The sequence below is a fragment of the Paenibacillus polymyxa genome (assembly GCF_018614975.1).
Taxonomy (GTDB): domain Bacteria; phylum Bacillota; class Bacilli; order Paenibacillales; family Paenibacillaceae; genus Paenibacillus; species Paenibacillus polymyxa_E.
On sequence record NZ_JAGGNR010000012.1, the window covers coordinates 57672 to 115342 of the forward strand.

Sequence of the window (57671 nt, forward strand, 5' to 3'; positions counted from 1 at the left end):
TGTACTTCAAGGAGATAACCTGTTTATCTTTTACCTGGGTGCAATACTTGTATGGCTGTTCTACGGAGTAGCGTTAAACGCTCCGCTCGGCGCCGTGACGAATGATCTCCATAACGGCACTTTGGAGTATCTGTACTGCAATCCAATCTCTCGTTATGCGTATTATGTAGGGACGGTTGTAGCCAGTGCATTAATGAATGTCATTGTGTTCATACCGATGTATATCCTGCTTGTTCTGTACGCAGGTCTCAACTTTGCTGAATCCATGATGATTCTAGTCACCTGTCTTGTGGTCATCGTTGCATTAATGGCGCTTGGCGTCATGATTGCACTACTGGGGATTCTGTACCGCCAGGTCTCATCCATTGTAGGTATTTTGTTTATCATGTTTGAATTTGTAGCAGGTGCTTATTTCCCAGTGGACCAGTTTCCTGCAGTCGTTCGTTGGATCGCATATCTTCTGCCTTATACCTGGGGGTATGATATGGTGCGTTATTACAGTTTCAAAACAGATTGGGTGCCGCTTGCACCGATCTGGATGGAATGGTGCCTCCTCATCTTTTTTGCCATTTCATATACAATCATCTCAATCGTTATGCTGCGCAAGGTAGAAAAGATGGCAAAGAAAAAAGGTCTCAACCTAATCTGATTATTCTTGATCCCAAAGAGAATGGGAGGCGTGCTAATTGTCAGCAGAGCCAGGTGCATTCATGCAAAATTTGCTATTATCGAGCCGAAAGTTCGAAGAGGAGAAGCAATATTGGCTAAACCATCTCTCAGGGGACCTTCAATTCAGCATGTTCCCTAGTGAAAAAACGAGGGGAATATGGGGTGAGCAAGTGTTTGAGGAGATGCAACTTGCATTTCCTCACTCTGTTTCAGAACAAATCTTTCGCATTTCCGGGAACACCGAAGCAGGGGCATTTATTCTTCTTCTGGCAGGTGTCACCTACGTGTTACACCGTTATCTGGACAATGACGATATAACTGTAGGTATTCCCGCTTCGTCTGGTGCAGCAAATTCAAGTCAACTACGTGCTATTCGCATCAATTTTGGTGAAGAGTGTTCTTTTAAGGAACTCGTTCTTCAGCTCAGGACCCTTGTGGGAACAGCCAAAAAGTTTAATCATCTTTCGCTGGAGAAAATTCTTGAATTGCTTGGTCATGAGGCGACAGACTTGCCAAGGGTGGCCACTGTGGTTCGAATGGACAATATGAAGGATAATCTACAGGAAACAGCCCCCCTAGCCGATATGGTGTTTTCACTTCAAATGTCTAAAGTGGGGCTGACGTTACGCATGAATTACAATGCCGCATTATATTCTCCAGAAACCATTGAACAGATTGTAGACCATCTGATACGTGTGCTCTCGCTGTGTACAGCCAACCCAGATGAGGGATTACATCATATAAAGATGCTCTCGCGCAAGGAAGACCAGGTTATTCAACATCTGAATGATACGGAGATACGTTTTCCTGAAGCTCGTTCGATCATCCAGATGATCCAGTCTTGGTCTGCGCAACAGCCGGACATTCCCGCAGTGATCTTCGGAGATAATATCCTTACCTATCGAAGCTTGGATTGCAAATCAGATCAACTTGCGAAATATCTGCTAGCTCAAGGAGTAAGATCAGGTGCCATTGTAGGAATTCTGTTAACCCGATCGGAAGACATGCTCTTGGCTATGCTGGGTGTACTTAAGGCGGGGGCTGCTTACATGCCAATGGACCCCGCGTATGCAAATAATCGTTTGCAGTTCATGCTGGAGGATAGCCAGGCAGCGATTTTGCTAACGAAGCCCGATCTGATCAGCTCACTCATATACACAGGCCAAATAATCGATATTTCTCGCATGGAAGAATGGGATGACCAACATATCTCACTGCCAGTTGTTTCGTCGGAGCAGTTGGCTTATTTGATATATACTTCCGGATCTACAGGCAGGCCAAAAGGGGTCATGATTGAACATCAGGCACTAAGAAACTTTGTGGAAGGTGTATCCCGCAGCATTTCTTTTGAAGCTGGCAAACGAATTCTCGCCCTCACAACATTTTCCTTTGATATCTTTGTACTGGAAACGCTTGGGGCGCTCGCTAACGGGTTAACTCTGATCATGGCGGTAGAGGAGGATCAGTTAAGTCCAAGCCGTATTGCGCATCTAATTGATACTCACAACATTGAATTAATACAAATAACTCCTTCTCGACTGCGGATGCTTCAGATTGGGCTTACAGCAGATTCACCGGTATGGAGCGTGATTCAAATATTGATGATCGGAGGGGAAGCTCTACCGTATGCCTTGTATGAGGAGGTCGCGGGGATGACCACTGCCCGCATCTACAATATGTATGGTCCCACAGAAACAACAATATGGTCGAGCATTAAGGAACTTTCGCCTACCACGACAATTTCGATTGGTCATCCGATTGCCAATACCCGTATTTATATTCTGGATAAGCGGCATCGGCATATGCCAATCGGAGCAACGGGAGAGTTATGCATCGCAGGAGATGGAGTAGCCAGAGGTTATTGGAACAGACCTGAGCTTACAGCCGAGAGGTTTGTAAAGGATCCTTTTCATGAAGGCGCTTATATGTATAAAACGGGAGATCTCGCACGTCTCAATGCTAATGGGGATCTGGAGTATCTGGGTCGTTCCGATTTCCAAGTGAAAATACGTGGTTATCGGATCGAACTAGGGGAGATCGAGAACAGGTTGCTCCAGTACCCGGCTATCTCGGCTGCTGCGGTCACAGTTCGGCCAGATCAGGATGGGCAGTCACTGTTATGTGCCTATTACACAGTAACGGAGGGCCAAAGTATCAATCAGGACCAATTGCGATCTTTTTTGCTGACAGAGTTGCCTGAATATATGTTGCCCTCCAGATACACCATGTTGGATCATATGCCATATACGGCCAATGGGAAGTTGGACCGAAAAGCTCTTCCAGATCCCTTGCTCTTACAGGGAGAAGGGACGGATATTACACTTCCACGCAATGCATTAGAGCAGTTGCTCGCCGAATTGTGGTCGGATCTTTTGCAATTGAAAGTGATTGACGTTCATGCCCGTTTCTTCGAAATTGGGGGGCATTCACTGAATGTCATCAAACTTGAGGCCGATATGGAGAGGCAGAGTATTCCGCTTAATGCTGATGAAGTGATCCGGCATGAGACTATTGCATCACTGGCTGAAGTGCTCCGAAACAAGGGGTATGAAGCGGATGAGCATAACTCTGAAAAAGAGATACTTCTTGAAGAGCAGGATATGCCAGAGACAGATGGTGCGGTGGACCAATTTACCGAAGAAGTCGGGGCAATGGCGGAAGCGGATCATCTTATATTACATCATTCCCATAGGCCAATAGTTATCATCGCAGGAATAGAGGCTTTTAATGATGTTTTTTACAAAAACTGCTTCTATAATTCACTCTTTCCCGTGTTGAACTTCTATTCTATTGGTGTATTGCCTGTGATGATCAACGACCGAATGCACTATAGATTCGATGAACATCAGGGCATACTCCGATTAGAGTATCAAGCTGTATTATCAGATGACCAGCTAATTGAGCGTATGGGGATAACTTATGAAACGAAGACATACAGCGAGGATGTACGAAAAGAGATTATGGAGGCGGTTAATTTGAACCGCCCAGTAATTATCCGAGTGGACTGTTATTACGAGTCCTTGCGCAAAGACATGTATTTACGTACCCACTGGCCTCATTCCTTATTAATCTATGGGTATGATCTCCAGCGGCAAGTGTTCCATGTAATAGAACATGATCACCGGGACAATCTCACGTATCAACCGATGGAGATGCCTATGAATGATATAGTACAAGCTTACGAAGGATTCGTACGGCTTTTCATGGAGGAAGAAGAAGTACCCACGTTCTACGCATTTTCAGCTTGTGAAGCTGCTTCACATGAAAGAAACAGCATCATGCTGGGAGAACTGCGTGACATGTTCATTGATCATGTGCGGGTTACACCGGGAGAGATTAATCAGGAACTGAGTCATCTCCTGTCCTTCATACAGAAGACGTATCAGTTCAATGAAGAAGATTCGCCTGATATGGCCTATGCTGAACTTGTTCTACAATCCATTGTAGACATTGTGAATGCCAAAAAGGTCGAAACCTATCGTATGCAACGGTTATATGAACATCATACCGATCTTGTTTCTGCTGCTCAGGCAATACAGGATCATTGGAGTGAGTTACGTAATGTGCTGGCGAAGGCGGTATATCGGGAAAATATGACACATAATCAGTGGAGAAAATTCACAAGCAAGCTGGAAGCCATTCATGAACTGGAGAAGCATAACTTAATAAATTGCTCAGGATTGGAGATCAGTCATGATTAAAAAATTGCAAGTGAACGAGCCTTTAATGACTACCTACCCACATCACGCGAGTCTCTTTTCCATGCTGGATTTGGACAAGCGTTCACGTAGCTGGATTTATCATAATTATCTATTGGTCATCCTGCATCACAATGATGAAGGAGGCTATGGATTGGACGTCTGTTCACAGTATTATCCTTGGCACAAATTCAAAATGTCGACATGCCCCATGTTGATTACAAGGGTGTACGATAGAGATATGATTTTAAAACAGTGGGAACTGCAAGATTTTATAGTGGAACTAATTCAAAAGAATAATTATATTTATTTCCTGAGAAATATTCCTGGCGGTGGTAAACATGAGGTATTCATCTCTGGATTCGATTCGGATCGTAAAGAGTTTCTGTGCCATGATTTTTGGGATGGATTCTATGGTGAGAAATGGCTTCCCTATGATGAGATCACTGTTATTCAAGATTCGAATTTCGATGCTGAATGGTCTACGGATTACCTAAACGGAATATGGGCCATTGAAAAGACAGATGAGTATAAGGAACCCAGTGAATATTATTATGAAACGGTTCTCCAGTTCTCCAAAGAGGATCTAATGAATATTTTGAAAGAATACGTAGGAGAGACTAATCAAGTTCGCAGTATTCTGAGAAAGGATCACCGTTATCTTGGAAGTGAAATATACGATAAGATGATTGATATGCTGGGGATGCAGAAGGAAGGAATGCAAAATCAGCCGTTTGCTATACATCCTTTTCACCTGCTTTACGAACATAAACAACTGCTTGCTCAAGCCATACTTGACTATCTTCCTGATCCTTCGATAAAAATAAGGTTGGAAGAGCTGGTTAGCGAAGCTTTAAAACTCCGTAATCTGGTCATGTATATCAATCAATTCATCATGGAGCAGGGTGTATACAAAAAGTATGATGTCATGCTTGATAAAATCACGGAGTTGAAAACGATGGAATTGGAAATGATGAAACAGGTACTTGAATACGAATATCAATCACAGCTCGGCCAATAATTAAATACTAGGTATAACCGATAGATAGACCCATTCATTTAATTTTTGAATGGGTCTATTGTTGTTTAACGATAAATTTGAGGTTTCATGAATGGGACAGTATGGTTTCTTTTTGAGAGAGTACTGTTATTATAAAATAATACCTGTTTAAACCCATGTGTTGGTTAAGGGGACAGGAAAGGGTTGGACAAACTGTAATTCCAGACGAGTGACAGGAGGAGATTGGGATGATTAGAGGGTTAACGAATGCGGGGCTGGGCAACATCGACTCTGATGAACAATATATCACAGAGGCGGCCAGGCACGGATTCGGATCTGTAGATTTGAATCCGCTCTCATTGATTGAAACGTATGGCAAAGAACGGGCGCAACATCTGCTGGAAAGCAATCAGGTGATCATCGGTTCATCGGGTCTGACAGTGGAGTGGCGGACAACAGATGAACAATTCCGTGAGGGATTGCAATCGTTGGTCGCTATGGCAGAAGCTTCTGCTTCGCTGGACTGTTACAGCTGCTGCACGTATATTTTACCCTCAACGGATCAACCGGCAGCACAATTTATGGCGGCGGCTACGAAACGCTTGAGACTCTGCGCAGATATCTTGGACGCTTACGGGATTAAGTTGGGTCTAGAGTTTGTTGGCTGTCATCATTTGCGGACGCAATGGAAGAATCCATTTATCTGGGGTGTGGAGGATACTCTGGAATGGATCGAGACCATCCATGCGCCCAATGTAGGCCTGCTCGTAGATTCCTATCACTGGCATACGAATGGTCTACCGATGGAAGATCTGTTGAAGCTGAAGAAAGAACAGGTTGTTCATGTTCATATTAATGATGCCTACGATCTGCCCGTTGAAGAATTGCTGGATTATGCGCGTTTGTACCCCGGCGAAGGGGTCATTGATCTGGGTGGGTTTCTGAAAAATCTGCAGGCAATTGGCTACAATGGTGTGGTGGCTCAGGAAGTCTTGGCACCAGCATCGAATCTAGGTTCCAGTGAGTTGTTCGCCAAGTCGAAAGCAGGTTTCGACAAGGTATTTGCAACAATCTAAGTTACTGAAAAAAGGAGGGGTTGTTCCTAACTGTGTTTATGGCTTATGGAACACCCCTGTTCTTTTTCGATTAATCTAAGAAGCCGCATTCTTTCATTAATTGTGTCGTAATCATCCAATTAAACAACTCGAAAAGTCGGGATATGTTACCATTGAGCGAGTGAGACTATAATTTTATAGTTTCCAGGGAAGCTGCGGGATTTTATATCGGAAACCCTGATGGTTTTCTTTTCTCACATATATCCAAGGTGGTTGGACAGGGGTGCCTTGTGCTTTATACAAGACGATCCCTTCATCGCTTACGGAATATTCTTCGATACTATTTTGCATATCCACCCAATCTCTGATCGTTAATCCAAAACCTGGATAGAATCTTTTCAAAAGTGTACAACTCCTTCAATGAATAATGATCTTTGCGTTGTTTGCCATCTTCAACATTATCGGTATATTTATCTTATTTTTCCAGTTTGAAAATAAAGTGGAGATAGGTATTGCTGTAATTCATGAGACGAAAGGGCAAGTTACTGTGATAGAATGAGTTAGGTTTGGATGATGAAACGGTGGGGGCTTAGAGAATGAACAAAACGGAGCGGCAGCTTGCGATTACGCTTGAATTGCAGCGAAGAAAGATGTTAAGAGCAGAAGATTTAGCTGCTCAATTGGAGACAAGTGTACGTACGATATATCGAGATATTCAGGCATTAAGTGAAGCTGGTGTTCCGATTATGGGTGCTCCGGGTCATGGGTATTCCCTCATGGAAGGATATTTTCTACCCCCGGTAAGTTTCACCGCAGAAGAAGCCGTATCCCTGCTTATGGGAGCTGATTTTATTGAGCAGAGATTGGATACAGCATACGCGATGGAGGCTAAGTCGGCTCAACGAAAAATTGAAGCGATTTTACCTGAATCCGTTCGTAACGAATCCACACGTGTACGGGAAACGATGCGATTGCTTCATACGGTTGAACCTTTAACCCGAGCGCGGGTGAAAACATACCTTAACCAGATACGTAATGCCATTCTGGATCAACGTAAAATCAGTTTTATGTACCTGAAAAAAATGCCAGGAACGGATGGCAATCGGTATAATATGCGTGAGGTTTCACCCTATGGACTCTCACTGGTTCAGGAGAATTGGGTGTTAATTGCACGTTGTGATCTAAGGCAAGACATCCGTCATTTTCGTTTGTCACGCATGACTGAACTTTCAGAGCTGGAGGAACACTTCCTGTTGCCGCCTGATTTTGATCTGAACAGTTATCGACCTTCTGATGATCGGAACGAACAAGTATTAATTCGGGCTAAACCTGAAATTGCTGACAAAACTATGGAGGCCCTTCATTTTTATATGGATGCATTTGAGGAGCAAGAGGAAGGTGTCATTTTTCATTTTCGTGTCCGTTATCCGGAGGAAATCTTGCATTATTTGCTTGGCTGGGGTGGGGATATCGAGGTCTTGGAGCCGGAGTCTTTACGCTTCCGAATGCAGGAAGTAGCCAAAAACATCTTGAAACACTACTGATACCTACACCTGTCAGCAGTGTTTTTTTTTTTTTTTTATTTTGGTATATCACAGCGTTGAGTCCATATAATTGTGTGAAAAAGTCTCCAGAAAACTTGGCAGTGGTACTAAACACACTTCATGCGTAACATTCTGGATGCCACGCCCGAGACACTCCACGAGGAAAAGCGGCAAGAGCGATGCCCATTTTGGAGGTTGGATTTGACAATGCTATTGCCGTGTTGTTGTTACCTCAGAGCGGGTGATTCGGATATTGCCTAACCGGGAATCTGTTGTACAATTAACAGAGGCGAAGTTATAGACAATTTTTGGACTTGACCTATCCCGGATGAAGAGGAGCTGCTTGAAGTATGAGAAGTACAATGGAAGTACTACAGTCTTTTGAAACTACAGTAGAGAGATATGTGGCAGAACTGAACGCATTCGATATGGAGCAGTTGCATCAAAAAGAGGATGAAGAGGAATGGTCCATTGGACAGATGTATGTACACTTGATTCAATCCGCGCTATCTATGCATCTGCCTAATATTGAGCAATGTTTGAGCAGCAATGATTCGACATTAAACTTGGATGGGGAAAAAACAGAATGGGGTAGGCAGATATTTGAATTAGAACAATTTCCTCCCGTGCCTATTAAGGTTCCTACTACCCCTCAAAACACCCCGAAACTACCCGAGAGCATGGAGTCTTTAATCGCTGGGCTTCACATGGTTGTGGAACGGATGAGGAGTACGGAAGCCGATTTACGCCTATCGTCCGTAAGCAACAAAACACTCCATCCAGCGTTAGGAGCCCTAAACGCTCAGGAGTGGTTTTTGTTGATAGAGATGCACTACAGACATCATTTTTTACAATTGGATCGATTGAAAATGAATCTGCAGAGAGGTTGAGTTATCGTGCGTGTAGAGAAGTAAATTTGCAATGGCCCATAGATTGTCTATGGGTCCTTTTCGTTTTACGGATAATCAAATCCGCCACCGTTGATATTCCATTTCCGAAGACACTCTCTTTGTTGCTGCCAAGGTTTAATGCGTAGTAGAAAGGTCAATAAAAGCTCTGTAAGCAACGCTGTACAATCCCTTGAAAACCAGTACAATTAATCCTATAAAACCATGAGATAAAGAGAGGTGTTTCTCCATGACGGATACAAGTGGGAATCGCAAAGTTGACGGCTATCTAAGAAAACTCAAAACGTGGAAGGAAGAATCCGCGAAGCTGAGAGAGATTATTCGGGATTTTGAACTGATAGAAGATATGAAATGGATGCATCCTTGTTACATACTGGATGGAAAAAACATCGTCCTAATCCATGGATTCAAAGATTACGTGGCCATTCTGTTTTTCAAAGGTGCTCTGCTGAAGGATCCACATGGCATTTTGGTCCAGCAAACGGAGAATGTACAGGCAGAGCGCCAGCTTCGCTTCACCAGTCTGGAGCAGATAGTGGAGCAGGAGGCTATGATCAAAGCCTATATCCAGCAAGCGATTGAAGTGGAACAAGCCGGCTTGCAAGTGGAGATGAAAAAGACTGCTGAATATAGCATTCCCGAGGAACTTCAACAGCAATTCGATGAGAATCCTGCTTTCCAAGCTGCATTTGAAGCACTGACACCTGGACGGCAGCGGGCATATCTCTATTATTTCTCACAACCGAAGCAATCCAAAACAAAAGTGTCACGAATCGAGAAGTACATGCAGCCGATCCTGGAGGGCAAAGGATTGAATGATTGATTTATCGAAAAAACATATCAACTAAAACAAACTTAAGAGCTTCTGAAGACTGGTTTCTTCTTTTGCTCTTATTTCCTCATAGATGTTAATCACTTTATTAAGTAGTTGTTCATCCTCTAGAATTCTGTATTTTATTAGAATATTTTGAGCAGTTTTTGATAACTGGATTAACTCGGCATAGACTTTAGTCAAAGCTTGGTCTTTCGCAATAATTTGATTTGAGACTAAATATTCAATACGCATAAGCATCAGCTTTTTGTGTTCCCAGATCAAATGAGGCGGTTTTAAATCAGAGTTATTCGGCTTATCTTTGTAATAAGCAATCAATTTGTCATATACTTCTAATCCGTAGAAATCGTCCGACTTATTCAGAAATCCTCTAAAACGGCCACTCGAATTACTTGAACTCAAATAATCCTTCAACTGATCAATCATCCATTGAACGTCTAACGTATAATGTGTAAGTTCTCTGTATTTAATCATATATATAAATTTATAAAAGTCATGCCAAATTTCTGGAGATTGATTTTGAACGATATGAACAATACTTTTAGAGGACTCTTCTAGTTGAGAATAACTGATTTTTTTAAACGTATATTTTAGATTCTCATTGTAACCGCCAATGTTAAATGTTCGATCACGGTCATTAAATCCATAGATTAGATTGGCATGTGGGCTCGTATTTTTACCATAAGAAGGGGTGTCGGGAATATAAAATTCATCTAAATGGGTGTAAATATACTTCCCCTGCATCAAGCTTTTTTGAATGAACTCCGTAAAGTTTGGTTGAATGCGTTGTACAGTTTCCAATACTAATCGTTCGGTTTGCAAAGGTGGGGTTTCGTAAAATTCAGGGTAAACCGTAAAGAAATCAAAAGCATCTGTGGGATGGGTCATGAATGTTGTGCTGCATTTTAATTGTATGTAGTTACTCATTAGCCAGGGCTCAAAGCTGTCACGATTGGTCAAAAAAGAAAAAGGAATAGCATGTTTGGGATATACCGATATGAATGGATATGTAACTGGTAGTTCTAGGGTATTCATATTCATCTCCTCCAGTAATTGAAGTTTATTGTATATTTGTTCTTGGAGTGTGAATTTATATGTTATAAATGTAAAATATAGTAATTATAACTCTGCGTTACGTATTGTTAATTTTATGTATGTACCCCATCATGGATGGGTGATTTAAGGTTTATATTACACATGAAGCTACGGCAAAAAGATAGGGATAAATAAGGCAGGCAGCAGGTTTAACACTGAAGATGATGCCGATCACGAAGGTGGATGCTAGAATCAATGGCGTAATGCCCGAGAAGATCGTATTGATTTGCAAAAAGGTATTATCCCCCTGTAACGCACTTTGTAGTGGCCCCAGAATAGGGATCGACCCCACGCACAACAACGAGATGGCGACAGTTAATCCTTCATTTAAGCCATTGGACGAGAATCTGGTCATGATGTTGGACAAGATGTTCGCGAAATTAATCAGTTGTCCAATGATGCAGCCTAAGGTTAGGAAGAAGAACGACGATGGGTTTATTTTGGTACCAACGAATGATTTCGTCGTCCATTTCGGAACCGTGCCCAATGGTATCGACACCAACTTGTAACGCAATCCGTACGTCTTCCATGCTTTCCATGGGGAGTCGCTCAACAGTTCTAGATAAGGAACACCATGTTCATCCGTGACAATTAGGAAAATACCGGAGATGATCAGATGTGATCTGACAAATCATCGTTGTTAATCTCATCCCACAACTGCACGTCAGGTAAAAGAATTCTCTCACTCGGAGCATCGTTGTCACATCCACATGGAGTACAGTTAGTGCGTTATGTTTCATTCTTTTTTCAAAATATTTTTGCTGAACTTGGCATCCTATATCCGATCATAGGCACACTGCAACAAGCCTCAAATGATGGATAAGCTTTGCGCTACTTTTTTTGGACTTAAATTGAAAATATATTCTAAAAAAAGGAAAAATTTATGATTAATAACTCGTTATATACAGTGTGGGTAACATGACTATGGAGGGTTTGGATTGGAGGGGAACAAAAAAGATTGAGGTAGATAAGCACACTTTAACAAATTTATTCAATTCTAATGAAATGAGGGGGAAGGTTTAAAATGAAATCTTGAAGAACTTTTTTATTCTCCGTATTTGCACTAATATTTACACTCTCTTTTGTGTCACAAGCTTATGCTGCTTCTACTGATTTGCCATCATATCCTATTGCAAAGCAAGAGAAGAGTGAATGGTGTTGGGCAGCAGTTAGTTCAAGTGTTCTTAAATTCATGGCTAACAAAAATGTGTATCAATGCGATTTCGTTAAGAAAGTAAAGTCAACCAGTTCTTGTACAAATGTATCGGCATCTACAGTAGAAGCCCAAAGTGGAATGCATGACTATGGAGTATCATCTAATTATTACTCAGGTAATCTGAATGTTGCCCAAGTGAAAAGTCAGATTGATGGAGGGCGCCCCGTATATGTGAGCTGGAAATGGAATAGTCCTACGGCTCTTGTTGGTCATGCAGTGGCTATTTATGGCTATAGTAATACTCCAACATATACTTATTATATGCATTATCTAGATCCTTGGGATGGTGTGAAAACTTCAATGGAATTCTCTAAATTTAACGGAGGTACGGGAGCAGAAAGAACGTGGAGATGGGGACTTAAAGACTTTTGGCATTATCAATAAGGATTAGCTGAGGAGGTCTATAATCATGAAATATATGAGAATTTTAATGATGATATGTATGGGTCTATTGGTCAGTTACATTATCGCTCCAAGTAGTTATGCCAGCAATGTGCCTGAAGATGTACAGACCTTTGCGAAAGGACAAGGATTGGATGAATTTAAAAAAATGGTATTAGACGATCCTATGGGATATGGTTATAAAAATGAAGAAGAAGTTAAGTCTGTCACCTTAGGCCCTGGCTTCGAAGTATACTTATTTGACTCTGAGAAGTTTAAAAAAGTATCTGACAGTCTGATTGATGTGTCTAAGCCGACAGGACAGTATGACTTTATTGTGCAATCGGGCGGTGTAGGAAAGTCATTTCTTAGTATAGAACAATTCGAAGGTGAGTTCAGAGTGGTTCTTGCAGGAGGAGATGCATCCAGGTTGGATGCGTCCTTAAATACGATGACAAAATCCTTATCTACTGACGTAGACACGCTTAATCCGGTATTAATCAAGGACGGAAATATCCGTTATTTGGCCGTGAAGATCAATGGTAAAGAAGTAAATATACCAGATGTACCTACTGAGAAAAAATCACTCATGGGAGGTATGGATAATAATCAGCTATGGGATTCCTCCAAGACGATTGATTTCTTAAAAGATGTGCAATCCCAAGGAGTTGATCCAGAAGTAGACGGTGCGGGTGGCTATCCGGTCATTAACTCCGGTACATCTGCGAATAATTATATGAGTATAACAATAATAAGTTTGGTTATTGCTTTAGTAGGCTCAATAGTAGTGTACATGTGGGTAAGAAAAAGACAGAGCTTGAAATGATTTAAACTCCACAGGCACTCCATTCAACGAAGAACTCACCTTCAATTTACAAAAGTAAGCATGTTGAGGGTTAAATTGAAGTTTTGTTTAACAAAAAGCACCTACGGTTTCAGGGTATATTATCCTGTCTTCGTAGGTGCTTTCTATAATGGGTTACAAACCTGTAGCTATTGGGATTGTCTTAAATTCAAAAAAAGGAATTATAAAAAATGTTCCAAGGGTACTTCCGCGCATGATTTCACTCCTGAATTCACCAAACTGAGTTTAGAACATCGTCGACTTCTTGGATTCTTGTGACAGATGGTGTTTGAATTAGATTTCCTTTGACCATAACCATAGAGATGTCTGACAAGGCCTCGATATGTTCGAGCGGATTTTGCTCCATGATAATCAGATCGGCATGTTTCCCGATATCCACTGTCCCTGTAACATCGTCAACACCGAGGATCTTCGCATTGGTTCGGGTCACCATGTCGATGACCTGTTTGTTGTTCAGGTTGGCCTGTCTCATGTAGTGGTCCATCTCTCTCCACATATCATAGTGAGTCACGTAAGGCATGGCGGCATCAGTACCTATACCGATGGTGATGTCGTTTTCAATCGCTTGTTTTACACCTTTGAGCATGGAATCGTAGACGAGTCTTGAATTCTCTTTTACCGTTGCACTTACCTTCGTTACACTGGTATCCAGTGAAGAGGATGGATAAGCGGCTTGCAGGGTGGGGATGAGTGCGGTGTAGCCATTCAGGGCATTGGAATTATTTTTGTACAAACGAATGATTTCGTCATCCATCTCCGAACCGTGCTCGATCGTATCGACGCCACCTTGTAACGCCACTCGTACACCTTCCGTGCTCTCCACATGCGCTGCCACCCGCAAACCGATCTTGTGCGCTTCATCGCAGATCGCCGCAACTTCCTCCACCGTCATCTGTAAACGGCCAGCTTCCCCGACCATTTTGGCATCCGTCACGCCGCCCGTTACACATATTTTGATCAGATCCACACCGTGTTTCACATTGATACGCACATTCTTTCTGGCTTCCCATGGGGAGTCGCCCACCAGAGCGAGGAATGGAGCGCCATGTCCGCCTGTTACACTTAGGAGAAACCCGGAGACAAGCAGATTAGGACCGACAAAGTCACCGTTGTTAATCTCATCCCGCAGCTGGACGTCGGTGTAAAAGAATTCTCCCACGCTGCGCATCGTCGTTACACCCGCATGGAGTGCGTTCAGCGCGTTGTGTTTCATACGTTTTTTCAAAACGTTTCTGCCGAATTTCGTGTTCAATATCCGATCATAGGCAAACTGTAACAAGCCTTCACTGACCGAGAGACTGAACGGTTTCCCATCTGCAAAGAGGTGCATGTGTGCATTAATCAGTCCTGGCATCACGTATTTCCCTGAGAGGTCGATGGTTGTGTAGTGACTAGGGATATTCAGATCATGATCTCGTCTGATATCCTGGATAAGTCCTTGTTCATTGACGAGAATCGTCATGTTTTTTTGTAGATTACGGTTCAGATCTCCGTGGATCAGATTGACGTTTTTCAATGCGTAAGCGGTGTTCATTTTGTATTCCTCCTTAGAATATGGGTGAGGTGAGTGAGTAGTTAGGTACGATGATGTTTTTTCAATAATGAATAATTAATTCATTTTTAAGTTAAAAAAATAGGCTGATTTATGATGAAGTTTTTTTGCGTGCAAACCAAGTGAAGTTGATCTGATCTGCACGCTTTGTCTAAAAGGCATAATTGACGAGATGAAGCGTCATTCATTGAGACTTTTCATACCGTACAGTCTGTATACAAACAACGCTTCAAAAATTTGTTTGCGGCTGTCCTCGCTCATATCCCGCTTCAATAGATCCAGGTTCATGTCGATCACATTGTGTGCGAGGATGTTCAGCAAGATCATGTTCTCCTCGGTACCAATCTCATACCGTTTATATTGGTTCTTCAGGTAGGCCTTCTTGGTTTCGATCATCAGCTCAACAAGCTCATTCTTGGCGTTAGTGTAGATGGTGCCTTTATTCTTTTCGAAGATGATGACAATCTGATTCCGGTATTTACGTAGTACATCCACCTGTTCCTGCAACAGCGCCGACTTTCGCTCGCTATCCGTTTCCTCGAACAAGGTCTGGTTATCAAAGTGAATCGTCTCCACCAGCACATTTTTTAGATAATCCACCAGATACGGCGGCACGACAGCGTAGAATAGTTCTTTCTTGTTCTTAAAATAAGTATAGATATTACCCACGGAAATATTGATCTCATTCGCGATATCGCTCATCTTGGCATCCACATAGCCTTTTTCAAAAAAGACCTTGAGCGCCGCGTATTCAATCTCTTTCCTGACTTCGTCTTTCTTGGCTTGCACCATCGAGAACGTCTCCTTAATAGTGAATGATTGGTTCGTTATTAGGATAGGCTTTTTTGAGATGGGTGTCAAATGGGGATTTCTAGGTAAACTTCGACCTTATAGCGTTATTAGCTTTAACGAGATGACTTTGGTGAAGGCGAACGCAATCTGAGTTGAAGGATACCACAAAAAGTGAGTAGATATATATATTATATTGATAATAAAATTGCACGCATAAAATATATCTAATTATTATATGGAAATATATCTAATAAACATGGTATTTTTTCGTTTTACAAAAAGGTAATATGTTAAAAAGAATGGTGTAAATTGTAATAAATTGTGTTGTGTTACATTAAATGAAGTGGACGAGGTGTGATTTATGAGCATCATTGATGTAAACGGTATCACAAAGGTTTATCGGCAATACAAAAGATTTCCGGGATTGGTTGGCTCTCTGAGAAGTCTAGTTACTAGGCAGTATACGGAGGAAGTAGCGGTACGTGATATTACTTTTTCGATAAAGGAAGGAGAAGCAGTAGGTTATCTAGGTCCAAACGGTGCGGGCAAATCCACCATGATTAAAATGATGACGGGAATATTGGTTCCGACTTCTGGTCAGCTAAGGGTTCTTGGTTCAATCCCGCATGAAGCCAGGCAGAGTAATTCTCAATTTATTGGCGTTGTGTTTGGGCAAAGGAGTCAGTTGTGGTGGGACCTTCCTGTTCGTGATTCTTTTGATCTTCATAAATACATATATAAGCTCTCAGACTTAACATATCAAAAAAATCTGAACTATTATTCCAACCTCCTAGCGTTATCCTCATTTATTGAAAAGCCTGTTAGACAATTAAGTTTGGGTCAAAGAATGCGAGTGGAAATCGCAATGGCCTTACTGCATGATCCCAAAATTTTGTTTCTAGACGAACCAACGATTGGTCTAGATGTCATTGCCAAAGAACAGATTAGGGAATTTCTTCGGATGATTAATCGTGAGAAGAAAGTCTCCATTGTTCTGACGACTCATGACATGAAGGATATTGAGGAAATTTGCCATCGAATGATTGTTGTGAACAAAGGCAATATGGTTTATGACGGATCTGTCGAACAACTTCGAACAACGTTGGGTGATCAGCGCCAGGTTATCATTTACTTCCGGGAAGAGCCAAAAGTGATTGAAATACCAGGGATTAAACTTATAAAGGACGAAGGGTTAAGGAAAACGTACCTATTTGAAAAAAGCGACAGGACCGTATTTGATTGCGTAAATCAGATCGCGAGTGAAAATTTGATTGAAGATGTTTCTATTGAAAGCGCAGACATAGATACAGTCATTCGGAAACTCTATAGAAAATTGGACGAAGAAAATAGAACGAATGAGTTGTGAAAGGAGGGCCTGGGTTGAAAACGTATATTATGTTCGGTGTAAAAACATTCTCGAATCAACTTTCATATCGTTCTGAAGTATGGCTAAGATTATTGGGGAATTTTGTAGCTATTTTGATTCTGACTGAGATCTGGAGAGCAGTTCTAGGAAATGGAGAGATTGAAGGCATAGGTGTAGAGCAAATGATTACATATAGTATTATCAACACGTTGCTTGCTGCCCTGCTACTTACCGGAATTAGTGCAAAAGTAGATAACAGCCTTAAAACAGGTTCCATCGCTTCGGAACTTATTAAACCTCTTTCTTATCCTCTTCACCTATTATCTGAGGGACTAGGGAATTCATTCTATCAGTTGGTGTTTACTTCTATTCCTTCTTTATTCATCGCATGGATTTTCTTTGGTTTTCTTCCTCCAGCTTCGGCAACTCATTTTCTGTTTTTTTTGATTGCTTTAATCCTGGCATTGGCCATTTCGTTTTTGTTGGGGTACCTTATATCTTTATTGGCTTTTTGGCTCATGAATCACTTTGCATTAAATTGGATGTTGGGCGGATTCATCACGATTTTCTCTGGTTCGTTTTTACCTTTATGGTTTTTTCCAGAATCGTGGGTGACCATAACCAAAATGCTTCCTTTCCTGTACCTGGGATATCTTCCTGCTGCAATCTATTTAGGAACAATCACGGTTCAGGAGATAGGAACTTTTATTCTCACAGGTTTAGCATGGACTGCGGGGCTGACTCTTCTGGTGTGCTGGTTATGGAATAGGGCGATCAAACGTCTGGTGGTCCAGGGTGGATAATGTAGCTGTAGAGAGGCTGATCTAAATGACATTAAAACTTTTCGGAAAATTAGTCTTTTTGTTAACCAAAGAAAGAATGGAATATCGCGGGGACTTCCTCCTTGCAGTTATCGCTCAAATCATTAATTATACCGGAGATTATATTATTATTTGGCTTTTCCTAAGAAAGTTTGATACTCTGGCAGGTTGGTCTTGGCCTGAAATTGCGTTGTTGTACAGTCTGGGGCTGTTCACATACGCACTAGGAGCCTCTTTTTCATTTGTGCAAATGCGGGATCTTGAAAATCAAGTGAAGAATGGGACATTTGATTCCATATTGATCAAACCCGTTAATCCATACCTATACTTGGTATGCAGGGGATTCAACTTAGGATACCTTGCACATGTGGCGATATCCGGGTCTGTGCTGCTCTGGGCACTTTTTAAGTTAAATCTGAATTTATCCGGGGTTGAAGTGCTGTACCTTATTCTCTGTATTATTGGTGGCGCCATGATTCAGGCTGGATTCATGTCGGTAATCGGAGCCGTATCTTTTATTTGGATTAGAACAAATTTTTTGTTCACCTTATTTTTTAAATTTAAGGAGTTCATATCGTATCCACTTCCTGTATTTGGCACATTCATACAAGTACTTTTAACGTTTGTCATTCCATTTGCGTTCATCAATTTCTATCCAGCTGCATTTTTGCTTACCAAAGGCACTGCGCTGTTGTCATCATGGACGATGTGGATTGTACCTGTTATAGGTCCTCTGGTTTATATGCTTGGTTATCGTCTGTGGATGTTGAGCGTAAATAAATATCAAGGTGCTGGTGGTTAAAGAGAACAATTAGGTGAAAAATAACATGAACATTGACTATAAGGAGGATTATTAAATGGTTCAAGTTAAAGATTCGATTTCTAGTTTGTTGCCTAAAGTAGAGGATGAAAAGGTTCTGGACTTTATAAGAAAACACAGACTAGAAAATTATTTTTGTAATCAGAAAGATTTCAGTTTGGTTGAAGAGTTACATGAGGACATAACTCAGATATCTAAACTCCATAAAGATAAATTGGATTTTTTAAATGAATATAATGCTATAACTGGTACTAAACCATTTATCATTAAGGGATTTTCCTCTTATTATCTAACAGATAATGTTGAACTTTTGAGAAAAAGTAATGATATTGATATTTTTGTGGATAAGCCTTTAGATTGTATAGAACATTTGATAGAGCAAGGATTCAGTGAAACTAAATCTCCAAATGCTCATGAGTATTCGACTCTAATTAGGGACACGATTGAAATTGACTTACATCAATATTTTCCGATAAATGGATATCCTAGTGAGTTTATCAAAAGGAAAGATTTTGACAAAAACTTTATCACTAAGAGTTCAATAAAGTTAGTAAGTATTATTGATTATAATGAACTTATACAACATGCGGTAGTATTGAAGGGGTGTATGATCCCTACAGTTACTATGTCAGCATTTATATCATGTATTAATATTTTTAATGATTATATATCTGGTTTTGCTAAAATTCCAAGTATCAAGTTAATAGAACTAATAGATGTTATAGAATTGTTTAACCATCATAATTTTAATCATGATGTTTTCAAAAAACTCGTAGAGAAGCATCAAGCACATGATGCAATTTCTTTTTCCGATAACTTAATACGTAACTTATGTGGAATAAGTTTATTTAAGAGTTATGAAGTGAGAGCGTATTCATATTTCCCCCAAATATTTTACTGGCAGTTTAATACTTGGTTTGTCCCAAAAAATATGATTGATATTTTAGTCGTAGATAATCTAGATACTGTCTTTCAATCATTTCAATCAACGAAGGTTCAAGTACCATTTAACACATATAAAAGCTATTCGAATAAGAGTAAAGAACGTTCCTTATTGGGAATAGAAAAAAATAAATATGGTGAAACACCAGAAATAGAAGTCAGTGTAAAGTTTGAAGAATATTTGTTTATATCAGTAAATGTTTTTACAAATTATGGTATAAATAATGATATTATACATCTTAATACTGGGAGACTTAGAAAGACCGTTACAAAAGCAACGATTGAACACACAGATAAAAATATCTTTGAGTATTTACTCCATGATCAAGGATATATTGTTGAATTTAGAATTCCAAAAGAGAATATAGTGGATTTGATTAATCAGAATAAACTAAACATTATTCTTTTTGTAGAGCATAATTCTGAAGCTGACACTAGCAGCAACAATTACTTTATAGAACTTGTTCGTGAGTAGTTACTATTTCAAAAATTTAAATGAAAGTACAAAATAAAAATAAGCTTTATATTTTTAATAGGATATTTTTTATAAATTATTAAAATGAATATTTTATCTCATATATATTCAGGAATAAGGCCTGAACGTTTCTACCAGATAACCGTAAATTATCTGACTATGGGTATCCTTCACTATATTAATGATGTTTGTTTTGTTCACGGGATCTTAGGATGTTACAAAGATTTTGTGTTTAGAAACAACATCTATTTGAGTGGGATTCCTATAGGAATCCTGCTTTTTTTATATTTAGAATCATATAAATAAATACGAATTTCTCAATATAACTTAGGAGTGTCTTCAAACCTAAGCAAGCCACACCATAATAGATGCCAAGACCAAAAAAGACTTAAAAGTACACGCTAATTTATCATAACGAGTCGCTAAACTACGACAATTCTTTTACTTTATTAAAGGAGCACTCCGCTAAATAGCGCTCTTTGTAGACATCCTGATTATATTTTAGGATCACGCGGCGATTTTTCTTTCCGGGAATCATCGGTATGGCCTGCTGTTCCTTCAAAAAGGTCCGAATGGCATTCGTATCATACGCTCGGTCGGCTAAAACTTGCTTCCGGATCAGTTTCATACTTTTAAGGATGTTGAAACCCTGGACGGAGTCATGTGCTTCGCCACCGGTCAAGTCAAGGCGAAGTGGATTCCCTAACGTGTCAACTACCACGCATGAATTTCGTGCTTAATCCATCTCGGGAACGTCCGATCGCTTGTTTTGCACCCTTTTGCGTCTGATCCATGCTGGTGAACTCGCACAATCGTGGCGTCGATCATCACACTCTGTCGTCAGGATCTAGGGAAACTTGCTTTAAAACTTACATCCTCTACACCCGCTTTCTGCCAGCGGCGAAAGCGGGTGTAGAGGAATTTCCAATTGGGGAAGTGGCCTGGTATCATACCAAGGGGCAACTGAACGAGCTACCCGTAGCATCGCGTTTAACATGATTAGGTTGTCCACTGCGGGACGTCCTCCTTGTGTTGTTCATTCGGGTGGTAACAAATCTTCAATTAAGCGGCATTGTCTCTCGGGAATTCCGTATCGTGTATTCATTTAATATAGTTAATCCATATATTACCGTTTAATCAGTTTGAAGACACGTCTTAGTAAAAGAAGGTATGAAAATTAAATTTATCTCAAATGACTGTTATTGAATTTAAAATTTAATATAAAGGTGGTGAGGAAAATGTAATTGTGAATCATTGTTAAGATAATTTTCTTAGTTATCAATAGTGCAATTATTACACAACTTTGATTTTATTTTCAGCATTATGACTTATCTCAATTATTTGAAAATCGGAGGTGGATTGAAATGGTGGAAAAATCAGTTAAGCTGAAATATGGAGAAAATCCTCACCAGAAAGCTACATGGTTACAACCTTCGCACACCATTTTGCTTGATGATTCATATCTATCATTTAATGATGTTATAAATATTAATCTTGGTTTTGGTTTTCTTAGGTATTTCTCCGAACCACTAGGAGTCATCATTAAACATGCAAACATCGTTGGTTTATCTGTTAGCGAATCTTTTTCTATTCGATGGAGGGAAGCAGTAAAGACCGACTCAAGGGCTGCTAATAATGGCATCCTAATGGTCAATCACTCACTGACTATTGCTAATATCCGTGAAATCGAATCTTTTCCATTTGACGGTGTTGTAGCACCTGCTTATGAAAAAAACACGAAAAGCTCACTTCGCTTATTAACAATGAGAAATACAAATCTATTTGATTTGCCAAGAACTAAAGTGATTGATCTGTTTGATGGGTCAAAACTTGTCCAAGATACCTTTTTCTCTGCAATAAGGTGTTTGAATGATTTTGATATTTACAAAGGCTCAAAACCTTCAACATTTAAAGAGCAAGATGTACTCGTTGCTTGGTATGCTGCATGTTCTATAAAGACAAATTGCGCTGTGATTGTTAAAGAGGGGCAGACCATAGCGGTTGCTGCTGGCCATCAGGATGGTGTTACTGCAATAGAACATGCGATACATAAGGCGTACTATCATGCCAATGAACAAGATCTTAAAAACAGCGTGATCGCAGTTGATGGTAACTTTCCTCATGATATACCATATGAACAAATCTTGAAGGCTAATATTTCTGCATTTATTCTTCCAGGACTAGCGGAAAATGATGAAATCCTGCTTGAACAATTTATGAACAGCAACTGCAGCGTTCTTTTTTCAAAAGAAAGGTGTTTTTATCATTAAAAACATATAGGTGAGAATATGACTAACAACGTTGAAGAAGTCCAAGGGATAATCAATGAATGCAAGAAATTAGGTTATGCCCTTAAACAAGTAGCATGTCTCAATCAAAAATCACTATTCGAAACTCAAGAGGTTAATGCATACGGAGAAAAAAGTCTAACTATTGACCTCGTGTTAGAAGAACTTTGTTTGAATTTCTTCAAAGATATTCCGTCAGTGCGTGAAATTATTAGTGAAGAAAGTGGATATATTGATTTTAAACGCGGAGACTTCACTATAATAATGGATCCACTTGATGGTACTAAAAATTTTACTATGGGACTATCCTATTACGCATGCTCGCTGGCTATTTTAAATAGGCAAGGTGAGGTGTGTGGAGCTTATGTTCTTAATCTAGCTAATGGTCACGAGTATACAGCTGTTAAAGGTGAGGGCGCATTTAGAAACGGTAATGCAATTCATACTTCAAATCAAAGTAGTATTGGTGATGGAGATGGCATTTTTGTTGGATTAGTTAAGAGTGAACAGGAATTGCAAGCAATGAAAAAGATCATAGTTGAGTTAAAGAGTTATCGGGCTATGGGGTGTGCTGCATTGGATCTGTGTTGCGTAGCAAATGGTTCGGCATCTGTTTTTGTGGATATTAGCAATACGGCAAAATTGATTGATGTTTTGGCTGCTGCTCTGATCCTCGAAGAAGCAGGTGGTTGGGTTACAACTGAAAATGGCATATCTATTACTCGCTTAACGATGAATGGAAATATCCGAGACATTACATTAAATCAAAAATTTTGGACTCTTGGAGCAACGAACGTTTTGTTGCACAGAGATTTAGTAGAGAAACTTGAGTTGAAAAAAATAGTTAAATAAAAATAACTAAGGAGTGATAGTTATGTTTCCAGCATTAAGTCCAATAACCAAAGAATATCAAGGTAGATTATTTGTATTTGATGGTGTCGATGGCGCAGGAAAGACTACCATGATTGAAATGCTAGCAGATAAGTTTCGAAACGAAGGTAAAGAAGTTCTCATAACTATGCAGCCAACGCCAGAAATGAGACAACTTCATATTTTCAAAACTTTTATTTATGAACCGGACAAACGACATCTTGTGGACTATAATGCGCTGCAGATGTATATGATAGCAGATCGTCTCCAACATTATAAAGAAGTAATAGAGCCTGCTCTCCGTGAAGGAGTTTATGTCATTAGTGATCGTTATATTTTCACTATGCTTGCAACAATGGTAGCACGTGGGAACTCGCCAGAACCATGGTTAGAAGAGATACTACCATCCATCCATCAACCTCATGCTTCATTTCTTATGGATGTTGATTTAGAAACCAGTATAGCTCGAATAAAACAACGTAAAAGCTTTGAAGATTCCTACGTTGAGCGTGAACATCTGGAGAAGAGTTTGACTAGCTATCGGAGTGTAGGCGAGTGTTACAATATGCATGTGATTTCGTCAGCAGATTTAGGAATTGAAGATGCATTTTCTAGAATAGCATCTATTGTAGGGCAGTTAGAGGTGAGTAACTATTGATCGTCTGAGAGAACTTGTTTCCGAATCTATTATTTATGAACAAATCGTCCGTCGTTCGGGTGGTATTTGTGATGTTTATGTGGATACAGCGCGATTACTTTATAATTCAGAAATTCTTGCTATAGCAGCTGAGAAAATGCTTAATATTGCGTATTCAAGGGGAGCAACTCATATAGGAGGAGAAGCGACCTCTGCCTTACCTCTTATTGGTGCAATTACGTCATTAAGCTTCTTAAAAGGGAGGGGACTGTCTGGCTTCATGATTCGGAAGGAACTTAAGCCTTATGGGAAATCTAACTTGATCGAAGGAGAAATTCCTACAGGTAGTCGTGTTCTGCTTGTTGACGATGTGACTGGCACTGGATCAGCTGCTGTAAGGTGTTGTGGAATTTTGCAATCTGCGGGGGTTGAGATTGTTGGTTACTCATCTATCGTAGACCGACAGGAACAAGCAAGCCAATCTTTGTGCGAACAATTTAGCGTTGAGTTACTTCCTCTCTTGACAATAGGAGACTTTCAAGGAGTGAAAATATGATTGATCAACCAATAGGGATTATCGGAGGCAGTGGTATTTACAGTCTGTTAGAAAATTCTGAATCTAACATGGTTACAACTTCATTTGGTAATCCTTCTTCTGTAGTTCAATCTGGGATTATCTCAGGAAAGCGGGTACATTTTATAGCAAGACATGGTTTAAATCATGAATTTCCTCCTCATAAAATCAATTATCGTGCCAATATTCAAGCGTTGTATGAGTTAGGGGTAAGAAAGATAATAGCAACACATGCAGTAGGTAGTTTGAATTCGTTGATGGTACCAGGCGATTTTGTATTGTCCAATCAATTTGTGAACAGAACTTGGGGACGGCATGACACATTCTTTGATGGTCCAGAAACAGTTCACATTTCGACTAGTGATCCCTTTTGTTGTGAATTAAGAAGTTTAATGAAGGAGTCATTAATATCTGGTGGATATCGTCATCATAATGAAGCTGTAATGCTAGTGATACAAGGTCCAAGGTTTAATACACGTGCAGAAAATAGAATATATTATAACGAAGGAAACGATGTCATATCAATGACCGGATACCCAGAAGCAGTATTAGCTCGTGAACGTGGAATATGTTATATGTCACTAGGTATTGTCACAGATCTGGCTTGTGTAATGAATAGTTCGGATCATCCTGAAATGCCTTCATCTCATGAAGATGTTGTCAATAATTCTAATGCTTCTTTCTTAAAGATCACTGATGTGTTGAAAATTTCCTTAGATAAATTTGAGACGAAGAATTTAAAGTGCACATGCATTGATTCATTAAAAGGAGCGTATGTAGAATGATTAGTAAGTGGCTTAATGTTCGTAGTCTGCTTAGTACAGAACAGCTGAGTAATATTTATAAATATGAACAAATAGATAATTATAGGGATTTTCACCCGAACGAAGTTATAAATCATGCATTATCTAAAGAAAGATGGATAGATATACCACAACAATTATTAGAAAACTATCAGATGATAGGTCGACAAACACCGTTAAAACGAGCTTTTCGTCTAGAAAAAGCTTTTGGGACAAACAATAAAATTTATATCAAACGTGAAGATACTTTAAGTAATGGAAGCTTTAAAATAACTTCTGCATTGCCACAAGCTTATTATGGATCAATTGAGGGAAAGTCATCTGTAATTACTGAAACCGGTGCAGGTCAGACAGGAGTTGCTGCTGCGCTTGCTGCGAAATTGACTGGTATGGATTGTAAAGTTTATATGGTCCGTAATTCGTATGATTTGAAAAAACTCCGAAGACTTATGATGGAAATGTACGGAGCTAAAGTTATTGCTTCGCCGAGTGAGTATACAAATATTGGAAGGGACCTTATAGAAAAAGGTGAGAAATATGGTTCAATTGCTCTTGCCACTTCTGAAGTAATGGAAGAAATCTCTCAAACCAATGGGAGTATGAATATCGCAGGCTCTTTATTTGACTTTGTCCTCACATATAATACACTAATTGGTCTGGAAGTAATTGAGCAGTTAATTAACAATAATATTGAACCAGATATAGTAATTGGCTGTGTTGGCGGAGGTAGCTCTTTTGGAGGTTTTGCGTTGCCGCTTTTAGATTATTATGGAGATAGATTGGAAAGAGTCGTTTGTACCGAATCAAGTGCTATCCCTACCCTCACAGAGGGAAGCTATATTTACGACTATGCGGATGGAAATGGAGGAGGAAATAAGTTGCTCATGTACTCTTTGGGGTGTGACTTTAAGGCACCGGGTTTACACGCTTCTGGATTACGTTACCACGCAGCGTCCCCTATCCTTTCACATTTTGTTCATGAGGGTACTATTGAAGCCCAAGCGTATGATGAGACGGAGGCAATGAAATCAGCCATTGAATTTGCGAGGGAGGAGGGGGTGGTTGCTTCTCCGGAGAGTTCTTATACCTTACATGCAATAAAAGAAATGTGTAAAGAATATGACAATAAAAATATAGTAGCTTTACTGACAGGAAATGGTCAGTTGGACCTTGAGTCTTACGGTGGTTTTTTATGATTCGGATGCATTTAAATGAGAATCCATTAGTAAAGCAGCGATATTGTCGTTATCCTGATCCTCAATATGGAGAACTTCGTAGTTTGTTACGTAAGCAATTCGGACTGAAACATACTGAAGTGTTAATTGGAAATGGTTCGACAGAAATCATTACAGCTATATTTCTATGGGCTCATCTTAATCAAAAAAAAATAGTTTTTCCATGGCCATCTTATATTTTGTATCAAGAACTGGAGTATCTATTCAAGACTGATGTAACTCGAATTTCTTTTGGTTTAGATGAGTGGGATATTGAGAAAATTGCAGATGCAGTGCCTGAGAATGGTTTACTAATTCTATGCAATCCTAATAATCCCACGGGCAGATATCTACCAAGAGAGGCTATTCGGCGTTTAATATCGAAATTGCCAGTCTCAGCTACTGTTCTGTTAGATGAGGCATACATTGAATATGTTGATGTAGAGAATGAAGAACACGGTCTAACTGACGCGGATTTTATACAAAAATGCATTGTTGTACGTACATTTTCTAAGTTTTATGGACTTGCGGGATGGAGAATAGGATATGCACTACTGTCCTCTGATTTATTTAAAACATTGAGGCCATATTTACAACTGTGGAATGTAAGTGCTCCTGCTTTAGAAATTGCTACAAGCTGTGTCTTAGACCAGAAAAGATTTCTGGAAGGTAAACAAAAAACGTTACATTTAAGAGATTATCTTAGTGGGGTTTTAAAAAAGACTGGATTTTCGGTTTTGCCGTCCCAAACGAATTTTTTGTGCTTTACACATCCGAACATAGACATGTGGATAGAAACTTGGAAAAATGAAGGTTATCTTATCAATCTTTTATTACCTTTTGTAGATTCTGAATTAAATTCCTATGTGCGGTTGTCGATTGAAGAAGATGATATAATGGAAAAATTCTTACAATGCATCTTAAAAGAAAGATAGGGTGAGGAATAAAATGAAAAATATATTGTCGATTTAATCTGAATATTTCATTGCTATATAGCATAGTTTGATGGTAAAAATTATTCTATATAAGTTGAACTAAAGATTAGAAAACTATGGTAAGGATTTCGTGGCTACTTGTCGAAGTAATATAGATAGTAACTTCAGACAGGCAGGGGAATGTAATGGACCATAGAGCATCGTTTCAAGAGATTGAAACCGCAATGAAGCAAGCGAAAAAACGGCGGATGTACGAACGATACCAAACCGTATACTTATATCTACAAGGAACTGAAATCGAACAAATTGCCCAGATCATCAATCGAGCCGCGAAAACCGTAAAAGGTTACATTAGGGCGTATCAGACAGGAGGACTTTCGGGTCTCCAAATGAATCATTCACCAGGTGCGCCTGTTCGACTAACTGCTGAACAACAAGAACAGTTGAAACAAACGATCGTAAGCTCCGTTCCGCATGATGTAGGTTTCACGGCACGGCACAATTGGACACTAGAGATCATTTCTGCCCTGATTGAGCGGGAGTTTGGAGTCACCTATTCGCTTCGTGGCATTTCCAAGATGATGCATCGTCAGGGACTAAGTTACACCAAACCAACGTATACCTTAGCAGCGGCGAATGAAGAAAAACAACGAATCTTTACAGAGTCAACGTTTCCTGACTTAAAAAAAGAGTGATCAAGGACGAAATTCAGCACGTCCTTTTTGAAGATGAATCTATGATTCGTGACTACCAAGCGATTCAGAAAACGTGGTTTCTCCGCGGCAAGCAACGGATTATTCCAACCACAGGTAAACATCGCGGAGTCAAGCTGCTGGCAACCGTGGACTACGGAACAGGCAAGATTGTGTGGCAAGAAGATGAACAGTACACAGCAGAAACATTTCTAGGTTTCTTGAAAAAAGTGGTGCTGAATACCCCACAGGGAAAATGGTGATGATCTTGGACAATGCCCGAATCCATCATGCAAAGCTACTGATCCCGTTCCTCACGGAGATGAAAGATCGGCTTGAACTGGTATTCTTGCCCCCTTACAGCCCTCAACTGAATGCCGTCGAGGGGTTATGGAAATGGCTGAAATCCGATGTAATTAACAACGTCTTCTACCACACAGTCACTGAAATTCGCATCAACGTAGAGCAATTCATGAACGAGATTATGAAAGTGCCTTTGACAATCATTGATCGGCTCTGTGTCAGGTTCTAGCGAGTCGTTTCTTTAGTTCAATCTATATAGTAGGAGTGCAATTAATAGATTAGCAGAAGTGTTCAGCTTTATTGAACTTCTACTATTCATTCTGTGAATGTACATGTTTTTAAACCTTACAAATATGGCTGAAAATGAAGATTCAGAAACTAAATTGTTACGCTTTTACGTACCACAACCTTTTTCTTTATATGTTAACCTTTCCGTATTAAACAAAGGAGAGGTTAACATGGAAAATACCAACAGCGAAGACCTCGCTTTGCAGTACACACAACTTGTCCAACAAGAAGACGATTACGTAGACCAACTGGTCACATGCAACAAACTTATATTGGACGCCATGGACATCATCGCGAAGCGGGCGGGGGTGCTTCATATGGACACGGTGAAACAGGCTGCGTACCATCTGCACGCCATGGAACAGGATCTAAACCGAAAGTTATTCGAAGTACGGCTGGAGAAGAGCATCTTGGCAAATCAAATGAGCCAGTCTATATAAAACCACTTTAACTAAAGGACAGTACAGGATCATATAACATGATCTTGAGCTGTCTTTTTGTCTTTCCATCCAAACGTTTTTCGCTCTCAATTTAGCATTGACTTTCCTCCCAAATCCCCCTACACTTCAATTATTAAAATACTTTTAAAAACATTCATTGAATGGTTCGAAATGAACGGAAGGAGGCATATAACTTACCATGTTACCCACATCACACAACACCCAGCAGGTGAAGCGCATTAACGTTGAACTGGTGAAGAACACGCTCAGATCCATGGAAGTGGATACGAAGGCTTCCATTGCGAACCTAACCAAACTCAGCGTAGCGACATGCGGCACAATCTTGAACGAGTTGCTTCAAACTGGTGAGATTATCGATTTGGGTCCAGACGAATCGAGCGGGGGGAGACCGGCGAGTCGGTATCAGTTTAATGCGGACTACGCCAGCGTACTGTGCCTGATTATTCGAACGGAGGGCGGCGTTCACTCGATCACGCATACATATGCCAATCTGAACGAAGAGATGGCGGATGAACAGACACTCTTTTTGGATGAGATCAATTTAACGGTGGTAGAGGATCTGATTGCAAACCTGATCGAACAACACCACAATGTGCAGGCGATTGATATCGGCATACCTGGTGTGGCACACAACGGCGTTATTGGGATTTGTGACGTACCGGAGCTGATGTATCAACCGCTCGGGCCAAGGCTCAAAGAGCAATATGAAGACGTGGAAGTGGTCATTGGCAACGACATGAACCTGACGGTCTATGGATTGTACAACCAGCAGCAATTTGAGGAAGAGAAGAACTTTGCGGTGGTGACGTTTCCGGAGAATCATTTTCCGGGTGCAGGCTTTATCATCGATGGTCGTCCACTGACCGGGAATACGCAATTTGGGGGCGAAGTGGCCTTTTTACCTTTTGGCGTATCACGGGAAGAGCAGTTACGCATGTTGAAAACGGCGGAAGGGTTGCAGGAACTCGTCATAAAGACGCTGATCTCCATCATTGCGATTATTAACCCGGCAGCGATTGTCGTTACAGGCGATACAATGGACCCGGCTATGCGGGATGGCCTGCTCCAAGGCTGTCTGGATCAGCTGATTCCTCTGGAGCATATGCCGGAGTTGATTATCCAAAGAGACACTCGGCGCGAGTATGTTACTGGATTGGTAGCTGTGACGCTGGAGAGCCTGACCTACCGCATCCAGGTGGTTGAGAAGCAGGGTAGGGAAATGAAGTTAAAAAAGCTTTGTTGGGAAAGCAGCGATTATTCTAAATGTTTAGGTGTTGAACTGCTATATCCAGTTTGTATGATGGCGTTGTCAGTACATATGGAATAATAGTAAAATTCCTCTTGTTCATCTGTAAACGTCACGTTAGCACCGTATGGACACTTATTAGACTTAAGTGAATAAGTTCCTGAAATACTGTATATGTCTTCTTCCTTGTAGTTTTTAACTTGAAGCAAGTAGTTTCTGATGTCTGCCTCAGCTTGCATTTTTTTAATTGGATTACCTCCCAAGAGTAAATACAGTCCTATTGCAATAATGATTAAAATGATTATGGTTAATATCAGATAAATTTTTCCGTTTTTCAACGTTACAAGCCTCCATTCAAGAGAGGAGAGAAGGACAATATTCTTGTCCCGCTCTTCCGTCCGATATGTGTTAGAAATTTGCGCCCGTAGCTCCTACAAGCTTAAATGCCAGTAATGCTTTGAACTCATATGGAGTAAATGGATAGTAAGAGTATCTGCTATGAGATCCAATCGCGTAACCTCCGCCAAAGTAATAAGCATCCCATACTATTTTGGAACAATATGTCTCGACTCCATAGTCTCCCAAGGCATTTACTAGACCGTAATGGACTCTATTGACAAAGTCTCTTTGATAAGTGCTTGCCCAATCAGCCGCAGCTTGAGCAGTAGATGAATTCCCGTATCTGTATATTTTGGTGTTGGGGTTGGATGACATCCAAGAGTCTACAGATTGTCTAATCATTTTATTGAAGTATCCAGGGATGGTTACAATTGTTCCACCTGGATCAATAACGATCCCTGCGTGGCCAGTAAGTCCATTAGAAGACGTATTATTTGTAATAATAACATCACCAGGGCGAATAACAGTACTAGTCCCAGGATAGTATTCGTTAGGAATTGCTTGGATCACAGCGGATGAGTCGTCAATTAAACTTTTTGCATTTGCTGCTCCGACTGTAAAAAGTGACATTGCAAAGACTAACAAAAGGATCATAGTTTTTTTCATTATAGCACTCCTAGAGTCTATTTCGATAACCGGCCAGTATTCGATATGGAAATAATAATACACATGAAAATAATTGTCAAATAATGTAAATAAATCAAATTTAAAAGGTATAAACATTCTATATTAAAAATGAATAGATTGTTTGTATCTTAGACATATGATGAGTATTAAGGGGCCGACCATTCTTTTTGTGTCGCATACCTATCCGCTCTTTGCTTCATCATACTTCTTCATGTACATCGGTAACGGCATGCTGGAGATTGCTTTGGCGATTCTGGGTGCGCGGATCTTTGTGAAAAACACAGGTACGATGATGAACCTGTCCCATTTCTTCTATGGGCTGAGTTCAACGGTGGCGCCTTTGCTGGCGACGGGTGTGATGTCCTTGACTGTGTTTGGACACGAACTGGACTGGCGCGGCATGTATCTGGTGATGTTGTCACTCTGTCTGCTGCCGATCATTGTGGCGCTACGCAGTAAATTTCCGGGGGATGATCTTCCACATGAAGATCGGACTTCACTGAAGACGTTAAAACGTGATCCTGCCCTTTGGCTGATGGTGCTCATTCTTTCTTTTGGCATAGTATCGGAACTGGCAGTGGAGGGTTGGCTCGTTAACTTTCTGGAGAAATCCTATACGTGGGACACGGTCAAAGCATCTGAGCTGCCGTCTGCGTTCTTCCTCAGCTTCTCGCTGGGACGCCTTCTGCTTGACTGAGTCAACTGATATCTGAAAAATTGTGATGATATTGGACAATGCCCGAATCCATCATGCAAAGTTGCTGATCCCGTTCCTCACGGAGATGGAAGACCGGCTTGGATAAAAAACATACAGGTCCAACTGACCATCAGAATCATTTACTATGTATGTTGTACGAAGGAAAGAGTAATTCTGAAATAATGATGGAAACAGTAATAACCCGTGCTTCAACAATTCGTAATTTTCGTTTCAATATGAAAACCAAGGAACGACAAGCGAGATTATTTTGCAGCATCATGAACCTACTTAGAGATCGAATGGAGTATTCAAAATAGGAACTTTTCTAAAAATCTTGATGCGTTCACTTACGCTGATCACATAGCTATACTAATTCAAGTATGCAGTCGTTCAGGTCCAGCAATAGATGAATTTAAGCGGAGTGTAGTCAGGCTTTCAATCCTGAAGATTCATATTTCTTAATCCTATCCTATTTTCAAGGGGCAGCTCAGGATCATAGAAGATGATTTTGTGCTGTCTTTTTGCCTTCCCGTCTAAACGCTTTTCGTGCCCAATTTAGCATTGACTTTCCTCCCAAATCCCCATAAACTTCAATTATTAAAACACTTTTAAAAACATTCATTGAATGGTTCGTAATGAACAAAAGGAGGCATACAAACTAACCATGTTACCCACATCACACAACACCCAACAGGTGAAGCGGATTAACGTTGAATTGGTGAAGAATACGCTTAGATCGATGGGTGTAGGCACTAAGGCTTCCATTGCGAACCTGACCAAACTCAGCGTAGCGACATGCGGCACGATCCTGAACGAATTACTCCAAACGGGTGAAATTATCGATCTGGGCCCGGATGAATCGAGCGGGGGAAGACCTGCCAGTCGGTATCAGTTTAATGCTGACTACGCCAGTGTGCTGTGCCTGATTATTCGAACGGAGGGCGGCATTCACTCAATCACACATACATATGCCAATCTGAACGGAGAGATGGCGGACGAACAGACACTCTTTTTGGATGAGATTAATGTCACGGTGGTAGAGGATCTGATTGCAACCCTGATCGAACAACACCACAATGTTCAGGCGATTGGTATCGGCATACCTGGGGTGGCGCACAATGGCGTTGTTGGCATCTGCGATGTACCGGAGCTAATGTACCAACCACTCGGGCCAAGGCTCAAGGAGCAATATGAAGACGTGGAAGTGGTCATTGGCAACGACATGAACCTGACGGTGTATGGACTGTATAACCAGCAGCAATTTGAAGAAGAGAAGAATTTCGCAGTCGTTACATTTCCCGAGAACCATTTTCCGGGTGCGGGCTTTATCATTGATGGTCGTCCGCTGACCGGGAATACGCAATTTGGGGGCGAGGTATCCTTTTTGCCTTTTGGCGTATCACGGGAAGAGCAGTTGCGAATGTTGAAAACGACAGAAGGGTTGAAGGAACTGGTCGTACAGACGCTGGTATCCATCATCGCGATCATTAACCCGGCAACGATTGTGGTCACAGGTGATACGATGGACCCGGCGATGCGTGATGACCTGACGCAAGGTTGTTTGGATCGAATGATTCCACTGGAGCATATGCCGGAGTTGATTATTCAGAGAGACACTCGGCGCGAATATGTGACTGGGCTGGTCGCGGTGACGCTGGAGAGCCTGACCTACCGCATTCAGGTTATTGAGAAGCAGTGGTAAAGGAACTGAACGTTGATCAGAAGGATGATCTCCTATCTGATCGAATAAAATTGTAGTAATCCTTTTATATAAGATGAACTATTTCATTAAACAGTAACGGAGAGGACAGAAAAAACCTGAAAAAGCGAAGCGGTCGCCTTTATCACCGGATTTTCCCTTTGGAGAAGGGAATTCAAAAAATCTGGGGATAACAGCGATTGGAAGGTTATTCTGTCATTGGAGTGTCCAGTTTATGACCCTTGTTTCAACTTATATAGACACAATGGAGGAACTTATTTTGAATCAGCAAACAGGTACACAAGGGAACAAACGAAAGTTCAACAAGCTGTACGCCATGCAACTGGCAACGATCTTTCTTGGATTTATCGTATTTGGCATATCGGAAAATATTAAGGGGCCAGCCATTCCGCGCATTCAATTCGACTTTAATCTGGATGAGAAACAGCTCGGGACGTTATTGTCCCTGAACGCACTGGGGTACCTGATCGCATGTGCCTTCACGGCCATCCTGGTACGCAAATGGGGCATCAAGGCCGTTAGCATCATTTCATTTGCATCCATGTTGCTCTCGGGTGTGTTCATTTATGTGTCTCATACCTATCCACTCTTTGCTTCATCATACTTCTTCATGTACATCGGTAACGGCATGCTGGAGATTGCCTTGGCGATTCTGGGTGCACGGATCTTTGTGAAAAACACGGGTACGATGATGAACCTGTCCCATTTCTTCTATGGGCTGAGTTCAACGGTAGCGCCTTTGCTCGCGACAGGTGTCATGTCGTTGAGCGTGTTTGGACACGAACTGGACTGGCGCGGCATGTATCTGGTGATGTTGTCGCTCTGTTTGCTGCCGATCATTGCGGCGCTGCGCAGCAAATTCCCCGGGGATGATCTTCCGCATGAAGATCGGACATCACTCAAGACGTTAACACATGATCCTGCCCTTTGGCTGATGGTGCTCATTCTTTCTTTTGGCGTAGTATCGGAGCTGGCGGTTGGGGGTTGGCTGGTTAATTTCCTGGAAAAAGCCTACACGTGGGACACGGTCAAAGCCTCCGGGTTATTATCTGCGTTCTTCCTCACGTTCTCGCTGGGACGTCTGCTGCTTGGTCCATTAACGGATCGGATCGGATTTGTATTGTCACTGATTATGTTCTCGGCTTTCTCGGGAGTATGTACGTTCGTGGCGCTTGCAGGGGGAGAGCGTCTTGCGATTTTCTTTGCCATATCAGGTGCGGGCATTGCGATGATCTATCCAACAGTTATGGCATTTATCGCACGCAGATATCCAAACGGCAGTGACACTGCGATTACGTTCACAGTTACTCTGATGGGGGTTGGCAGTGTCATTGGTAACTATGTGATTGGCTGGGTGATTGAAGGTGTGAAGAATCTGTACGGTTCAACGACTCAGTTGGGACTGCTGCGCGGACTTCAAGCGGGATATGGATTCATCGGTTTATGTGCTGTGATCTGTGCGGCATCTGGCGTAGTGTTATATGTGTATCTGAAGCGGAAGCAGGAACTGATTTAGAAATCAATTGAAACGATAAAGCCCCGCTAATCGCCATGATCGGTGGGGCTTTGCATATGAATATACGAGTAGATTAGTACGGTATATCATCTATCACTAGTATCTTAACAAATCATAACCACGGGTCATGTAGAGTAAGGACTTTTTTTCATCATATACCAGCCACTTTACTACACAGTCTGAATTTCCTCAACAAGCCTATGACTTGTTCAAAGCCGTTCTTCTTTTCCAACGTTTCAAAAGCACGTACAATCCAAAAGCACCCAAGAAAACCACCGCTGCCGGAACGATATAAGGCTTAATAATCTCGTCCACATGCTCCCATTGAGAGCCTAGTTTGAATCCCAAGTAGATGTACAATGAGGTGATCGGAAGCATGGCCAAGAATGTAAAGATACTGAATTTAAACACATTCATTTTCGCCATTCCACATGGGATGGAGATCACTGTCCGAATACCGGGGACAAAACGTCCATAGAAAGCTACCCCGCTGCCATATTTCTCGAAGAACTTATCGGAAGCGTCTAGATGGTGGGGGCGAATCAAGAAATACTTGCCGAATTTTTCGACCATCGGCCTGCCGCCGTATCGTCCAAGGGCATACAACGTCAGAGGTCCAAACGTTCCACCTACGGTACCAGCCAGAATAGCCAGCCACAGCTTCATATCCCCCAGATACACCCAATATCCCGCCATGGGCAGCACAAGTTCAGCAGGTACGAATTCAAACGACAAGGCAATAACGAGACCTGCGTATGACAAATCTTTAAAAAAGAGTATAAATTGCGTGATCCATTCTGTCATGCTTTCCCTCCATGAATCTATCTTTTTTATATATAAAAGAAACACTCCTATACCCAGATTAACAATAGCGAATAGAGCTTGTCAAAGTTCGCATGTTTGTCCATTTCAGGACACACTGCGGCAATATGTTTACCCGTACATAAGGGTTGAATGGATTCATTGACACTTCATACAGAAGTGGATACCGAAGCAATGATATAATCTTCTGAAAACGCTTCCAATTATAGTATGATAAAACTATCACTAGCTTCTTCACCATCCTGTACATAAAGAGAAGGAGATCAGAACATGACCGAAACTTCGATTATCGACCAGATCCATATTATTGAATACGCCCCCTCTTACGCTGCTGTGCGCAAGACCGTGGAGGCCGGATGGCCGACGGGAGTGTGGTTTTGATTTCTTTGACTATACGTGGAAAAAGGGAGATGTCTCCCTGCGGGCTGAATTTGAAAAGTCGGGTCGCGGGCTAACTGCCCTCGAAACACCGGATTACGAAATCTCTACAGAGGTCGATGATCATGATCTGGTTTTCGGTTCCAGCTATAAGGTTCGCTATCGCATTAAGAACACTTCTGCGTCCGAACTGGCAGTCGAGATCAAGGCACATTATACAAGGGTAAGCTACCGAGGGACTATAGCTCCATAAAACAGGGGCAGTCTGGACTTCATTTTTTTCGTCTAAGGTTTACAGCTGTTTTTCATTGTTGGGGATGATCTGACTGGGAAACCTCGTTTCGACCAAATGAGGTTTTTTTATATGCTTATTTTGCTTTATACCAATGGTATATCTATTCATAATCATAGGCTGTACAATCATTATTTTATGGTTGAATACAATGTATCCTTTTATTGTTTCATGTATATCATATAGATATACAACTGTAGGGAGGTGAGGTATAATTGGAGCATCAACCAAACGAAAGGCGTGGGATTGCCATGACTACAGCCACACTTAGCAAATGGGGAAATAGCAGTGCAATTCGCATTCCTAACCAATTGCTTAAGCGTCTTAATCTGGAAGAAGGCTCGGAAATCGAGATTTTGGTGACAGAAGATAATGAATTGTTGTTGCGTCCAAAAACCAAGCCTGTAGAGTCCAATGAGGAACTACGTAACCATCTAAAGACTTTGCTCTCTAAAGTGAAACAGGATACAAGACATGAAGAAATAGACTTTGGTACTGAAGGGAACGAGTTACTTTGATTATTCCCAAACGAGGCGATCTGATATGGCTTGACTTTGATCCTCAAGCGGGTCACGAGCAAGCCGGGAGACGACCTGCTATTGTTCTATCGGAACTTGAATTCAATGAAATAACGGGTTTTGCCGTTGTATGTCCCATAAAGAGCCAAGCCAAGGATTATCCTTTTGAAGTTACACTACCAGAAGACCTACCATTTTCAGGTGTTGTTTTGACGGATCAGTTGAAGAGTCTTGATGTGCGGCAACGACGTTTCCAAATTGCGGGGCATGCCGAACCAACCTCTGAATTTATGAAATCAGTTCTACGCAATGTCCGTTCTATATTGGCATAATTGAAAATTAGTAGCTGATCATATTCCTAAATCCACGTCTAACTAAAAGACGTGGATTTTTTCTTTCATGCCTAAATAGATTCTTCCATCCTTGACGCTTCTAACAAGAGCTTCCGAAAGGCACATATAAGTTGGAAAGAAAGATTTTTAATTCTCTGAAAATGCTTCCATTTATAGTATGATAAGACTATCACTAGCTTCTTCACCATCCTGTACATAAAGAGAAGGAGATCAGAACATGACCGTATCTTCGATTATTGAACAAATCCATATTATTGAATACAATCCCTCTTACGCTGCCGCACTCGCGGATATGTGGAACCGTAGTAATGAAAGCTGGGGAGGGGGCACCAACCTTAGAACAGAGGAAACAGTTCGCCGGGAGATGGAGAGTTCGTCCAATCTTTATGTGTTTCTAGCTGTTCATGATAAAGAGGTTGTTGGCTTCTGCAGTTTTGCTCATTACCGCTATGACGAGAGAGCGCTATATGTACCTTTGCTTAACGTACGCCCCGACTATCACGGTTATAAGGTTGGACGTAATCTGATCTTGAATGCTGTGCGCAAGACCGTAGAGGCCGGATGGCCCCGCCTGGATCTGTTCACATGGGCAGGGAATACAAAGGCTGTACCGATGTACAAGAAATGCGGATTCTTCTGGGAGAAAAAAGATGAGAATGTGCATCTGATGAATTTCATTCCCACCATCTTGCAGACCGAAGCACTCGTTCCATATTTCGAGGAGCTGGATTGGTATGCAGACAGCACGCGTGAACTCGTCGTCGAGCCGGATGGCCGACGGGAGCGTGGGTTTGATTTCTTTGACTATACGTGGAAAAAGGGAGATGTCTCCCTGCGGGCTGAATTTGAAAAGTCGGGTCGCGGGCTGACTGCCCTCGAAACACCGGATTACGAAATCTCAACAGAAGTCGATGATCATGATCTGGTTTTCGGTTCCAGTTATAAGGTTCGCTATCGCATCAAAAACACTTCTGCGTCCGATCTGGTGGTCGAGATCAAGGGTGAGGATAACAAAAATATTCGATTTGCGCTGGAGGCTGCACGAGCAGTTGCTCCGGGAGAAACCATTACCGTGGAAGGTGAGTTTCACCTTGATCCAATTACAGAGGAACAGAATAACAATAAGACACATCCCGTGGTTGCCAGCACCTGGTTGATCGGTGGTAAGAAAGCGGAATTCAGGTTAGGAATTGCCCCGAAATTTCCGGCCAAGATCAAGACCGTCTTGCCTGTGAAAGAGCTCTATCCCGGCATCCCGGCTGAGTTGGTTCTGAACGTGGAAAATAATGTGGATGCCGAAACGGAGTTCAGCCTGAACCTGCCTGAGGATGAATTCCTGGAATGGGCGGAACGTTCGGTGCGCTTTACGGTGCCAGCCAAAGGTAAAATGTCTGTGCCGGTGCCTTTCACCTTGCGTTCATATGGTCTCTATTCCCAAGAAGTAGAAGTGACGGCTGTCCCAGTGGGGAACCATGCGATCTCTTTTACAAGCAAAGTTTCTGTACTGATGAAGGGAATCGAAGGGAAATATGGCGGGCAGATTGAGGATCAATGGGTGGCTGTTAATGGCGCATTCTCGCTCCATATGAACAAGCATGATAATGTTATGTGGATTGAATATCCGGGTTCCCGTCATTCATTCTGGTGGACTTATCCGAAGCTGGGTAAGCCGTTTGCCGAAGAGTTATCCAAGAAACAAGCAAAAGAAGTGAATATTTATCCCGAAGGGGAACGTCAGGTTCTTGAAGCGAGGTATGACTCGGAGGACTTCCCGGGCTTACAGATTAAGTCCGTGGTCAAGATGTCTGCGAATGGAATTGCTGAATTCCACCACGAGGTTGAAAATACACGAGATACCGCCTGGGAAGAGGACCTGTATCTAATGAATAACTTTGGTTTCTACGGAAACCAGCTAATTCTACCTTACCAAGGCCGTTTTGTGGATATGGGGGATTCTTACGCTGGCGATCCGAGTCATTGGGACAGTTCGCAGATTACGGAAAACTGGCTGTTCTGTAAGGAAGAGTATGGCGCGTGTGGCATCTATTGGGACCCTTCCCTTAAGCTGCTTCGTCCGGAATACACGCTGGGATTGCAGCATGATCTGGGCCGTTTGGAGCCAGGGGCTGTAGCACGAACCAAGGAAACGGTGTTTGCTCTGAACACGTTCGCCAAATGGCATGATTTCCGTGCATTTGCCCGGAAGCAGCGTAACCCGGTCATTCCGTTGCTGAACAGTCATCTGGATCTGACACTGAGTGGGGGGAATCCATTTGCCCCGGATGTGCTGCAAGCAACCTTGACTGAACACAAACTGGTTCCGCTTGCGGGCAACCTGGAGCTGTATGTACAGCAGGGTAGCGAACCGGAGGTTATGGCAAAAGCGAAGGAATTCAATCCAGAGCAGAATCTAAACTCCGCCAAGCTGACATTTTCACCAGACGAAGTGGACCGCCACAAGCACGTGAGTGGTTGGAAAGTTCGTGGGGTATATCGGGGCGAAGATCGGATTCAGGAGCGAACGGCTCTTTGGTTCCCCCAGAGCGGAACAGAGGTGAAGCAGGTGATTGAAGAAGGTTCTTCGGGACCTGTATACACCTTAGACAATGGCGTATTATCGATCGCCGTTGCTCCAGAATTCGGTAGTGTAGTACACTCACTGAAAGTTGCAGGAGAAGAATGGCTGGATAGCTCGTACCCTGAACCGGCTCCACGCTCGTGGTGGAATCCGTGGTACGGCGGACTGGGTGTGGGGATTCCGGGCATGAATGGTTTCAGCCGCCAGTTGGAACAGAGAGCCGCTTCATGGACAGAGCACAAGGATCAATACGGCAACGTCTGGAAGGGTATAAAGCTGACCACCCGGATTGAGAAGCATGAAGCGAATGGTGGAATCACGATCCACCAGCATTATTTGATGCTACCTGGTGTTCCTGTGCTATGCACCCTGCTTGAAGTGACAAACGAAAGCGGCCTGACGCTGACGGATTACTCGCTTGCGGAGGAACGTTTCCTCCAGCCTTCATCTGTCTTTGCGGAAGGTTGGGTAGAGCAACCGGGTAAAGATAGATTCCCGCTGGGCAAGGTGGATTTGGGTCTTTCACTTGAAGACCTTTTGCGAGTAGGATCGGTTTCGCGTGAAAACATGCTGCATGCGGTCCATCGTTACCCGAATCAGAGTGCGTGGGGGTTTGCCAATAATCAGGTGACGGGTCTGAACGTGAATCATCATCTGACACTTCATCACGGGGAGACGGTCTGGACGGAGCCGACCTATCTTGTCCTGGGACCCATCCCGCTGAGTTCAGCGGATGTGCATGAGCTTCTCAAACTGAATTTTGCAACTTCTACCGATGAAAAGGAGGCTTCACATGCCGATCATTGATATTCACATTCATCTGTCGGACATCGACAGCTTTCACCGAACAGCAATCGATCTATCGAAAGTGGATTACTCTGCCGTTGGTCTTAAAGCGGAGTTTGATAAAAACGACGTCATTCTTGGCATTGGAATGGGGGTTACGGAGCAGACAAAGGGAGCGTTCCCGGATTCCAGTTCCCCTAACCCGATGGGGCTTGATTTGGAAGAGAAGGTTCCGTCATTCCTCATGGAATGTGTGGGCATCAATCCCAATGCCCTAGATGGTAAACACGCTCAGGACGAGCTTGACCGGATTGAAGCAAGACTGCAATCCCCTGAAGTAGCCGGAATCAAACTCTATGCCGGATACTATCATCACTATGTGTATGACAAAATCTATACCCCGGTCTATGAACTCGCAGCCAAGTACAACTTGCCTGTTGTGATTCATACGGGTGACACGTACTCCATGAATGGATTACTCAAATATTCGCATCCGTTGACGGTGGATGAATTAGCCTTGCAGCAGCGCGGTGTGAACTTCATGATCTGTCATCTGGGTGATCCCTGGGTGATGGATGCAGCTGAAGTAGTGGCGAAGAATCCGAACGTGTACGCGGACTTGTCTGGTCTTGTGGTGGGGGATCGGCCCCATTTTGAACGGTTCATGAATGAGCCTCTGTTCATGGATCATTTCCGCCGGGCCTTGGTCTATTCGGATCATTACGAGAAAATGCTGTTTGGTACCGACTGGCCGCTTGCGCCCATCGATCTGTATGCCGAATTTGTCCGCCGACTTGTACCGGAGCAGCATCATGAGAAGGTATTCTACGAGAATGCTTTTAGTTTATTTCCTCGCATTAAACAACGAATAGCAGATCTGGGTTAAGGAAAATATTCAAAAAGTCATCTATAGGCGTATAAATGCTCTGGATGCGATGTTCGCCTTGAATCGTTTATCAAGGGCGAGGATATCTTTTTTCGGATTTCGGGAAAATATGGTTGAAACCAATCCATTTTTTCAAAGGTTTGTAATCGGAACACATGCTTGAGTCAGTTGGGTGTTAATAGTATAATTCGGGGGAATCGCAATGGATGAATTCCGTGAATGTCAATTGATGGGGGGAATTTATGGATGAATGACAAAACGGAAAACCCCAGTGATGGCTTAGAACCTCGCAACCACACGGATCGACCCGTGCGCGCCGACGCACAGCGCAACATTAATGCTTTGCTCCAGTCCGCGATGACGGTGTTCGCGACCTCGGGAGTGGACGCCCCAGTGCGGGAGATTGCGGAGAAGGCTGGTGTCGGTGTCGGCACCCTTTATCGTCATTTTCCACAGCGCTCGGATCTGATCGAGGCTGTATTTCGGCAGGAGGTCGATGCCTGTGCAGATGCGGCGGAGGAGCTGTCTGCCCAGTATGAACCCGGTGAGGCCCTGGCGCGATGGATGCAGCGATACGTGGATTTCATAGCGGCCAAGCGTGGACTCGCGGCGGCGCTGCATTCGGGCAACCCGGCATATGAGACCCTGCCTGCTTACTTTGATAAGCGGCTGAAGCCTGCGCTGCGAATCTTGCTTGAGACTGCTGCTGCTGCTGGTGAGGTGCGTGCTGATGTTGAACCGGATGACTTGTTACGAGCAGTAGCGAGTCTCTCTGCAACGGGACATAAGGGCAATGCTATGCAGGCACGGCAGATGGTTGCTCTGCTCGTAGATGGACTGCGCTATCGTGCGACTCTGTAAGCGAGTGACTGTTCCTGGTACTTAAGACTTTAATGTTATCCAGCCATCTGCCAAGTGAAAATAAGCTTAGTTATTTTGCCGATAGATCGAGCTTTCTTTCCAGGCTCGTGGTCATTGTACGGATTGCCATAATTAAAAAGCGGCAGCAGGAACGGGTCAAGTTCCTGCTGCCGCAACAAGATATATATGATTGAACTGGGAGCCATGCAGATGGCTCCTTTTTCTTTTATCGGAGGAATATGTTGATCATAATGATATCCCCCTCGCCATGTTGATGATCCATCAGTCAATCAGTGAGTTACCTTATTTGGTTTCAATACGACCCAGAGGGTTGTCATTCCCTGCCAAATCCATACATGCTGAATCCCATGCGGAATCTTCCGGATAGAGTTCAGTACGGAGATAAGCCCAGGTGAGTATCTGAACCGCAGCTACCCGTTCAAGATTCTCATCCGTCGTCTCGGCGACATCGTAGCCAGACACTCCACCAAGTCCGTGCTCTGCGCCGAACAGAGTGAGCAGGGACTTGGGACCGGGGGAAAGGAAATACGGATCGGTGTGCCAGTCTGCGCCCATAACCGTCAGATGACGGGAGTTGTCCTGGTCCCCAGCAACAATAAGCGCAGGTGTTTTCATTTCAGAGAAATTGGTAGTAGAGAAGAAAGGATAATTCTTGAGCGTAAATTCACTGAGTGCATCGCCGCCTCTGCCGGGAGCCGCAAGGAGTACGCCCGCCTTGATCCGGGGCTCGGCCAAGTTCACTTCTGTTCCGTCATGAGGATCGGTGAGCCGCGCTCCCAGCAGCAGGCTTATGGTATGCCCGCCCATGGAGTGGCCAGCTGCGGCGACTCTACTCCGGTCGAGGCGTCCGAGAAGCTGCGGAACAGCGGACTCGATTGTGTCTAGCTGATCGAGGATATGTGTCATATCCTGAGCACGGGATCGCCAGTATAGCGGCGCCGCGGGATGATCCGAACCGAGGTTCAGCGTTCTCGAGCTCAGATGGGTCGGCTGGATTACGACGAATCCATGTGCTGCCCAGAAGTTGGCGAGTGGAGCATATCCGTTCAGTGAGGAGAGATGATTGGATGGACCCTGTCCATGTGAGAAAAGCATGATCGGAAGTTCGCTTCCGGTCGCCGGTGCGGTGACCCGCAATTGCAGGTCTACAGCACGACCGGGAACGGAAAGGACTACCGGACTGAACGAAAAGACCGGAGCAGGTGTGCTAATTTTGATTTCCATACGCAGGGTATCTCCTTTTTTAATTCATTTGTGTTCAATGTTGCTATCCCATACTTCGAGCCATACTCGTAAGCATTCTGAAACGAGTATGATCCCGGCTAAACTATTCATTCTGATCTACAAATTAACCGTCAATGTATTGTTAGAAGATGTGTAATTAAGCTTTATTATAAAATGGTCAGATCGATGCCATCGCCTATTCCTTATTTGGACTCGATACGTCCGAGCGGACTGTCACTCTTTGCCAGAGCTGAGCGGGCTGCTACCCAACTGGAATCATCAAGACCAAGTGCACTGCGAAGGTAAGCCAGTGTAAGCTGCTGAATTAAGGCGACTCGTTCAGGACTCTCGTCTGTTGTCTCCGCAACGCTGTAACCAGAGATGCCGCCAAGCGAGTGCTCTGCCCCAAAGAGGGTGAGCAGGCTCTTGCTGCCCGGGCTCAGGAAATACGGGTCGGTGAACCAGTCTGGCCCCCGAGTGGACAGTGGGGACTGGTCATGGTCCCCCGCGACGACGAGGGTCGGCGTGCTCATGTCCGCGAAGCTCGGGTTCATGAAGGGGAAGTGCTCAGCCGCGAACGGGCTAAGGTCAGCTCCACCCTTGCCAGTCGTGGCAAGCAACACGCCTGCCTTGATCCGTGAGTCGGACATGTCATCTGCCGGTTCGCCGTGGGCATCAAGGACACGCGCGCCGAGCAGCATGCCCACCGTCTGTCCGCCGAAAGAGTGTCCGGCTGCAGCGATGCGGCTGGGATCGAGGCGCCCACTGAGGCCGGGAACGGAAGCTTCAATGAGATCAAGCTGATCAAGGATGCGCTTTATGTCTTCGACCCGGAAACGCCAGATCAATGGTGTACGGGGATCTTCAGGAGGAAGGTTCAGCGTCCTCGAGTCGAGATGGGTGGGTTGAATGACCACGAAGCCTTGAGCAGCCCAGAAGTCGACTAACGGGCCGTAGCCGTCCAACGACCAGCCAAAGCCGTGAGAGAAAACAATAATAGGTAATTCACGCCCAACCGCGGGCGCAGACACTCGCACTTGCAAATCCTCATCACGGCCCGGGGCTGATAGTACTACCGGTTTCATCGAAACGACTGGATTGGGTGCATTAACCTTGATTTCCATAATAATAGTAGTCTCCTTTTCTGCATCAATTTGTGACTAGCGCCGCCTTATTATGCTAAAGATGGATGTAAGCGGAGCGTTGTTCCGATTATATACGGAACAACGTTCCGTTTGCAATATTTTTTTAAAATAAACACTTGTTAAAATTGAAAAAGGACATGCCAAAAGAGGTAATGGAGGTTTATCATAGGAGAAATGAACCACACACTACCTGAGGGGAAAACAGTGAATTCAACTTACGCCTAACCCGGAATGAGGAGGGGGTCAGGAGAACAAAGGTTGAGTTACCATCTTTATGTATTTTTTAAAGTCGTCTTTTGCATGTGGGGGTGCTGTTCCCAGACACCAAAGTTCCAACTCATATACCGGATGCCGAGATAACGGGACGACAGGGGGGAAGTGCTCTTCGAAATGCCCTTTTGGAGTATCGTAGCCGCGAGAACTTAAAGCCTTCCAGTAAATCTCAACTTGTCTCAAATGACTACAGCGCAGAGGAATATCGAAAAACAGGGAGCCATACCTTGCTTCCTCCCAATCGATAAATCGAAAGGCTTTTCGTAGCAAAGATCCAGAACCTATTCGTTCGAAATGAAAAGTTGAACCAACGAAAAATAAGTGGAATTAAATGGTTTATTATGCTATTATTTGTTTATTCCAAGTGAAGGAGTCGATATTGAAGTGAAGAAAATTTTCAAAGCCGCCCTTACCTGTACTTTATTATTTAATGTAAGCTTGGCATCCGTTGCGATGGCCTCACCAGAAACTACGAATCAGTACAGTATTGAGAAATTCACCGAAGTGCAAACATCAGGAACTGCAAAAGCAAAGGTAGGTAAATATCAAGGCGATAATACAATTATCATGGACGAAGAAGGAAATCAATTTACATTAGGCGAGCTCAAAGCCAAAACAAATGTGGTTTTACCCGACAGTCCCGATCAAGTTATTGAAACACCGAATATTACGATACAATTGGCACCACACAATGATATTGTGAAACCTATGGCCTCTGCTTATGGCAATGCATGGCCATATTATGCGGTTACTACAACTCAACCCAATTGTTACGGCTATGCATTAAAGTTGCCTTGGGCTTGGAACCCTGGAGATGGCGATAATATCTCAAATGTTTATGATACCGGTTATTTCACAAATCCAAACGTTGGAGCTGCACTTATCATTAAAGATGGGACGTCTAATCCAAGTTACTTGAAAAGTGGATGGAAAAAACTATCCAGCAGAACAGCGGCAGTGACCGATGAAGAGCATCGTATTGCCTTCAGAGTCGGTTGGATTGATGCAAACGGAAATGGCAAAGTTGATGTAGGCGCTGATCTGGTAGACTATCATTTTATGCTGCAAAATAGTACTGGTAGATGGTCAGAAAAACATGGCCAGCAGCCATCCATAAACACAAATATCTCTGATCCAGGTACCTTTTCATGGGATCTCGGTTCTTACAAAAATTTTTATAATAGCTCTACTGTTTATATTGCTGCAAAGATTCGTTAAAATATGTAACCATTTTCATATTATAATAGAAAAACGGCGTCTATCGTTTATTGATAGACGCCGTTTTTCTGACTATGGACTACGGCTCTGCATGTCACAAAAACAAGACCTTCTCCACAGAAGGTCGGTCTTTATGCGGGAGAATTATAGATCTTGAACTCGGTCCACTATGGGCAGTGTATCTTCCTTGCAGCTGTCCATTCCCGAAACTGAACAACATAAATGGATGACCGTCCGTTCGGATTCTTCAAAAACTTGCAGCGTGAAGATGTAGTACAAATCTATCAAGCTGCACTGTAATTGTAAAATTCACCTTCACTTTGTATAGTGAGTCCTTGCAAAATAGGCGATCTGATCAGATAGCGGAAACGCGGAGTAATTTCGGATTCAATGCGTTGTCCCTCTTCCTGCACGATATGTATTTTATATATTATACGATGTTGATGTCATATTTTGTATTAACCCAAAGTCTTCATTCTCCAATCGTGTGCAGTGGCCTTTGACCTAGAATAACTGACGAAAACAGCTTACAGATTATTTGATATCGACCGATATAAAGTAGATACATAGAATTTGGAATTCGTAATGATGAAAATGAAAATGGATGGTGAATGTAATTATGGTATTTAGCAAGGCAAGAGAACGCATGCGCAACATGTCGTTCAGAGTCAAACTGCCACTTATGATCAGTCTGCTGGTGTGTATCGTACTGGCGGTAACTGCGGTAGTGTGTTACAGCGTAGCGGCTGTCATCACACTCGACAAAAGCAAAGATGAAATTCAGGCTACCTCTGACCGGGTGGGGGCAGGTCTGTATGCTTCACTAAGTTTGGAAGAAAAATCCACTTTTCTGATCACAACACATCGTACCTTCCAGGATCTGCTGGAGATTCGGAATACGAATGGGCAGGAAGGTGAGAACTTTTTCTCGGAAAACAATGAGCTGCTGGATAAGGCAAGTGGTATTCTCGCGGACAGCCTGGCAGGTATGGAAGGTAACAACAGTCTGATTTTGTTGGATCGGAATGGCATTATTATTGCAGCGAATGATCCGGCAGTGATCAAGGCGGAACGCGGAGATCGGGCATATTTCCAAGAAGCGATTCAGGGTAAAAACGTGATTAGTGAAGGAATTGTAGCCAAGTCCTCAGGACAACTTGGTACGGCTTTTGCCATGCCAATCTACAATGAGAATCAAGAAGTACAGGGAGTGCTCGTATCTGCGGCATCCACCTCGTTCTTCGTTAATCAGCTACAAAATATCAATATTAATGATGAGGGAAAAGTGATCATTCTGGACCGTGTAGGTACGGTCATCTACGATTCAGCGGATGAGAAGTTGGCAGGCCAGAAGATGGAGTCCGGCGAATACCAATCATTGATTGATCTTGCTCCTGGCGCTGAACTACAGCAAGGGGAGGTTAGTACAGACGAGAAAGTGGCGTATTACTCCAAAATTCCAAGATCCGACTGGACTATCGTTGTTGAAGATAAAATGAGTGATGTGCAGAAGCCTTTGCGTGCGATGGCCAAACAGATGTATATTGTTCTGTTTAGTGCTATTGCGGTTTCCGTCGTAGCGGGTATTCTGATCTCTTTGCTGGTAACCAAGCCAATTACAAGACTAACTGTGTTGTTCAGACAGCTTGCTGACGGCGACCTGACAGTGCAGGCTCAAGGTAAATATAGCGGAGAATTCAAACAATTGGTGGACAGCTTCAATACCATGGCAGCAGGCAATAAACAGCTGATCTCCAGCATGAACCATTCTATCGGCATCCTGAAAACAAGTACATCCGAGCTGGAACAGTCCACTCAGCAAACTTCGACCACGATTGCCGAAACAACGACAACAGCATTTGAGATTTCACGAGCGATGGAGTCCCAGGCCAACGATACGGAAGCCATTGTGGACAAATTCATGAATGTTGGTAACAAGATTGCCAACGTGAATGGAATGTCGCAGGCAGTGAAGTTCAAGGCAGATGAAATTACGGATGCTTTCCAAAATAATCATGAAGTTATTGATGCACTTATTGCGGTGAACGGGCAGAACGAGATTGAAGTTGGCAACATCTCCAAAATTACAGTGCAACTCGCCGAAAGCTCCTCGGGCATTCACCAGATCACAGGTACGATTGCCGAAATTGCAAATCAGACGAAATTACTTGCGTTGAATGCTTCGATCGAGGCGGCGAGAGCTGGTGATCAGGGACGTGGCTTCGCAGTCGTTGCTTCTGAGATCCGCAAGCTGGCAGAGCAGACGACAGCTCAATCGGAGGATATCAACCGAATTGTGATGCAGACCATTGATCACGTGGAGCAGAATAACCGAAGTGTTCAGGCTATTGAAGCGATTGCGGAACAGCATAAGAGCAGCGTTAGCCAGACCAAGGAGACATTCAATTTTGTCACCGAGAATATGAATGAGATGATGAGCCAGGTTCAGGCTATTGCCACGGAGATCGAATCGATTGAACGTGATAAGGATGACGTCATTGGGGCTGCACAGAACTTGTCTGCTTCCGGTGAAGAGGTGTCGGCTTCTGTTGAGGAAGTCACAGCAACAATGCAGGAACAGTCCGGCATGACGGAACATTTGACAGATATGGTGCAGAGAATTGATGAACTGACCAAACAACTTGCTGAGGAATCATCTCGCTTCAAAACAAAATAGGTATACGAAAAGAAACCCGTTTCTCAAAAGAAAACCGGGTTTCTAGACAAAAAGAGCACCTGTACCCATCTATGGCTACAGGTGCTCTTTGGTGATGTGTTACTCTCCTCGAATGGAAGGCGAATACGCCAGCACTTCCATTTCAATTAAATAAGGGCCTAACCCGCTAAATACGGTAATACGGGCAGGATAGGGCTGCTGAATCATTCGCGCATACACTTCGTTGTATTCAGGCTGATCCTCGACTCGGGCCAGATGAGTGGTTACCTTCACAATATGATCGAGTGTAAGTCCGGCTTCTTGCAGGATAACCTCAATATTACGAATGCACTGCTCCGTCTGCTCCTTAATGCCGCCGATAGGCTCAAGCATCTGTGGATCAACGCCTACCTGACCTGCGACGTAGACCAAATCTCCTGCGCGGACAGCATGGGAGAAAGGAAGCGGGAACTTGGGTGCTGCACTTGCATGTATGATGGTAGACATCGTAGCTGTCATTCCTTTCCTAATGAATGTGTATATTTGGTGTTAACTGATGCCAGTTCGTAGCCTGCTGATAATGATGAGTGATGGACAACAAGCGGTCTTCTCGCATGAGTGGACCAGCAAGCTGCATGCCGATAGGCAATGGCTTCCCTGAGGTGGTATCGAACCCGATGGGTACGGTGATGGACGGTAGACCTGTATTGGTGAAAGGTCCGTTGAAAATCGGGCTGCCTGTCTTGTAGCCGTGTGGGGCTACATATGGTGTTGATGGAGTCAATAACACATCCACTTCATCGAAAAGCATCATCATCTCGTTCCGGAATATCGTTCGGATGCGTTGTGCCTGCAAATAATCAACGGCACTCGTCTGGTAACCGAGTTCAAGCTGCTCCCGCATCGTGTGGCCGTAACGATCAGAGGCTTCCGCGAAGCGTTCCTGGTGGAAGGCGGCAGCTTCTGCCCGCATAACCGTACGATGAGCAGCAACGGTCTCTTCCATATAAGAAGGCATGTCAACTTTCTTCCATTCCATACCCAGCTTCTCAAGCACAGCGATTGCCGACTCCACCGCTAACAAGATCGCCGGTTCATCAGTCTGGAAGAAGCTGCTCGGCAGACCGATTACCATTCCTGAAATAGGATGCTCAAGAGCACTTGTTAAGTCTGGCTTGCCATAAGGAAGCGTGAAGGAGTCCAGCTCATCTTGCCCGGCCATCGCTTCCAGAACGATTGCGTTATCTTGAGAGGATCGAGTGAAGGCGCTAATATGATCCAGGCTCCAACTGGCTGTGATGACACCATTACGGCTAACCCTGCCGTAAGTGGGTTTCATACAGGTTAATCCGTTGTAAGCTGCGGGTCTGAGCAGAGATCCAAAGGTCTGCGTTCCGAGTGTGAAGGAAGCCATGCCAGCCGCTACTGCAGCGGCAGAGCCGGAGCTGGAACCGCCCGGGGTATGTTCTAAATTCCACGGGTTGCGGGTTGGCGGTTCTCCTCCCTGAAAGGCGTATTCTGTCGTTGTTGTCTTGCCGAGCAGGATAGCGCCTGCAGCTTGCAACTTATTAATCACAGTTGCATTCGTTCCGGGTACGAAGTCTGGAAAGGTACTTGATCCGGCCGAGGTGCGTATGCCAGCGGTATGGATAATGTCTTTGGCTCCATAGGGAATGCCGTGCAGAGGACCGAGATATTCGCCATTCATCAGTTTTTGTTCAGACTCTCTTGCGGCCTGCAAAGCCTGTTCGGCAGTGACTGTAACGAAGGCTTGCACAGCAGGCTCTACTTTCTCAATGCGATTCAAATAGGATTTTGTAAGCTCGACAGGAGATATCAACTTATTTTTAATCAATGTCGCGGCTTCAGCAATCGTCAGCTCGTTCAGTGGTTTGGTAATCATCATAGAGGCACGCTCCTATGCGGAGGATTGGGTCCTACTTCTTCTGGCAACTTGAAGTTTCGAATCAGCTCCAAGTCTGTTGTAAATAGGGCAAGCTCCTCGCTTGTAATAACTCCGTCCGCATATTTAGCGCTTTCTGTACGGCGGTGTGTGAGATAGTTGTCCTGGTTCAGAGTAATCACCCTTTCTCTCTCTATTTGGTGAAGCTTGAATCGATAATCTCCTCGTAAGCGAGGTCTTCCTTCAGATTGCCGATGAAGCGCTGCATATCGATTGCGGTCTCGAATGCTGATTCATTGATAAGTCCCTCCGCAGGATATACTTTGCTGTCGATCATGCGTTGTACCGCTTGCTCCACGACGTTTTTGTCCAGATTCGGAAATTCCTTCACGGCAACTGCTTTTGCGCCTTCAGGATTCGATTGAATGTAGTCCAGGGCTTGCTCAATAGAGGTGACAAAGCGCTGGGTGAGATCAGGATTCTTTTCAATGAAGCTTGCGGTTGTATTCATCGTTGCAAAGGCAAAGTCAGGATAATCCTTTGTGAAATCATGGACGATATGCAGCCCTTCTGCAATGCCTTGATCCAGTTGCGGCTCGTAAACGATAGCAATGTCGGCTTTGCCGGCTAATACAGCACCAAGTTCGGAGCCATTCTGAACCTCGGTGATCGTCACGTCTTTGTCGATATCAATGTTGTTGTCAGCGAATAGTTTCCGCAGTAAGCTGTTCGAGCTTGTAGGTGCCAAGCCTACTACGATGGTTTTACCCTTGAAGTCCTCTGTGGTGTTTACCGTTACTCCTTCTCGTGCAACCGCCCATACTGGAGCGCTGCCTGATAGAAGGACCAGTGAGCGAGCATCTCCGCCCTTCGCATTTGCAAATGCGACATGCTCAGGACCGTGGAAGGAGAACGCAGACTCGCCTGAGATCACCGAAGACAACGCTGTTGGACCGCTTCCGGCAGCACGGATAGAAGATAGCTCAATGCGATTCTCCTTTAGAAAACCTTGGTTGTTCGCTACATACAAGGGAAGGTAGAGCAGGTTGTGATACACCTCGGACACCATAATTTTGTCCACCTGCGTATTTGCTTGCCCCCCGCTATCAGATGCACCTGCACCACTCGCGGGTGTCGTGGCATTGCTTCCGCATGCACTGAGCAGTGTAGTCAAAATAAACGTCATTGCTGCTAGAATTGCTATCTTTTTGAATGTACGCATTAGTCATCAATCCCCTTTAATCGTTGTAGGTCAGCTATACAGATGTGGATTTGCTGCTGGTCTTGTTGTCATTCCATGGAAGGAGACGGGATTCGATATAACCGATACAGGTGTAGAGGAGCATGGCGACCAGCATAAGCATGAACACGCCGACCCATACGGCCGGAAGGTTGAACAGGTTACCTTCGACGAATACCATATGGCCAAGTCCTTTGTCAGAAGAGATGAATTCTCCACCTACAACAGACACCAATGCCAAACCGATATTGATCCGGAAGGCTGAGATGATCCATGGCAGAGAGGAAGGAACGATAATTTTGCGGAAAATTTGTGATTTCTTTGCACCGAAGGATTTCATCAGATTAATCTGGGATTCGTCGATTTGATGCGTCGCTTGGTAGGCGGATAATAGCGCTACGATGAATGTTGCTACGGAGGCCAATGCAATCTTGGAGAAGATGCCTGAACCAAACCAGATGATAATCATGGGAGCGAGGGCGATCTTCGGAATACCGTTCATCGCTACAATGAACGGATCGAGCACACGGGCAACGGACTTGGAATACCACATGAGCAGTCCTGCCAATGAGCCGATTAAGCTTCCGGCTAAAAAGCCGATAACGGTGGCATTCACCGTTGCAAACGCGTCTGTAAGCAGTTGCCCTGAGCTGGCCATCGTGATGGCGGCATCAAGAATGGCGCTTGGTGATCCCATGAGGAATCCGTTAACGAGCTCCAAACGAACAGCGGATTCCCAGATCACTAGAATGACTGCAACAATAATGAACCGCCATAGCATTGTTACCAGCCATTCTTTGGAGAATGTGGACTGTCTGTGTTTGTTCTTGCTCTTCGTAACTCCAGCAGGCTTTCCGGCAAGGGTAACTTCAGGTGATGTGCTCTTCATTAGCTGATCCTCCCCATTTGGATGTCAAGCTCTGACCAGATCGATTCAAAATACTGCTTGAACTTCTGGTCGGAGCGGGCTTTCAGTGCTGAACCGTATTGCGAGGCGAGACCAATGTCATACACCTGCTTCACGGTTGTTGGTCTTTTGCTCATGACGGCAATACGGTCGGAGATGGCGATGGCTTCCTCGATGTCATGCGTGATAAGCACCCCTGTCTTGCCCTCGGATTTCAGGATAGACAAGATTTCATCTTCCAGAATGAGTCTGGTCTGATAATCAAGTGCGGAGAAGGGTTCGTCCAGTAATATTATATCGGGCTGGGTAACGAGGGTACGAATGAGGGCTACACGTTGGCGCATACCACCTGATAGTGTGGAGGGATAGGCTCCTGCGAATGAAGCCAGGCCATAACGATCCAGATAATCCATGGCAATATCGCCGCGATCCTTTTTGGACATGCCCTTCACTTCCAAGCCTAACGTGACATTATCCAGGATGCTTCTCCAAGGGAGCAATAGATCCTTCTGCATCATATAACCGACATGTCCGGTGGTCTGATCGATCTCTTCACCACAGACGATAACCTTGCCATTGGTTGGCTTAAGCAGACCTGCGATAATATTGAAAATCGTACTTTTGCCGCAACCGCTTGGTCCCACGATACTGAAGAACTCCTGTTTCTTGATTTGCATCGAAACCTCAGCCAGGACCTGAATATCTTCTCCGGTTGCACTGACAAATGATTTGGATACGCCTTGTATCTGTATAGCCATGATGGTAGCCCCTTTCCTACAGCCTGATGGTAGTTCGTTTCTTGATGTAATTAGATGTTAAGTAACTTGACATTAATGAATATATTCCTAATCATATAGACTGATAGCACAATTGTCATTAGTTACTATGAACATAAAAATAGAATTAAATCAGTTATAATGCACAAATGAAGATTGAATATGAATTGAATATGAAAGGAGCACGAGAAAAACGTGTCATTATACATTACACGCCCTCGGTTTAAGACGTATGATTAACTTCGCTAGGGGCTGGATTAACATTCAGAAGGGACTCAAGTGCGAAGGCAAGTCGGAAGCGAAGGCTCTCCATCGGGTCCTTAATGTTCCTGCCGGTTAGTTTCTCGCATTTCTCCAATCTGTAGATCACTGTATTACGATGTACGAAGAGCTCTTTCGCCGTATCAACGATCTGGCAATGATTTTCATAGAAGGAGGACAAGGTTTTCATAAGCTCGTTACGCTCGTTTGGATCTCGGTCGTTGAAGGGCTTAAAGGTTTCTTGATGGAACTGGAGCATCTCATCGTGGGGAATCATGCGCAGCAGACGGCTTATATCCATGGTTTGATAGGAATGAGCGAAGCGGGTCTTTCGCATCTGATAGCCGGATTGAAGCGCCTTGACTGCCTCTTTATAGGAGAGTCCAATATCCAATACATTGGTGTAGGAATTACCTATGCCGAAGGATAGGCTGAGCTGCGATTCCGTATATAGGGTGCTCGCGATCTGTTCAAGCTGCTGAACAACGGTGTGTTCGTCCCAAGACGATTCGGCCAAAAAGACGAGTATGCCGAACTGGTCGTTCTTAGTGAACATGACAAAGGAGAGAGCCAATCTGGCGAACTCCTGTTTAATCAACTCGTAATTAGCGTCTCGTTCCGAGATGAACCGCTCTTCCCCGGAGGAAGTAGAGTTCTGTTTAGGTATGCCCACTAAGGATTCATCCTTTTTGGCGATGATCAGAACGGAACTTCCTTTGGCTTGCAGCCCATATTTCTTGCCGCGATGCAGCGCTTCTTGTTCCGAACGAATGAAGCCCTGAATGAGATCGGAGAAATATTCATTTTTGTAACGGCGTGAGCGCTCCTTGACGGCTTGCTTCTTGGTTAACTCGAGACCGATCACATTGACGGCTTGCTCCAGTGCCAAAGTGGAGAGCTTAGAGCTTGCGGAGCTGTCGTATAGTGCGATCAAATAACCCTCGTGCCGATCCGTGAAGATGGGATGAAGCTCAGCATGCCGATATTTATCAGCAGTAAGTAGGCAGATCGAGATTGTGGTGTGGAAGGAAGGGTGCTCATCTATCAATGTCACTAAGGGAGCGGCGAGAGACTGGTGATCCATCTGTTGTGCATAATGGGAGCTTGCTGTAATCTGCTTCTTCGAACCAAGCAAAAGTACAGGCGAAGATAGCAGTTGAGACAATGTATCTACGATGGAGGGTATGCCTTTTCCCTGCATCACCATCGTGGAAAATTGCTTGTGAATAGACAAGGCGTAGTGGAGCTCATGAGTTTTGTTCTGAAGGATGGCACTGATCGAATGTTGAAATATTTCACCGAGTGTATTGTCTATCTCGGACAGTTCGATGATTGGGAAGCCCAGCCTGTCGGCTGTCTCAAGCAGTTGCGGGGATAATTCAAGAGAGAAGCGCTGTGTCTTGACAGCAAGCGCCGCACAACCAATCGTATGCATGTCTGTAATGAATCCAAGATGAGCATCAGGGCGGTCTTTCAGGATATAACCGTTGGTCAGCAGCATATCTCCCGGCTTCAGGAATTGGACAATATCTGGCGCGTCCATAATATTAATCGATTGCACCAACCGATCTAGTCCACGATGTCCGGCAATAACCTTTGCTTTGGAGAGAATGGGGATAGTCAATAACTGTTGCAGATCCATCTTCAACCCACTCGCTTTCATAATGATATGTTATAAAATCTAACATTAAGTGAGGCGGGCGTAAAGAAGAGTTTGGATAAAGAGGCTAAAAGATAGATGTAAACAAATTTTTCATAAATATAAAAACTTTCCAATAATTCAATGCGTTATACTAAATAGATCTAAAGAAAATTTGATCACTATTACCAACTCTATCACTAAAAAGGAGTTCTCAATCCATGAAACGAAAAGGATTAGTATCACTTTTACTTGCCAGTGTTGTTGCTAGTTCTATTTTAGTAGCATCGACTACTACTGCAGAAAGAGTTGTAGCCCAAACTCCGATGGAAGCAGCAACGGAGTATTTTCAGGCTTACATTGCTAAGGATGTAGAGGGAATGATGTTCTATTCTGAAGATACAAATTATTTGGATGAGAAAAGTCGTGAAGAAGGATATGTGAAGGATTTTAAAACCAATCCAACTACAGGGTATGAAATTGTGGAAACCAAACAAATCAACACGGATGAAGTTCAATTTTATGTAGTTCAAAAGTATGCAGGACAAGGCTACGAACAGTCACCACCACTTCCATATAAAATTTTCAAAAGCGAAAATGGATGGAAGGTTTTAGTAGAGCCACTAGAAATCAATACATTGACAGGTGAAGTCACTAAAGGTACACCGATTCACGCTTTGCGGTATACAAATCATTAGTTGTTGTATCTGGTTTCTACTAAAACACAGGCCCATACTATAGATACGATTGAGGAGTGACCACCAATGAAAAAATTCTTTATCAGTACGGTATTAATAATAACTGTTTCAGCAGTGACTGCTTTAAGTATTTATGCTAATAGTTATGATGTTGATTCTAAAGCGGATAACCCAAACTATCCAGATTTTGGTCCTGCAGTAAAATTATCAGAAGAGGAAATTAATAGAGCTCTAGAAAATGTCAGTGGCATAACGACATCTTTTGGAACATTTAATAGGGTACCCAAGAAAGACGCCTTCATTTCCGAGAAGGAAACGGTGGATAACTTAGATCATTTAACTGCTGATACCAAACAGATTTTTTCTCACGGTAATTACTTTGTAAAAAGCGATTTCGAGGAATAAATTTATCAGAAAATTAAGACCGACATTTCATTGATTGGGAATGGTTCTTTTTAGGGCGTGGGAACGATAGAAGTCACTGGTTAAATTCCGTGTTTGATGAAAGCGTTGAGTTTATTATTTTGGATTTGTTACAGATGGGGAAAGAGAAGCCAATCGTAGTAGATACTTTTATGGAACCTGCTTATCTAAGGGAGATTGTTAACCCCAACCGAGTTGTTTATATGTTTGCAGAAGATGACCTAATTCGAGCGGAGTATCTGGATCGAGATCATCTGAGAGGCATGGAGGATTAGTTCCCTAGTTTATCAGATCCACAACTTGCACGGGACGAAACATTAAACACGGTGGTTAGAGCATCGAATCATTACCTGCAACAAGCGGAGCAGTATCAATTAAAATGGTTCATGAGAACAACTCAGTCCAATAAAGATCAGATGTTATTGGAAGTTGAAAAGCATTTCGGTTTTCGATGATATTGAAGCGTCAAATTATATCAGTCGTCATTTGTTATACTCAAGGAATACGGTAAC

At 43.2% G+C, this 57671-nt stretch carries 54 protein-coding genes, 3 pseudogenes and 1 riboswitch (1 of these 58 only partly in view); of the genes and pseudogenes, 40 read left to right on the forward strand and 17 right to left on the reverse strand.

Annotated features, from left to right (window positions below; genetic code table 11):
- The 8 genes and pseudogenes from J7E78_RS11150 to J7E78_RS11180 form a co-directional block, all read left to right on the forward strand.
- Positions 1-649, forward strand: the 3' portion of a protein-coding gene (locus tag J7E78_RS11150; protein WP_215076258.1) for an ABC transporter permease. The gene continues 224 nt to the left of window position 1, outside the view; only the last 649 of its 873 coding nucleotides appear in the window; its start codon lies off the left edge, out of view; it ends in the stop codon at positions 647-649.
- Between the two features lie 37 nt (positions 650-686).
- Complete coding sequence (locus J7E78_RS11155) at positions 687-4370, forward strand: non-ribosomal peptide synthetase (protein ID WP_215076259.1); 3684 nt, start codon at positions 687-689, stop codon at positions 4368-4370.
- Positions 4363-5388 carry a hypothetical protein gene (locus J7E78_RS11160; RefSeq protein WP_215076261.1) on the forward strand — a complete coding sequence of 342 codons (1026 nt, stop codon included), beginning with the start codon at positions 4363-4365 and terminating at the stop codon, positions 5386-5388. Before J7E78_RS11155 ends, J7E78_RS11160 begins: the two co-directional genes overlap by 8 nt.
- Before the next feature lie 227 nt (positions 5389-5615).
- Entirely contained in the window at positions 5616-6443 is an 828-nt protein-coding gene (locus J7E78_RS11165) for a sugar phosphate isomerase/epimerase family protein (RefSeq protein ID WP_215076263.1), read from the forward strand.
- A gap of 575 nt (positions 6444-7018) precedes the next feature.
- Positions 7019-7966: a helix-turn-helix transcriptional regulator gene (locus J7E78_RS11170; RefSeq protein ID WP_215076264.1), complete on the forward strand. Its 948-nt coding sequence runs from the start codon at positions 7019-7021 to the stop codon at positions 7964-7966.
- A gap of 164 nt (positions 7967-8130) precedes the next feature.
- Positions 8131-8264: pseudogene (locus J7E78_RS29990) on the forward strand (IS256 family transposase); the annotation flags it as partial.
- A gap of 52 nt (positions 8265-8316) precedes the next feature.
- A complete protein-coding gene (locus tag J7E78_RS11175) occupies positions 8317-8856 on the forward strand; it encodes a DinB family protein (RefSeq protein ID WP_215076266.1) in 540 nt (179 codons plus the stop codon).
- Between the two features lie 247 nt (positions 8857-9103).
- Positions 9104-9697, forward strand: a complete 594-nt coding sequence (locus tag J7E78_RS11180) for a YdeI/OmpD-associated family protein (protein ID WP_215076268.1) — start codon at positions 9104-9106, stop codon at positions 9695-9697.
- A gap of 21 nt (positions 9698-9718) precedes the next feature.
- Here J7E78_RS11180 and J7E78_RS11185 read toward each other — a convergent pair whose 3' ends face one another.
- Positions 9719-10741 (reverse strand): hypothetical protein, encoded by a 1023-nt coding sequence (locus J7E78_RS11185; protein ID WP_215076269.1) that lies wholly within the window; start codon positions 10739-10741, stop codon positions 9719-9721.
- A gap of 151 nt (positions 10742-10892) precedes the next feature.
- The gene (locus J7E78_RS29995; protein WP_397330540.1) at positions 10893-11168 is read right to left on the reverse strand and encodes a DUF554 family protein; all 276 of its coding nucleotides are present in this window, start codon (positions 11166-11168) and stop codon (positions 10893-10895) included.
- Here J7E78_RS29995 and J7E78_RS29350 point away from each other — a divergent pair.
- From J7E78_RS29350 to J7E78_RS11200, 3 genes are all read left to right on the forward strand, one after another.
- Complete coding sequence (locus tag J7E78_RS29350) at positions 11155-11310, forward strand: hypothetical protein (RefSeq protein WP_251034970.1); 156 nt, start codon at positions 11155-11157, stop codon at positions 11308-11310. The genes J7E78_RS29995 and J7E78_RS29350 overlap by 14 nt on opposite strands.
- Before the next feature lie 575 nt (positions 11311-11885).
- Positions 11886-12401 carry a papain-like cysteine protease family protein gene (locus J7E78_RS11195; RefSeq protein ID WP_215076272.1) on the forward strand — a complete coding sequence of 172 codons (516 nt, stop codon included), beginning with the start codon at positions 11886-11888 and terminating at the stop codon, positions 12399-12401.
- Between the two features lie 25 nt (positions 12402-12426).
- A complete protein-coding gene (locus tag J7E78_RS11200) occupies positions 12427-13224 on the forward strand; it encodes a hypothetical protein (protein ID WP_215076274.1) in 798 nt (265 codons plus the stop codon).
- A 250-nt stretch (positions 13225-13474) separates the two neighbouring features.
- Here J7E78_RS11200 and J7E78_RS11205 read toward each other — a convergent pair whose 3' ends face one another.
- On the reverse strand, positions 13475-14797 hold the full coding sequence (locus tag J7E78_RS11205) for a metal-dependent hydrolase family protein (protein ID WP_215076276.1): 1323 nt from the start codon (positions 14795-14797) through the stop codon (positions 13475-13477).
- A gap of 198 nt (positions 14798-14995) precedes the next feature.
- Entirely contained in the window at positions 14996-15607 is a 612-nt protein-coding gene (locus J7E78_RS11210) for a TetR/AcrR family transcriptional regulator (RefSeq protein WP_215076278.1), read from the reverse strand.
- A gap of 361 nt (positions 15608-15968) precedes the next feature.
- On the opposite strand from J7E78_RS11210, the gene J7E78_RS11215 reads away from it, so the two are divergent.
- From J7E78_RS11215 to J7E78_RS11230, 4 genes are read left to right on the forward strand one after another with little or no spacing between them, the layout of a single operon-like run.
- Positions 15969-16973 (forward strand): ABC transporter ATP-binding protein, encoded by a 1005-nt coding sequence (locus J7E78_RS11215; RefSeq protein WP_215076280.1) that lies wholly within the window; start codon positions 15969-15971, stop codon positions 16971-16973.
- Between the two features lie 14 nt (positions 16974-16987).
- Positions 16988-17776 (forward strand): ABC transporter permease, encoded by a 789-nt coding sequence (locus tag J7E78_RS11220; protein ID WP_215076281.1) that lies wholly within the window; start codon positions 16988-16990, stop codon positions 17774-17776.
- A 25-nt stretch (positions 17777-17801) separates the two neighbouring features.
- On the forward strand, positions 17802-18596 hold the full coding sequence (locus tag J7E78_RS11225) for an ABC transporter permease (protein WP_215076283.1): 795 nt from the start codon (positions 17802-17804) through the stop codon (positions 18594-18596).
- A gap of 55 nt (positions 18597-18651) precedes the next feature.
- Entirely contained in the window at positions 18652-20031 is a 1380-nt protein-coding gene (locus J7E78_RS11230) for a nucleotidyltransferase family protein (protein ID WP_215076285.1), read from the forward strand.
- Positions 20032-20109: 78 nt separating this feature from the next.
- A riboswitch (purine riboswitch) is annotated at positions 20110-20211 on the forward strand.
- Positions 20212-20458: 247 nt separating this feature from the next.
- Here the strand turns inward: J7E78_RS11230 and J7E78_RS30000 are convergent.
- The gene (locus J7E78_RS30000; protein WP_215076287.1) at positions 20459-20752 is read right to left on the reverse strand and encodes a transposase; all 294 of its coding nucleotides are present in this window, start codon (positions 20750-20752) and stop codon (positions 20459-20461) included.
- A gap of 643 nt (positions 20753-21395) precedes the next feature.
- Between J7E78_RS30000 and J7E78_RS11245 the strand changes: the two genes are divergently transcribed.
- The 11 genes and pseudogenes from J7E78_RS11245 (at position 21396) to J7E78_RS11290 (ending at position 30423) form a co-directional block, all read left to right on the forward strand.
- Entirely contained in the window at positions 21396-22301 is a 906-nt protein-coding gene (locus J7E78_RS11245; protein ID WP_215076288.1) for a hypothetical protein, read from the forward strand.
- Between the two features lie 18 nt (positions 22302-22319).
- Positions 22320-23171, forward strand: coding sequence for an inositol monophosphatase family protein (locus J7E78_RS11250; RefSeq protein ID WP_215076289.1), 852 nt, complete (start codon positions 22320-22322; stop codon positions 23169-23171).
- 22 nt (positions 23172-23193) lie between these two features.
- Positions 23194-23847, forward strand: coding sequence for a dTMP kinase (gene tmk, locus J7E78_RS11255; protein ID WP_215076290.1), 654 nt, complete (start codon positions 23194-23196; stop codon positions 23845-23847).
- A gap of 79 nt (positions 23848-23926) precedes the next feature.
- Positions 23927-24382: an orotate phosphoribosyltransferase gene (locus J7E78_RS11260; RefSeq protein ID WP_215076291.1), complete on the forward strand. Its 456-nt coding sequence runs from the start codon at positions 23927-23929 to the stop codon at positions 24380-24382.
- Positions 24379-25185: an MTAP family purine nucleoside phosphorylase gene (locus J7E78_RS11265; RefSeq protein ID WP_215076292.1), complete on the forward strand. Its 807-nt coding sequence runs from the start codon at positions 24379-24381 to the stop codon at positions 25183-25185. The genes J7E78_RS11260 and J7E78_RS11265 overlap by 4 nt, the downstream gene beginning before the upstream one ends.
- The gene (locus tag J7E78_RS11270; protein WP_215076293.1) at positions 25182-26399 is read left to right on the forward strand and encodes a TrpB-like pyridoxal phosphate-dependent enzyme; all 1218 of its coding nucleotides are present in this window, start codon (positions 25182-25184) and stop codon (positions 26397-26399) included. Before J7E78_RS11265 ends, J7E78_RS11270 begins: the two co-directional genes overlap by 4 nt.
- The gene (locus J7E78_RS11275; RefSeq protein ID WP_215076294.1) at positions 26396-27352 is read left to right on the forward strand and encodes a pyridoxal phosphate-dependent aminotransferase; all 957 of its coding nucleotides are present in this window, start codon (positions 26396-26398) and stop codon (positions 27350-27352) included. The genes J7E78_RS11270 and J7E78_RS11275 overlap by 4 nt, the downstream gene beginning before the upstream one ends.
- A 185-nt stretch (positions 27353-27537) precedes the next feature.
- Positions 27538-28047: an IS630 family transposase gene (locus J7E78_RS29355; protein ID WP_251034971.1), complete on the forward strand. Its 510-nt coding sequence runs from the start codon at positions 27538-27540 to the stop codon at positions 28045-28047.
- Between the two features lie 41 nt (positions 28048-28088).
- Positions 28089-28576 (forward strand): annotated as a pseudogene (locus tag J7E78_RS29360) (IS630 family transposase).
- A 229-nt stretch (positions 28577-28805) separates the two neighbouring features.
- Positions 28806-29075: a hypothetical protein gene (locus tag J7E78_RS11285; protein WP_215076295.1), complete on the forward strand. Its 270-nt coding sequence runs from the start codon at positions 28806-28808 to the stop codon at positions 29073-29075.
- A 199-nt stretch (positions 29076-29274) separates the two neighbouring features.
- Positions 29275-30423 carry an ROK family protein gene (locus J7E78_RS11290; protein WP_251034972.1) on the forward strand — a complete coding sequence of 383 codons (1149 nt, stop codon included), beginning with the start codon at positions 29275-29277 and terminating at the stop codon, positions 30421-30423.
- On the opposite strand, the gene J7E78_RS30005 is transcribed toward J7E78_RS11290, so the two are convergent.
- Together J7E78_RS30005 and J7E78_RS11300 are read right to left on the reverse strand one after the other, a co-directional pair.
- The gene (locus J7E78_RS30005) at positions 30351-30680 is read right to left on the reverse strand and encodes a DUF3139 domain-containing protein (RefSeq protein ID WP_215076296.1); all 330 of its coding nucleotides are present in this window, start codon (positions 30678-30680) and stop codon (positions 30351-30353) included. The genes J7E78_RS11290 and J7E78_RS30005 overlap by 73 nt on opposite strands.
- Before the next feature lie 70 nt (positions 30681-30750).
- On the reverse strand, positions 30751-31347 hold the full coding sequence (locus tag J7E78_RS11300; RefSeq protein WP_215076297.1) for a YiiX/YebB-like N1pC/P60 family cysteine hydrolase: 597 nt from the start codon (positions 31345-31347) through the stop codon (positions 30751-30753).
- Between the two features lie 190 nt (positions 31348-31537).
- Between J7E78_RS11300 and J7E78_RS11305 the strand changes: the two are divergent.
- The 3 genes and pseudogenes from J7E78_RS11305 to J7E78_RS11315 form a co-directional block, all read left to right on the forward strand.
- Positions 31538-32059 (forward strand): annotated as a pseudogene (locus J7E78_RS11305) (MFS transporter); the annotation flags it as partial.
- Between the two features lie 670 nt (positions 32060-32729).
- The gene (locus tag J7E78_RS11310; protein WP_215076298.1) at positions 32730-33767 is read left to right on the forward strand and encodes an ROK family protein; all 1038 of its coding nucleotides are present in this window, start codon (positions 32730-32732) and stop codon (positions 33765-33767) included.
- 334 nt (positions 33768-34101) lie between these two features.
- On the forward strand, positions 34102-35301 hold the full coding sequence (locus tag J7E78_RS11315; protein WP_215076502.1) for an MFS transporter: 1200 nt from the start codon (positions 34102-34104) through the stop codon (positions 35299-35301).
- Positions 35302-35499: 198 nt separating this feature from the next.
- On the opposite strand, the gene J7E78_RS11320 is transcribed toward J7E78_RS11315, so the two are convergent.
- Complete coding sequence (locus tag J7E78_RS11320) at positions 35500-36105, reverse strand: DedA family protein (protein WP_215076299.1); 606 nt, start codon at positions 36103-36105, stop codon at positions 35500-35502.
- Between the two features lie 325 nt (positions 36106-36430).
- Between J7E78_RS11320 and J7E78_RS11325 the strand changes: the two genes are divergently transcribed.
- The 6 genes from J7E78_RS11325 (at position 36431) to J7E78_RS11350 (ending at position 42775) form a co-directional block, all read left to right on the forward strand.
- On the forward strand, positions 36431-36754 hold the full coding sequence (locus J7E78_RS11325; protein ID WP_215076300.1) for a hypothetical protein: 324 nt from the start codon (positions 36431-36433) through the stop codon (positions 36752-36754).
- 254 nt (positions 36755-37008) lie between these two features.
- Complete coding sequence (locus J7E78_RS11330) at positions 37009-37311, forward strand: AbrB/MazE/SpoVT family DNA-binding domain-containing protein (RefSeq protein WP_215076301.1); 303 nt, start codon at positions 37009-37011, stop codon at positions 37309-37311.
- Positions 37308-37643, forward strand: coding sequence for a type II toxin-antitoxin system PemK/MazF family toxin (locus J7E78_RS11335; protein WP_215076302.1), 336 nt, complete (start codon positions 37308-37310; stop codon positions 37641-37643). Before J7E78_RS11330 ends, J7E78_RS11335 begins: the two co-directional genes overlap by 4 nt.
- 238 nt (positions 37644-37881) lie before the next feature.
- Complete coding sequence (locus J7E78_RS11340) at positions 37882-41049, forward strand: GNAT family N-acetyltransferase (protein WP_215076303.1); 3168 nt, start codon at positions 37882-37884, stop codon at positions 41047-41049.
- A complete protein-coding gene (locus J7E78_RS11345) occupies positions 41036-41914 on the forward strand; it encodes an amidohydrolase family protein (protein WP_215076304.1) in 879 nt (292 codons plus the stop codon). Before J7E78_RS11340 ends, J7E78_RS11345 begins: the two co-directional genes overlap by 14 nt.
- Before the next feature lie 246 nt (positions 41915-42160).
- Positions 42161-42775, forward strand: coding sequence for a TetR/AcrR family transcriptional regulator (locus J7E78_RS11350; protein WP_215076305.1), 615 nt, complete (start codon positions 42161-42163; stop codon positions 42773-42775).
- Positions 42776-42810: 35 nt separating this feature from the next.
- On the opposite strand, the gene J7E78_RS11355 is transcribed toward J7E78_RS11350, so the two are convergent.
- The 3 genes from J7E78_RS11355 to J7E78_RS11365 form a co-directional block, all read right to left on the reverse strand.
- Positions 42811-42981: a hypothetical protein gene (locus J7E78_RS11355; protein ID WP_215076306.1), complete on the reverse strand. Its 171-nt coding sequence runs from the start codon at positions 42979-42981 to the stop codon at positions 42811-42813.
- 97 nt (positions 42982-43078) lie between these two features.
- Positions 43079-44020, reverse strand: coding sequence for an alpha/beta hydrolase family protein (locus tag J7E78_RS11360; protein ID WP_215076307.1), 942 nt, complete (start codon positions 44018-44020; stop codon positions 43079-43081).
- A gap of 203 nt (positions 44021-44223) precedes the next feature.
- Positions 44224-45144 (reverse strand): alpha/beta hydrolase family protein, encoded by a 921-nt coding sequence (locus tag J7E78_RS11365; RefSeq protein ID WP_215076308.1) that lies wholly within the window; start codon positions 45142-45144, stop codon positions 44224-44226.
- 678 nt (positions 45145-45822) lie between these two features.
- Here J7E78_RS11365 and J7E78_RS11370 point away from each other — a divergent pair.
- Positions 45823-46656, forward strand: coding sequence for a hypothetical protein (locus J7E78_RS11370; RefSeq protein WP_215076309.1), 834 nt, complete (start codon positions 45823-45825; stop codon positions 46654-46656).
- A 619-nt stretch (positions 46657-47275) separates the two neighbouring features.
- On the forward strand, positions 47276-49333 hold the full coding sequence (locus J7E78_RS11375; RefSeq protein WP_215076310.1) for a methyl-accepting chemotaxis protein: 2058 nt from the start codon (positions 47276-47278) through the stop codon (positions 49331-49333).
- Positions 49334-49432: 99 nt separating this feature from the next.
- Here J7E78_RS11375 and J7E78_RS11380 read toward each other — a convergent pair whose 3' ends face one another.
- The 6 genes from J7E78_RS11380 to J7E78_RS11405 all read right to left on the reverse strand — a co-directional run bounded on the left by J7E78_RS11380 (position 49433) and on the right by J7E78_RS11405 (position 56041).
- On the reverse strand, positions 49433-49819 hold the full coding sequence (locus J7E78_RS11380; RefSeq protein WP_215076311.1) for a RidA family protein: 387 nt from the start codon (positions 49817-49819) through the stop codon (positions 49433-49435).
- Between the two features lie 19 nt (positions 49820-49838).
- Complete coding sequence (locus J7E78_RS11385) at positions 49839-51218, reverse strand: amidase (RefSeq protein WP_251034974.1); 1380 nt, start codon at positions 51216-51218, stop codon at positions 49839-49841.
- 190 nt (positions 51219-51408) lie between these two features.
- A complete protein-coding gene (locus tag J7E78_RS11390; protein WP_215076312.1) occupies positions 51409-52437 on the reverse strand; it encodes an ABC transporter substrate-binding protein in 1029 nt (342 codons plus the stop codon).
- Between the two features lie 34 nt (positions 52438-52471).
- On the reverse strand, positions 52472-53344 hold the full coding sequence (locus tag J7E78_RS11395) for an ABC transporter permease (RefSeq protein WP_215076313.1): 873 nt from the start codon (positions 53342-53344) through the stop codon (positions 52472-52474).
- Positions 53344-54120, reverse strand: coding sequence for an ABC transporter ATP-binding protein (locus tag J7E78_RS11400; RefSeq protein ID WP_211082670.1), 777 nt, complete (start codon positions 54118-54120; stop codon positions 53344-53346). Before J7E78_RS11400 ends, J7E78_RS11395 begins: the two co-directional genes overlap by 1 nt.
- 241 nt (positions 54121-54361) lie before the next feature.
- Positions 54362-56041, reverse strand: a complete 1680-nt coding sequence (locus J7E78_RS11405; protein WP_215076314.1) for a PucR family transcriptional regulator — start codon at positions 56039-56041, stop codon at positions 54362-54364.
- Between the two features lie 218 nt (positions 56042-56259).
- On the opposite strand from J7E78_RS11405, the gene J7E78_RS11410 reads away from it, so the two are divergent.
- From J7E78_RS11410 to J7E78_RS29365, 3 genes are all read left to right on the forward strand, one after another.
- Positions 56260-56736 carry a hypothetical protein gene (locus J7E78_RS11410; protein WP_215076315.1) on the forward strand — a complete coding sequence of 159 codons (477 nt, stop codon included), beginning with the start codon at positions 56260-56262 and terminating at the stop codon, positions 56734-56736.
- 66 nt (positions 56737-56802) lie between these two features.
- The gene (locus J7E78_RS11415; RefSeq protein WP_215076316.1) at positions 56803-57141 is read left to right on the forward strand and encodes a hypothetical protein; all 339 of its coding nucleotides are present in this window, start codon (positions 56803-56805) and stop codon (positions 57139-57141) included.
- A gap of 134 nt (positions 57142-57275) precedes the next feature.
- Positions 57276-57434, forward strand: coding sequence for a hypothetical protein (locus J7E78_RS29365; protein ID WP_251034975.1), 159 nt, complete (start codon positions 57276-57278; stop codon positions 57432-57434).
- The last annotated feature ends 237 nt before the right edge of the window (positions 57435-57671 follow it).

Excerpts from the sequence above, each read along its gene's own strand:
- J7E78_RS11290 (WP_251034972.1), top strand. The coding sequence starts at position 29,275 with ATGTTACCCACATCACACAACACCCAGCAGGTGAAGCGCATTAACGTT.
- J7E78_RS11380 (WP_215076311.1), bottom strand. The coding sequence starts at position 49,819 with ATGTCTACCATCATACATGCAAGTGCAGCACCCAAGTTCCCGCTTCCT.
- J7E78_RS11395 (WP_215076313.1), bottom strand. The coding sequence starts at position 53,344 with ATGAAGAGCACATCACCTGAAGTTACCCTTGCCGGAAAGCCTGCTGGA.
- J7E78_RS11310 (WP_215076298.1), top strand. The coding sequence starts at position 32,730 with ATGTTACCCACATCACACAACACCCAACAGGTGAAGCGGATTAACGTT.
- J7E78_RS11225 (WP_215076283.1), top strand. The coding sequence starts at position 17,802 with ATGACATTAAAACTTTTCGGAAAATTAGTCTTTTTGTTAACCAAAGAA.
- J7E78_RS11415 (WP_215076316.1), top strand. The coding sequence starts at position 56,803 with ATGAAAAAATTCTTTATCAGTACGGTATTAATAATAACTGTTTCAGCA.
- J7E78_RS11160 (WP_215076261.1), top strand. The coding sequence starts at position 4,363 with ATGATTAAAAAATTGCAAGTGAACGAGCCTTTAATGACTACCTACCCA.
- J7E78_RS11180 (WP_215076268.1), top strand. The coding sequence starts at position 9,104 with ATGACGGATACAAGTGGGAATCGCAAAGTTGACGGCTATCTAAGAAAA.
- J7E78_RS11245 (WP_215076288.1), top strand. The coding sequence starts at position 21,396 with ATGGTGGAAAAATCAGTTAAGCTGAAATATGGAGAAAATCCTCACCAG.
- J7E78_RS11275 (WP_215076294.1), top strand. The coding sequence starts at position 26,396 with ATGATTCGGATGCATTTAAATGAGAATCCATTAGTAAAGCAGCGATAT.
- J7E78_RS11390 (WP_215076312.1), bottom strand. The coding sequence starts at position 52,437 with ATGCGTACATTCAAAAAGATAGCAATTCTAGCAGCAATGACGTTTATT.
- J7E78_RS11340 (WP_215076303.1), top strand. The coding sequence starts at position 37,882 with ATGACCGTATCTTCGATTATTGAACAAATCCATATTATTGAATACAAT.
- J7E78_RS11165 (WP_215076263.1), top strand. The coding sequence starts at position 5,616 with ATGATTAGAGGGTTAACGAATGCGGGGCTGGGCAACATCGACTCTGAT.
- J7E78_RS11205 (WP_215076276.1), bottom strand. The coding sequence starts at position 14,797 with ATGAACACCGCTTACGCATTGAAAAACGTCAATCTGATCCACGGAGAT.
- J7E78_RS11350 (WP_215076305.1), top strand. The coding sequence starts at position 42,161 with ATGAATGACAAAACGGAAAACCCCAGTGATGGCTTAGAACCTCGCAAC.
- J7E78_RS11175 (WP_215076266.1), top strand. The coding sequence starts at position 8,317 with ATGAGAAGTACAATGGAAGTACTACAGTCTTTTGAAACTACAGTAGAG.
- J7E78_RS11185 (WP_215076269.1), bottom strand. The coding sequence starts at position 10,741 with ATGAATACCCTAGAACTACCAGTTACATATCCATTCATATCGGTATAT.
- J7E78_RS11375 (WP_215076310.1), top strand. The coding sequence starts at position 47,276 with ATGGTATTTAGCAAGGCAAGAGAACGCATGCGCAACATGTCGTTCAGA.
- J7E78_RS29355 (WP_251034971.1), top strand. The coding sequence starts at position 27,538 with ATGGACCATAGAGCATCGTTTCAAGAGATTGAAACCGCAATGAAGCAA.
- J7E78_RS11365 (WP_215076308.1), bottom strand. The coding sequence starts at position 45,144 with ATGGAAATCAAGGTTAATGCACCCAATCCAGTCGTTTCGATGAAACCG.
- J7E78_RS29365 (WP_251034975.1), top strand. The coding sequence starts at position 57,276 with ATGGGGAAAGAGAAGCCAATCGTAGTAGATACTTTTATGGAACCTGCT.
- J7E78_RS11250 (WP_215076289.1), top strand. The coding sequence starts at position 22,320 with ATGACTAACAACGTTGAAGAAGTCCAAGGGATAATCAATGAATGCAAG.
- J7E78_RS29350 (WP_251034970.1), top strand. The coding sequence starts at position 11,155 with ATGATGTTGGACAAGATGTTCGCGAAATTAATCAGTTGTCCAATGATG.
- J7E78_RS11215 (WP_215076280.1), top strand. The coding sequence starts at position 15,969 with ATGAGCATCATTGATGTAAACGGTATCACAAAGGTTTATCGGCAATAC.
- J7E78_RS11345 (WP_215076304.1), top strand. The coding sequence starts at position 41,036 with ATGCCGATCATTGATATTCACATTCATCTGTCGGACATCGACAGCTTT.
- J7E78_RS11385 (WP_251034974.1), bottom strand. The coding sequence starts at position 51,218 with ATGATGATTACCAAACCACTGAACGAGCTGACGATTGCTGAAGCCGCG.
- J7E78_RS11210 (WP_215076278.1), bottom strand. The coding sequence starts at position 15,607 with ATGGTGCAAGCCAAGAAAGACGAAGTCAGGAAAGAGATTGAATACGCG.
- J7E78_RS11170 (WP_215076264.1), top strand. The coding sequence starts at position 7,019 with ATGAACAAAACGGAGCGGCAGCTTGCGATTACGCTTGAATTGCAGCGA.
- J7E78_RS11230 (WP_215076285.1), top strand. The coding sequence starts at position 18,652 with ATGGTTCAAGTTAAAGATTCGATTTCTAGTTTGTTGCCTAAAGTAGAG.
- J7E78_RS11300 (WP_215076297.1), bottom strand. The coding sequence starts at position 31,347 with ATGAAAAAAACTATGATCCTTTTGTTAGTCTTTGCAATGTCACTTTTT.
- J7E78_RS11315 (WP_215076502.1), top strand. The coding sequence starts at position 34,102 with ATGCAACTGGCAACGATCTTTCTTGGATTTATCGTATTTGGCATATCG.
- J7E78_RS11285 (WP_215076295.1), top strand. The coding sequence starts at position 28,806 with ATGGAAAATACCAACAGCGAAGACCTCGCTTTGCAGTACACACAACTT.
- J7E78_RS11360 (WP_215076307.1), bottom strand. The coding sequence starts at position 44,020 with ATGGAAATCAAAATTAGCACACCTGCTCCGGTCTTTTCGTTCAGTCCG.
- J7E78_RS11405 (WP_215076314.1), bottom strand. The coding sequence starts at position 56,041 with ATGGATCTGCAACAGTTATTGACTATCCCCATTCTCTCCAAAGCAAAG.
- J7E78_RS11400 (WP_211082670.1), bottom strand. The coding sequence starts at position 54,120 with ATGGCTATACAGATACAAGGCGTATCCAAATCATTTGTCAGTGCAACC.
- J7E78_RS11265 (WP_215076292.1), top strand. The coding sequence starts at position 24,379 with ATGATTGATCAACCAATAGGGATTATCGGAGGCAGTGGTATTTACAGT.
- J7E78_RS11410 (WP_215076315.1), top strand. The coding sequence starts at position 56,260 with ATGAAACGAAAAGGATTAGTATCACTTTTACTTGCCAGTGTTGTTGCT.
- J7E78_RS11320 (WP_215076299.1), bottom strand. The coding sequence starts at position 36,105 with ATGACAGAATGGATCACGCAATTTATACTCTTTTTTAAAGATTTGTCA.
- tmk (WP_215076290.1), top strand. The coding sequence starts at position 23,194 with ATGTTTCCAGCATTAAGTCCAATAACCAAAGAATATCAAGGTAGATTA.
- J7E78_RS11200 (WP_215076274.1), top strand. The coding sequence starts at position 12,427 with ATGAAATATATGAGAATTTTAATGATGATATGTATGGGTCTATTGGTC.
- J7E78_RS11270 (WP_215076293.1), top strand. The coding sequence starts at position 25,182 with ATGATTAGTAAGTGGCTTAATGTTCGTAGTCTGCTTAGTACAGAACAG.
- J7E78_RS11355 (WP_215076306.1), bottom strand. The coding sequence starts at position 42,981 with ATGGCTCCCAGTTCAATCATATATATCTTGTTGCGGCAGCAGGAACTT.